A 55,047-nucleotide genomic window follows, 5' to 3' on the forward strand; every position below is an offset into this window, starting at 1 on the left:
CCCCCACCCCACCCGGCGTCCGCACCCCGATGCCCCCACCCCCGAGGACCGCACTATGTCCGCAACCGCCCCCGTGTCCGAGCCCGTCACCGTCTCCATCCGCCGCGAGGTCGACCCCGAGCGCATCGCCGAGGCGACCGCCTGGGTGCAGACCGGCGTGAACCTGGCGACGAAGTACCCGGGCTTCCTCGGCTCGGGGTGGGTGCGCGCGGGCGAGGACTCGCAGGTGTGGCACATGCTCTACCGCTTCGCGAGCGAGGAGTCGCTGACTGCCTGGGAGCAGTCGGGCGAGCGCACCTGGTGGCTCTCCATGGGCGAGGGCTTCGTGCGCAGCGAGCGCTCCAAGCGCCGCACCGGCATCGAGGGGTGGTTCGACGAGCCGTCCACCGGCTCCATCCCCGTGGTCGAGCCCGACGGCACGACCACGGTCGCCGTGGCCCCCGCACCGCCGCGCTGGAAGCAGGCGGTGTCGATCTGGCTCGGCTTCTTCCCCGTCAACCTCGTCTTCACCTACGCCATGAGCCCGGTGCCGGGATGGGACGGCCTGCCGATCTGGCTGCGCGTTCTCGCGACCACGCTCGTGCTCACGCCGATCATGACCTACTGGGTGCTCCCCTGGGTCACCCGCTCCCTGCGCGGCTGGCTCGCCCGCTGACGCTCACGCGCCGTCCGGCGTGACCTTCTTCTTCCCCGGCTCGACGAGCGACAGCGGATCCGCGATGTCCTCCAGCGACTTGCCCGCCGCGCTCACCCCGAACACCCCGCAGACCACGCCGCCGAACATCATGATCGCGGCACCGAGCACGTAGCCCCAGAAGAGCGGGCCGCGGTCGCCGGACTCGGCGCTCGCCCCGATCAGCGCCCCGTAGAGCACCGGGGCGATCGCGCCGACGAGCTGGCCGATGGAGAAGACGTACGAGATCACCTGACTGCGCAGCTCCAGCGGGAAGATCTCGCTCACCGTCAGGTAGGCGGCGGACGCACCGGCGGAGGCGAAGAAGAACGAGGCGCACCAGAACGCCGTGTGCGTCGCCGCGTTCAGAACGCCCGCGTTGAACAGGAAGGCGCTGACCAGCAGGATCAGCCCGGCGAGCACGTACGTGCCGAACAGCATGCGGCGCCGGCCCCACGTGTCGAAGAAGTGGCCGAGGATGAGGGCGCCGGCGAGGTTGCCGACCGCGAAGACGATGAAGTACTGCGAGGCGGAGGCGGGCGGGGTGTCGTAGAAGTTCTCGAGCACCAGCGCGTAGGTGAAGAAGATCGCGTTGTAGAGGAACGACTGTGTCACCATCATCGTGATGCCGACCAGCGTGCGACGCGGGTACTTCTGGAACAGCACCTTCGCGATCACCAGGAACGGCACGCTGCCGTACTCCTTGACCGTGATCGCCTTGTCCTCGTCGACCGGGTCGATCGTCTTGCCCTCCTTGCGGATGCGCTCCTCGATCGCGTCGACGTTGCGCTCCGCCTCCTCCTCACGGCCGTGCGTCATCTGCCAGCGCGGGCTCTCCGGGATGTGCCGACGCAGCCAGATGATCAGCAGGCCGAGGATCGGACCGACGAAGAAGCTGAGCCGCCAGCCCAGGTCGGCGGGCAGGAGGTCGGTGTTGAGGAAGAACATGTTCGCCACGGCACCCAGGGCCGCACCGCCCCAATAGGTGCCGTTGATCGCGATGTCGACGCGGCCGCGGTACTTCGCCGGGATGATCTCGTCGATCGCGGAGTTGATGGCGGCGTACTCGCCGCCGATGCCCGCGCCGGCGACGAACCGCCAGATGTAGAAGAACCACGGGGCGAACGCGAGACCGGCCACCGCGGAGCCCACGAGGTAGACCGCCAGCGAGATCAGGAAGAGGTTCTTGCGGCCGAGGCGATCGGCGAGGCGACCGAACACCAGCGCCCCGAACACCTGGCCCAGCAGGTAGCACGTGCCGGCGAGACCCACCTCGGCCGGGCCCATGCCGAGGGTCTCGGCATAGCCGTTCGCGGCGACGATCTGCACCTCGAGCCCGTCGAGGATCCACGAGAAGCCGAGGCCGACGACGATCATCCAGTGGAAGCGCGACCACGGCAGCCGGTCCATGCGCGCCGGGACGAGCGACCGGACCTCCTTGACGGTGACCTCGGATGCGGACATGAACCCTCCTTCGTGCGGGGCGCGAACGGCCCGCATCCGGTTCTACTCCGCCCGGGAATTCGCCGCATCGCCTTGACCCCGAGGGCTCCATCACGCTACAGCGCCGCCGAGAACCCCCGGCGGCGCTGTCAGATCGCGCTCGTGGCGGTCAGGCCGACGCCTCCTCCGGGCGCTCCTGCACCTCGATCGCGGCGGTGTCCGGCGTGTACCCCTCGACGTGCCGCTCCTCGGCTCCGACGTACGCCGAGAGCGGCCGGATCAGGGCGTTCGACGACTGCTGCTCCAGGATGTGCGCCGTCCACCCCGTGATCCGCGCCGCGACGAAAAGCGGCGTGAAGGTCAGGGTGTCGAAGCCGATCAGGTTGTAGGCGGGGCCCGACGGGTAGTCCAGGTTCGGGTAGATGCCCTTGCGCTCCACGAACTCGCCCTCCAGACGCTCGTAGAGCTCGGCCACCTCCGGGCGGTCGTAGTGGCGCACCAGGGTGTCGAGCGCGGCCTTCATGGTGGGCACCCGCGAGTCGCCGCGCTTGTAGACGCGGTGACCGAAGCCCATGATCTTGCGCTTCTCGGCCAGCGCCTTGTCGAGCCACTCGGTCACGCGGTCGGCCGCGCCGATCTCGTCGAAGATGTGCATCACGGCCTCGTTCGCACCGCCGTGCAGCGGGCCCTTGAGCGCCCCGATCGCCCCGACGACCGCGGAGTACAGGTCGCTGAGCGTCGAGGTGATCACGCGCGCCGTGAAGGTGGACGCGTTGAAGGAGTGCTCCGCGTAGAGCGTCATCGAGCGGTTGAACGCATCGACCACCACCGGGTCCTGCTCCTCGCCGAACGTCATCCAGAGGAAGTTCGCCGCGTAGTCCAGGTCGTCCCGCGGCTCGACCGCCGGCAGGTCCCGCCGACGCCGCTGCCCGTAGGCGACGATCGCCGGAAGGGCCGCGAACAGGCGCAGGCTGCGCTCCAGGTTGACCTCGGGCGTGCCGACCGCATCGAGCACGTTGCGGATGCCGGCCGTCTCGACCGCGCCGATCACGCTCACCGCCGTGCGGACCTCGTCCATCGGGTGGGCGTCCAGCGGCAGCCGGTCGATCGCATCCTTCACCTCGGGCGTGAGGGCGCGGTGCCGCCGCTCCTCCAGCCGGAACGCCGCGAGCTCGTCCCCCGTGGGCAGCTCGCCGTTCCACAGCAGATACGCGACGGCCTCGAACGGCTGCGTGTCGGCGAGTTCCTGCACCGGGTAGCCGCGGTACAGCAGGCTGTTCGTCTCGGGGTTGACCTTCGAGATCGCGGTCGTGTCGACGACGACCCCCGCGAGGCCCTTCTTGATGTCCGGCTCGGTCATGCTCACTCCTTCGTGATGGTGAAGTTGAAGACCCCGGAGTCGAAGTGGTTGTACGACTCGTAGTCGATCAGGTCGTAGAGATCGGCGCGGTGCTGCATCTCGCCGAGCGTCGAGGTCAGATGCCCCTCGTCGTTCAGCGTATCGAGCGCACGGCCCGCAGCGCCCATCGCGATCCGCAGCAGCGACACCGGCCAGATCACCATCCGCACCCCGGCGCTGCGGAGCTGGTCGACCGAGAACAGCTCGCTCTTGCCGAACTCGGTCATGTTCGCGAGGATCGGCACGTCGAGCGCCTCCGCCATCGCCTCGAACTCGTCGAGCGTTCGCATCGCCTCGGGGAAGATCGCGTCGGCACCCGCGTCGACCAGGGCCTTCGCGCGGTCGATCGCGGCGTCCAGTCCCTCGATCGCCCGGATGTCGGTGCGCGCCATGATCAGGAAGTTCTCGTCGCGGCGGGCGTCGGCGGCGGCACGGATCCGCTTGATCGCGGTGTCCTCATCGACCACGCTCTTGCCGTCGAGGTGACCGCAGCGCTTCGGGTTGATCTGGTCCTCGATGTGGGTGCCGGCGAGTCCCGCGTCCTCCAGCTCCTGAATGGTGCGGGCCACGTTCATGGGCTCGCCGAAGCCGGTGTCGGCGTCGACGATCGCGGGCAGGTCGGTCATGCGCGCGATCTGCTTGGCGCGTCCGGCGACCTCGGTCAGCGTCGTGAGGCCGATGTCGGGCAGCCCCAGGTCGGCGGAGAGCACCGCGCCCGAGATGTACACGCCGTCGAACCCCTTCTGCTCGATCAGCCGGGCGCTGAGCGGGTTGAACGCGCCGGGGAACCGCAGCAGCTCGCCCGAGGACAGGCGCTCCCGGAACAGCCGCCGCTTCTCGGCGGGCGTGACGGTGGAGTACAGCATCAGAACAGGCCTCGGGGAGCCGGGGCGGCGTCGAGCACACCGGGCTTCGCGACGATCGACAGCTCGGCGACCTCGGCGGCCGTGAGCTCGGGGAGGCGCTGCACGAGCTCCAGGAACCGGTCGATCTCGGCCGGCTCCAGCACGGGCTCCGCGAGCAGACGGAACTTCGCGATGTAGTCGGCGCGGGCGAACGGTCGCGCGCCGAGCGGGTGCGCATCGGCCACGGCGATCTCGTCGACCACGGTGCTGCCGTCGGTGAGGCGGATCTCGACGCGACCGCCGAACGCCTTCTCGTCCGGATCCTCCGAGTGGTAGCGGCGCGTCCACTCCGGGTCCTCGGCCGTGGTGATCTTGTGCCACAGGGCGACCGTGTCGGCGCGGCCCGCGCGCTCCGGGGCGTACGAGTCGACGTGGTGCCAGCCGCCGTCCTGCAGCGCGACCGCGAAGATGTACGGCACCGAGTGGTCGAGGGTCTCGCGCGACGCGGTGGGGTCGTACTTCTGCGGGTCGTTCGCGCCGGAGCCGATCACGTTGTGCGTGTGGTGGCTGGTGTGGATGACGATGGACTCGATGTTCGCGGGGTCGCGGAGGGCCGGGTTCGCGAGGCCGAGGCGGCGGGCGAGGTCGATCAGCGCCTGCGCCTGGTACTCCGCGGAGTGCTCCTTCGTGTACGAGTCGAGGATCGCGCGCTTCGGCTCACCCGCGGCGGGCAGCGGCACGTCGTACGCGGCGTCCTTGCCGTCGAGCATCCAGGCGATCACGCCGTCCTCGCCCTCGTAGATCGGTGCCGGGCTGGTCTGTCCGCGCATCGCCCGGTCGACCGCCTCGACGGCCATCTTGCCCGCGAAAGCCGGGGCGTGCGCCTTCCACGTGGAGATCTCGCCCTTGCGGCTCTGCCGGGTCGCGGTGGTGGTGTGCAGCGCCTGGCCGACCGCCTGGTAGATGGTCTCGACGTCGAGGTCGAGCAGGGTGCCGATGCCGGCCGCGGCCGACGGGCCGAGGTGGGCGACGTGGTCGATCTTGTGCCGGTGCAGGCAGATCGCGCGCACCAGGTCCATCTGGATCTCGTAGCCGGTGGCGATGCCGCGCACGAGCGCCCGGCCGTCTTTGCCCGCGTGCTGGGCGACCGCGAGGATCGGCGGGATGTTGTCACCTGGGTGCGAGTACTCGGCGGCGAGGAACGTGTCGTGGTAGTCGAGCTCGCGCACGGCGACACCGTTCGCCCACGCCGCCCACTCCGGGCTGGTGCGGTGGTCGAGCGCGGCGCCGAACAGGTTCGCCCCGGCACCCCCGGTCGACACCGGGTGGCTGAACGCCTGCGCGCGGGCGGCCACGATGGGGGCGCGGGTGAGCGAGGCCGCGGCGACGGCGGCGTTGTCGATGATGCGGTTGACGATCATGTCGACGACGGGCTGCTCGACCTCGACCCGGTCGACGGCGACCTCGGCGATCTTCCACGCGAGCTGGTCCTCGCGGGCGAGGTTCTCGGAGCTGGCGCGCACGCGGACGTGGTGGGTGACGGTCATGAGTGTCCTTCGCTGTCGGGGAGGGAGTCGAGGATGCCGGTGAGCGCGTTGTGCAGGTGCACGTGCGTGGCATGGGCGGCCAGGTCGCCGTCGCGCGCGGCGAGCGCCTGCGCGATCGTGCGGTGCTCGGCGGCCGACGCGGCGAGCCGGGCGGGCTTGTCCTTGGCCATGCGCCGCACCCGCACCAGGTGCGTGCGCACGGTGCGCAGGGCCGCGGCGATGTAGTCGTTGTCGACGGCGTCGTCGAGGGCCGCGTCGAAGCGGGCGATCAGGGCGTAGTAGGCGTCGCGGCCCGCGGCCCGCGTCAGGTCGACGTGGGAGAACTCGTCGGCGAGGGCGGCGAAGAGATCGGCGTCACCCCGGGCGGCGGCGAGGCGGGCCGAGGTCTCCTCCAGCGCGCGGCGGATCTCGAACAGCGAGCGGATGTCGTCGGCGTCGAGGGCGGCCACCACCGTGACCCGGGGGGACTGCTGCACCACCAGTCCGTCGGCGGCGAGGCGGCGGAGGGCTTCGCGCATCGGGGTGCGGCTGACGCCGAGACGCTCGGCCTGCTCGACCTCGCCCAGCACGAACCCCGCGGGGAGGGCGCCCGACTGGATGCCGTCGAGGAGGGCCGCATAGGCGCGATCGCTCGCGGACGTGCGCTCGACAGGGAGAACCATGCCCTCAGTGTATACATAAACCCGCTCGAGGTGGGCGCGCGGTCGCGTTCAGGCTGTATTCGTATACATAGGCTCGGACGCGGCGACCCGCGGCTCGCCGAGCTTCACCACGACCACGCCGGCGAGCACGAGCACGCCGCCCAGCGCCTGCAGCGGGCCGGGGAGCTGGTCGAGCAGCAGCCACCCGAACAGCAGGGCGGCCACGACCTCGGCGAGCGCGACGAACGAGGCGAGACGCGAGCCGAGCATCCTCGTGGACACGATGCCGAGCACGTAGGCGAGCGCGGTCGCGATGAGCCCGATCGCGAGGACGGGCACGAACCAGGGAACCGTGCCGAAGCGGTACGCGACATCGGCCGTCGTCCACGCGAACGGCAGCACCCCGACCAGACCGGCGAGGGCCAGACCGACGGCACCGAGCAGGAGCCCGCTCCCGGCGAGCGCGATCGGCGGGAGTCCGGTGTCGGCCTTCGCCGAGAGCACGAAGTAGCTCGCCGCCCCCACCATCGCCCCCAGCGCCCAGAGCACGCCGACCACGTTCACCTGCGTACCGGTGACGATGTCGAGCATCAGCACGAGCCCGACGAAGGCGATCCCCGCCCCGAGCACGCTGCGCCGCGTCGGTCGCTCGCCGCGGCGCAGCCACAGCCAGAGCAGCACCGCGACCGGAGCCGTGTACTCGATGAGCAGCGCGATCCCGACATCCATGACGGCGACGGCCTGGAAGTAGCAGAGCTGAGTGGCCGCCACGGCGAGCAGCCCGTAGGCGAGGACCATCCCGGCGTTCCGGCGGAGGGCGCGCCACCGCCCCCGCAGCGCCAGGAGGGTCGGGAGCAGCAGGACGAGCGCGGCGACCCCCACCCGTACGGTGACGGCCGCGCCGGGCGTCCACCCCGCGTCGATGAGTCCGCGCGCCCACGCCCCGGAGGAGCCGAACGCGAACGCGGCGGCGACGGCCAGCGGGAGCCCGAGGCGCACATCGCTCCGCGTGCGGTTCCTGTCATCGGCCACGGTGCTCATGGACGATGACGCTACTCGCGGACCGAGTAAGATGTCAACATGGTCTTCACCGATGACACCGAGGATGCGCTGCGCGCGGCGGTCTGGCTCGCGAACTCCGCCGAAGAGCCCGACACCCTCGTCGACATCGACGACGAGAAGACGTTCCTCGAGGTGTTCCCCTACACCGGGAGGCTCGACCGCGACGGCGTGGAACTCGACGACCTGCGCGCCCTCCGCCCGCGGCTGCGAGCGATGCTGCTCGCCCCGCGCGACGAGATGGCCACACACGTGAACGATGCCCTCGCCGAGCTGCAGCTCACTCCGCGGCTGGTGCGGCACGACGGAGCGGACTGGCACCTCCATGCGGTGCACGACGAGCGGCCGCTCGCCGAGCGCGTGCTCGTCGAGACGGTGATGGCGCTCATCGACGTGATCCGCGCGGACGAGGGCTCGCGCCTCACGGTCTGCGAGGACGACACCTGCCAGGCGATCGCACTCGACCTCTCCCGCAACCGCTCCAAGCGGTACTGCTCCACGACGTGCGCGAACCGCAACGCGGTCGCGGCCTACCGCGCTCGGCGCGCACACGCCTGACACCGACGCCTCACCGGTCGCCCGCGCCCGTCTCGCGCAACTCCTGAGCGAGTGAGCCCATCTCGCTCCACGGCCCCTGAACAGCGACCGTCCTTCGTCCCGCTGCGCTCATTCGCGGATCGACTGCGCTCTTCACAAACGATTATCGATTAGTGTAATGTCGCCAGCGGCCCTCCCTCATGCATCAGGAAAGGATCAACGATGATCAAGGCCCGACTCCTCCCCCTCGTCGGCATCGCGGCAGTGTCCGCGCTCGCCCTCGCCAGCTGCTCCACCCCCGCCGGAGACGACGGCGGCTCCTCCTCGGAGGACGTCGAGGTGCGCATGCTCGTCAACGTCACCCCGAACCTGACCGAGGAGTTCTGGAACGACCTCGTCGCCCCGTTCGAGGAGGCCAACCCGAACATCGACGTCGTCATCCAGAACCCCGGCGCGGAGGGCGTGGAGGCCGCCGTGCCCCGCCTGCTCGCGGCCGGCGACGCCCCCGACGTCGTGCAGTCGATCGCCCCGACGACGAAGCTCGCACCCGAGCTCGTCGACCTGTCCGGGTACGAGTGGGCCTCGTCCGGTCCCCTCGCCGACCAGTACTCGATCGACGGCAAGAACTACATGGCCGGGATCGGCGTGCAGCTGCAGAGCCTCTTCTTCTACAACAAGACCGCGTTCGAGGAGGCCGGCATCACCGAGCTGCCCACCACCGTCGACGAGCTCACCGAGGCTCTCGGCAAGCTGAAGGCGGCGGGGTGGACCCCGATCCAGACCGGCGGCGACTGGATGAGCAGCCACACGCTGCAGGCCCTCGGCCTGCCGACGATCATCGCCGAGGACCCGGAGTGGTTCCAGAAGATGTCGTCCGGCGAGGACACCTTCAGCGAGACCTACGGCGACGCGGTCGAGACCTACGCGGAGTGGGTGTCCGAGGGCTACATCCCCACCGACGCGCTCGGCATCAAGTACCCCGACGCCGAGCAGGCGTTCCTGTCGGGCAAGACCGCCGTGTACTCGATGGGCAGCTGGTTCGCCGGCACGCAGGCCAAGGCCGCCGAGTCGGCCGACATCGGGGTCTTCCGCGCCCCGTCGTTCGACGGCGACGAGCAGCCCGCGATGGGCGCCAACATCGCCAGCCCGTACTCGATCCTCAAGTCCAGCGAGCACCAGGACGCCGCGGCCAAGCTCGTCGAGTTCCTCACCACCGACCAGACCGCGGTCAGCGACCAGCTGGCGGTCGACGGCAACTTCCGCGACGGTTACGAGTACGACATGACGCCGCTGGGCGAAGAGCTGCTGCAGATCGTCGCCGACACGCCCGCCGAGGCCTACACCCCCACCGGCGGCGGCTACGGCGAGCGCACGCTCCCCGACGGCTACCCGGGCGAGATCAACACCCAGACCCAGGCCCTTATCGGCGGCGCCTCCGCCGAGCAGGTCCTGAAGGCCATGGACGACTGGTTCGCCGCGAACGCCGGCTGACCGCTCGAGGCGCCGGGGACCGCATCCGTCCCTGGCGCCTCCCCGGCGCCGCATCCGCGCCACCCCCACCAACGCGCCACCGAGAACGAGAGTGCCGCCATGACTCCGCCCACCACGACCGCGCCGCCCCCGGCCGCGGCGACCGCCCCGACAGGACCATCGACGCCGATGAGCTCGACCCCCGCCCCCCGCAAGCGCTCCGCGCTGCAGCGGTGGCGGCACCGCCTCCCCGGCATCCTCATGGGAGGGCCCGCCGTGGCCGTCTTCCTGGCGATGTTCGTCATCCCGATGATCCTCGCCGCGGTGCTGAGCTTCACGGACTGGAACGGGTACAGCCTCAACTTCACGTTCGTCGGCTGGGAGAACTACATCAAGGCGTTCCGCAGCCCCCGCTCCACCCAGGCCGCGATCTTCACCGGCATCATCGCCGTGGTCGGCACGATCCTCTGCAACGCCATCGGTCTCGCGATCGCCGCGCTCATCGCCGGTCCCGGCCGCTCGAACACGATCCTGCGCACGATCTTCTTCTACCCGTACGTCATCAGCGCCCTCATCATCGGGTTCCTGTGGTCGGCGATGCTCTCCCCCAGCGGCGCCGTCAACGGGTTCCTCACCACCGTCGGCCTGCCCGCGATGCCCTTCCTCACCGACCCCACCTTCGCGAAGGCGAGCGTGATCTTCACGATCGTGTGGTCGCACTTCGGCTTCAACATGATCCTGTTCCTCGCCGGCATCAAGTCGGTGCCCGCCGAGTACTACGAGGCCGCGACCGTGGACGGCGCCTCGCGCTGGCAGCAGTTCCGCTCCATCACCCTGCCGCTCATCGCGCCGGTGTTCACGGTGAACCTGGTGCTGACCCTCGTCGGGCTCCTCAAGGCCTACGACGTGGTGCTCTCCCTCACCGACGGCGGCCCGGCAGGCTCCACCCAGACGATCGTCTACCAGATCCTCAAGGACTCGTTCGCGAACTCGGCCCTCGGGTTCGGCGCCGCGCAGTCCATGATCCTCCTCATCGTCACCGCGGTCATCGGTCTCGCCGTCACGCTGGTGCGACGCCGCTCCGAGAAGAAGGCGACCGACTGATGAAGCAGACCCGCAACCGGCCGGCGCTCGCGGTGAGCGCGATCCGCTGGATCGTCCTCGGCGTCGTGGCGATCACCATGCTGATCCCGATGTACACGATGGTCATCAACGCCTTCAAGCCGCAGGCGGAGATCATCGAGAACCCGCTCCTGATCACGCCGCAGACGTTCACGTTCGAGTACCTGTGGGAGGCGATCACGAGCAGCAAGTTCAACGTGATCGCGGCCTACGGCATCACGCTCCTGTTCGTCGTGCTCGTGAACCTCTGCTGCATCGCCCTGGCCGCACCGGTCGCCTACGTGATCGCGCGCGGCCGCTCCAAGTGGCACCTGGGGCTGCTGCTGCTCTTCGTCTCCGGCCTGTTCATCCCGGGGCAGGTCACGCTGATCCCCGTCGTGTTCGTGCTGCGGGTGCTCGGACTGATCAACACGATCCCGGGCTTCATCCTCTTCGAGACGGCGGCGACGCTCCCCGTGACGATCTTCCTGTTCACCGCGTACCTGCGCAGCGTGCCGCGCGACATCGACGAGGCCGCGTCCCTCGACGGCGCCGGTCCGATCCGCGCGTTCTGGGCGTGCGTCTTCCCGATCATGAAGCCGGTCGTGGCGACGGCGGTGGTGCTGAACTCGATCGGCGTGTGGAACGACTTCGTGAGTCCGCAGATCATCCTCGGCCCCAGCTCCGGCATCTACACCGTCACCACGGGTGTGTACGCCGCCGTCGGGCAGTTCTCCACCGACTACACGCAGGTGTTCCCGACCCTGCTGCTCGCCGTGCTGCCCGCGATGGTGTTCTTCATCGTGATGCAGCGCCACATCATCGGCGGCCTCGTGGCCGGCGCGACGAAGGGATGACCGTGCCCGCGCATCCGCTCACCCGCCCCCTGCGGGCGATCCCGGCCTGGGCCGTGCTGCAGCGGCGCCTCTTCGCCGAGATCGAGGAGGCCCGCCGCGTCTTCCGCGACCGGTACACGCTCCCCGACGGCCGCCTCCGCGGCGTCGCCGAGTTCGTGGACCGCGACGGGGTCGACGACCTCTACGAGCCGTTCTTCAACTGGCCGGCCTTCTACCTGCTCGGCGGGCCCGACGAGGTGCTGGCCGACGCCAAGCGGCACTGGGAGGGCGTGACGGTGCAGCTCGCGGAGGCGGGCATGCTCGCCGACGAGTACGACAACGGCTACGATTGGTTCCACCAGGGCGAGTCGCTGCTGCTGTTCGCGGGCATCTGCCAGGCCGACCCGGCCGACACGGCGTTCGCGGCGCGCGCCGCCCGGTTCTCCGCGCTCTTCATCGATCCCGCGAAGGGCAACTACGACCCGGAGCACACCATCATCCGCGCACCGCACAACGGTGCCCTGGGCGCTCGACCGGGCCTGGACGAGAAGATCGTGCCGTATGTGGCCGACCGGGCCGAGATGCGACCCTACGGTCTGCCCCTGCACGGGCTCGACGGCATCCGCACCTGGGACGACCTCGCCGACCCGGACAACGCGCACCGCATGGCCGAGGAGATGCAGCGTCGCGCCGCGGGCGACATCGCCGTGAACCTCGCCGCCACCTCGCTCGCGGCGAACCGGTGGCTGTACGACGGCGACGCCGCCGCGGCCGACTGGATCGAGCAGTACGTCGACGGGTGGCGGACACGGGCCGATGGCGGGCTGCTCCCCGACAACGTCGGCCCCGGCGGCACGGTGGGCGAGCTCCACGGCGGGCGCTGGTGGGGCGGCCACTACGGGTGGGCGTGGCCGCACGGACTGCACTCCGTCGGCATGAGCGCCCTCATCGGCGCCCTCAACCACGCGCTCGTCACCGGCGACGATGCCGCCCTCGACCTCGTGCGCACGATGCTCGACACCGTGCTCGCGGAGGGCCGCACGGGCACCGTCGCCGACTCGACCTACAGCCTGCGCGGCGGCTGGATGGCCCGGCTCGGAGCCGCAGCTGCCGAGCCCGGGGTCCTCGTGCCCTACCGCCACGGACCCGACGGGTGGTTCGACTTCGGTCCGCTGCAGCTCGACCTGCCGCTGTGGCTGTGGTGGTGGTCGCGCTCGACCGCTGACCGCAGCCGCCTGGAGCGCGCGATCGCGGGACTCCCCTCCTCCGCCGACCCCGTCGCGCCCTTCCGCGACAAGGAGGAGGCAGGGCACGAGGCCGGATGGTTCGCCTATCTCCGCGGAGAGCTGCCGGAGTACCCGGTGCGTGCGCTCGAGATGGCGCTCGGTCAGGTCGCGCGGCGCACGGCCATGATGCTCGCCGACGACCGCGATCCGGATGCCGCCCACCTGCACTTCTGGCAGCGCGTCAACCCCGTCGTGACCGAGGTGCTCACGCAGCTCGTCGCCGGGGCCCCGCAGGTGCTCTACAACGGCGGGCTCGGGTTCACCGCGCTCCGCTACGAGGACGCCGACCGCGGCCGGCCGGGGCTCCCGCCCGACGTCGCCGCGCTCGTGCATCGCCTCGACGACCGCGGGATCGGCGTGCAGCTCGTGAACACCTCGGCCGTGCACACCCGCACCGTGCGGCTGCGCGGCGGCCGCTTCGGCCTCGACCGCATCGTGGAGGTGACCGCGACCGCCGAGGACGCCTCGGGCTGGCCCGGCGCCTCCGGCACGTACGCCGGACCGGAGGGCGAGATCGTCACGCACACCTTCCCCTGCGACGACGACCTCGTCGTGACCCTGCCACCGGCGCACCTCGCCGACCTCGACCTGACCATCGCGCGCGCGACCGGCTCGCCGCGCCACCTCTTCCCCGAAGGAGCCGCATGAGCGACCTGATCCGACCCGACTTCCCCCTGCCCGTGCGGGGGGCGGCGTACCAGCGGCCGTCGCGCGACGTGCTCGACTCCTTCGACGCGATCTCCGCGGCGACCGCCTGCGCCAAGCTCCACGGCCTCGGGATCCGCCGCAGCTACATCGAGGGACCGGAGCCGCTGAGCCTCGGCCAGCGCGTGGTCGGCTCCGCCCTGACGCTGCAGTTCATGCCGCAGCGGGAGGACATGGCCTCGGGCGACGGCCAGGAGTACGCCGAACGGCACACGGCCCTGTGGCACGTGCTCGAAGCGGTGCAGCCGGGGGACGTGCTGGTGATCCAGGCGTACGGCAGCCGCTTCTCCGGCTGCGTCGGCGACATCCTCGCGCGCTACTTCGCCCGCAAGGGCGGCGCGGGCATCGTCGTGGACGGGCGCATCCGCGACGCCGGCCGCATCCGCGAGCTCGGGATCCCGGTGTGGTCGACCGGCACGACCCCGCACTACGCCTCGCAGTCGGAGCTCGTGCCGTGGGCGTTCGACGTGCCCGTGGCGGTGGGCGGTGCGCTGTGCATGCCCGGCGACCTGGTCGTGGCCGACGACGACGGACCGGTCGTAGTTCCGCAGGCGATGGCGCCCCAGGTGGTCGAGGACGCGCAGGATCATGAGGAGTGGGAGGTGTTCAGCCGCAAGCGCCTCGACGAGGGCGCCCGGCTGAGCGACTACTACCCCCTGACCCCCGACAGCCGCGAGGAGTACGAGGCATGGCGTTCCGTCCGCAGCTCCGTCCTCTGAACCCGGCCGCCGCCGCCCGCGACGACGCCGGGCTCGGCTGCGCCCCGATCGGCAACCTGTTCGCGCCGGTGCCGGACGCGGATGCCGTCGACACCGTGCACGCGGCCCTCGCCCGCGACGTGCGGTTCTTCGACACGGCGCCGCTGTACGGCTCGGGAGAGAGCGAGCGCAAGCTCGGCCTCTCCCTGCGCGGCGTGCCCCGCGACGACTACGTGCTGGCGACCAAGGTGGGACGGGTGCTCGTCGACGCCGAAGGCGCTCCGGTGCGCGGTGCGGCGAGCGGGCACGATTCCGTGGTCGACCTCAGCCGCGACGGCATCCTCCGCAGCCTCGACGGCAGCCTCGCCCGCCTCGGCGTGGACCGGGTGGACGTGCTGCACCTGCACGACCCCTTCGATGTGGAGGCCGCGTTCGCGACGGCCTTCCCGGCCCTCCTCGATCTGCGGGACCAGGGCGTGGTGCGGGCGATCAGCGTCGGGCTCGGGCGCCTCGATCCGCTGGAGCGCTATGTGGCCGAGGTGCCGCTCGACGTGGTGATGGAGGCCGGGCGGCTCACGCTGCTCGACCGCACGGCGCTCGACCGCCTCGTCCCCACCGCTCGCGCACGGGGCATCGGCGTCCTGGCGGCGGCGGTGTTCAACTCCGGCATCCTCGTCGACCCGGTCGGCTCGCCGTTCTACGAGTACAAGCCGGCGCCCGCCGCGCTGCAGGAGAGGGCGCTGCGACTGCAGGCCGTGTGTGCGGCACACGACGTGCGGCTGGCCGACGCGGCCGTGCAGTTCCCGCTGCGCCACGGCGCCGACGCGGTGGTCGTGGGGGCGCGGACGCCGACCGAGGTGCACGCGTTCGTCGACGGCCTCGACGCCGCGCTCCCCGCGGCGCTGTGGGATGCCCTCGACGCGGAGGCCGTGTGAGCGGGCGGCGACGGCGGCTCCCCCGTGCCGCGGGCGCCGCGGTCGTCGCGGTCGCCGCCTGATGGCGCCGCACGGGACCTGACATGCGGATCGTCGATGCCCACGTGCACGTCTGGGATGTGGACGCCGTGCCGATCCCCTGGTTCCGCGACGACCTCGACCTGCCGCGGCACGCCTCCGCCGTCGGGCTCGGACGGGAGCTGACCGCGGCCGGTGTCGCCTCCGCGATCGCGGTGCAGGCCGCGGACTCCGTGGCGGAGGCGGAGTGGCTGACCGCGACCGCCGCGCGCGACCCGTTCCTGCGGCGCGTGGTGCTGCAGTACTCCCCCGCGCCCGGACGAGCGGCCGGTGCGACCGGCGTCGCCGTCACCCCCGCGGTCGTCGGCGTGCGGGCGGCGGTGCCCCAGTTCGCCGCCGACCTGTCCGACGTGGACGGCCTCGACGCGCTCGCCGACCACCTCGGCGCGACCGGCCGTGCGCTCGAGCTGCTGATCCGGCCGGAGCAGCTGCCCGCCGCCGCCACCCTCTCCCGCCGGCACCCGGGCACCGCGATCGTGGTGTGCCACCTGGGCCTCGGGGCGCGGACGCCCGACGGCACGTGGCGGGCAGCACTGGACGAGGCCGCGTCGGCGCCGGGCGTGTCGGCGAAGGTCTCCGGGCTCGACCTCTCGGCCCGCGGCGCGGAGGAATCGCGCGGCCTGCTGCGGCTGGCGTTCGACCTCTTCGGCGCGGAGCGGCTGGCGTTCGGCAGCGACTGGCCGATGTCGACGCGGAGCATCGGCTATGCGGACGTGCTCGCCGCGACGCGCGCGGTGCTGCCCCGCCTTTCCGGCGCCGAGGAACGGGCGTTCTGGTCTGCGACCGCCGACCGCCTCTACCCCACGGGCGCCTGACCCCCGCCGTCTGTCTCGTCGCGCGGCGGCTGGCACGGAGTCGCGCGGGACGGCGCGGGAAGGTCAGGCGTCGTCGAGGAGGGTGCCGGCGGCGTGGCGACGGAACAGCGCGGACGCGGCCTCGACATCGCCCGCGTCGAGCACGTCGAGCAGCCCCTTGTGCCAGTCGGCCACCTCGTGCCAGTCGCCGGTGAACGTCGGGTCGCCCAGCACGTGCATCACCCGCAGGCTCGGCTCGAGCAGATCCCACATCCGCGGCAGGTACACGTTGCCGCTCGCCTCGATCACGGCGCGGTGGAACGTGAAGTCGAGCTCGCGGAAACGGGCGAGGTCGGCGGATTCGGCCGCCTCATGCATCTGCGCGATGAGCGACACGAGTTCGTCGCGGCGGGCGGCGTCGAGCGCGCCGCACGCGAGCCGGCCGGCCAGGCCCTCGAGCTCGACCCGGGCGACCTTGGCCTGCTCGGCCTCCTCGGCGGAGTAGCTCGCGACGAAGTTGCCCTGGTGCCGCACGTGCGACACGAGCCCCTCGTGCGCGAGGCGCTTGAGGGCGTCACGCACGGGAGCCTGACTCACCTGGAGCTGTCGCGCGAGCTGGGACTCGACGAGCTGCTCGCCCGGGGCGAGGGTCGACTCCTTGATCATCGCCTTGATCATCGCGTAGATCTGATCCGACAGCAGTCCTCGCTGCAGTCCCGCTGTGCCCAGAGCATCCGTCATGACCATCAGTCTACGTCCATTATCGACTATCGCTAATGGACGCGGCCGTGCGCCAGGCCTCGGCGATCAGCGCGGATCCGCGCGGCGTCGGATGCACGCCGTCCGGCGCGAGCTCCGCCACCGGCTGCCGTGTGGCGGCGGCCGTGAGCACCTCGTGGAGCGGCACGAAGGCGGCACCATGCGACGCGGCCAGGTCGCGCACGACCGCCCGCTTGCCATCGAGGTCGTCGAGCCACTCGCGCTGCTCCTGCGTCACCGGAAGGAAGTACGGCTCCATGAGGATCAGGCGGGGGCCCCGCTCCCCGGCGACGCCGGCCAGCAGCGGGTCGAGCGTCGCCCGGAACTCCTCCGCCGACGTCGGGTCGTCGCTGTCGAACCGTCGCCACATGTCGTTCACGCCGACGTACACGGTCAGCAGCTCCGGCGCGGTCGGCAGGAGCTCGGAGTCCCACCGGGCGGCCAGGTCGCGCGCACGGTTCCCGGCGATGCCGAGGTTCCGCACGGTCGCGCCGGCCGCCCGCAGCCCCGGGGCGAGGAGGGCCACGTAGCCGTCACCGAGGGAGTCGGGGTCGGCACGGTCGCGCCCCGCATCCGTGATGGAGTCTCCGATGAACGTCACTCGCACCGGGGCACCTCTTCCTCATCGTCCTTGAGCTTGGGCTTGACCGAGGTCTCCAGCTCGACCGTCGCGCCCGCGTAGGTCACGGTCAGCGTCTGGTGCGGACGCACCTTGCTGCTGTCGAATCCGCTCACCATATCGGCCGTGACCTGCTGCGTCGTGAGGGTGCCGTCGCTCCAGCGCACCCCGAGGATCATCCCGGTGACGTCGAGCTCCTCGCCGCGCAGGTAGCGGGTCTTGGGGTCGGCCTCCGCGGCCCAGCAGATGCCGGTCACGCTCGCGGGCGGCGGCGTGGGGCGCACGGCGAGGGCCGTCGTCTTGCCGTAGTGGTACACGTTGAAGAAGCCGTCCGCTCCGATGCGCAGGTTCTCCCGCGCATCCACCATGCTCCACACGGTCACGCCGTCCACCCGGAACACGATGCGCGTGCCCTCGCCCTCCGCGATCGCGCCGAACTCGATGCGGTGCGAGGTGTCGGGTGCGATGACGGTGTTGGGGATCGCGTCGAGCATCGTCTGACCGGGGGTCCAGCTCTGGAACTCGATCGTGTCCTGCTTGATCACCACGAGGTACCCGGTGTTGGAGTTCTGCCACGCGGGCACACCGGTCTGGTCGGACCGCGCCTGGAAGCCGTACCACCCTCCGGAGAAGGCACCAAAGTCCGCGTCGAACTGCAGGAGCGTGTCGCCGAAGCGCTCGCCCTCGTAGCCGTGCACCCCCTCGCCGCTGATCACCACGCCCGCGTCGTCGACGGCGATGTGGTCGGATGTGCTCCAGGCCGCGGGGTCCTTCAGCTGCGCGTCGAGCCGGGTCGTCGGGTACTCCGCGTCGGCGACGGTGACCGTCAGGGTGTCGCTGAACGCGGGGTCCGCGACCGAGGTGGCCGTGATGGTCGCGGTGCCCGCGGCGACGGCGGCGATGCGGCCGTCCGCCACCGTGGCGACCGCGGGGGCGTCGCTGGTCCAGGTCACCCTGGCGTCGCTGGCGTCCTGCGGGGCGACCGTCGCGGCGACCGTCCGCCGCTCCCCCACCGAGAGCGCCACCGCGTCGGCGTCGAGGGTGACCCCGGTCACGGGCACCCCGGAGAGGGAGAACCCGATGTCGTCGAAGTCCAGCGACGGGTAGTTCTCGACGTAGAAGCCCACGCGACCGGCCGCACCCGGCGCGGGATCGGCCCCCTCGAGGGCGATCGCGCCGTTGACGGAGATGCGGATCCGCCCGTCCTGGACCGCGATGCGCACGTGCGAGGTCGCACCGGGGACGAGGCCCTGCTCGGCGGGCACGACCTTCTCGGCGACCACCTGCCAGGCGTCGTCGAAGATGGTCCAGGTCGGGCCGGCCGCGGCCTGACGGAAGCGGATGTAACCGCCGCCCTTGCCGTTGCGGTCGTACACGATGAGCCCCGCGTTGGTGGGCGTCGTCGCCGGTGTCGTCACGTCGAAGTCGAGCACGAACTCGGTGAAGTCGCGCGGCAGGATGCTGTTCGCGCCCTTGAGGATCCGGTAGACCTTGTCACCCGTGGCGTCGGCCTGGATGCTGCGGTTGGGGTCGGTCGCCCAGCCGTTCGACCCCGACTCGAAGTCGGTGAAGTGCAGCACGCCGTCGCCCTCCTCCACGATCACCTCGATGGTCGCGGTCTTGGCGGCGTCGGCTTTCGCGGTCGCCGTGATGGTCGTGGTGCCGGGGCCCATGCCCAGCACGACGCCCGTGTCGTCCACGGTCGCGACGGCGGCGTCGGCGGAGGCGTAGGTCACCGCGGTGTCGTCGGCGTTCCAGGGCAGCGGCACGGCGCGCACGCGCACCTGGTCGCCGGCGTCGATCGTGACCGAGTCGCTGTCGAACGCGATGTCCTCCAGCGGGACCGACTGCGGCTGCTGCGTCTGGCCGATGTGTCCGTCGACCCCGATCTCGCCGAACGCGATCGCCTCGAAGCCGGGGATCTGGTCGAACACGGCGGCGTCGGCCTTCAGCGTGTAGTCGCCGCCGGCGGCGGCGACGAACCCGGGGTCGGCGTCGGCCACCCAGTTGTCCTCGTAGTTCAGCAGGTTCTTGCCGTCCTTGGCGCCGTGCTCGTTGACGCCCGCCATGCGGGGGCGGTTCGGGTTCCAGACCACGTTCTCGGCGAACGTGCTGTGGTTCGGGAAGTAGTGGTCGTCCTCGAAGAAGTGCCCGAGCTCGGGGTACTTCTCCAGATACGGCGTGCCGACAAAGTCGTTGTTGTCGGCGAACACCTGCTGCCAGGCGGGCATGTAGTCCTTGTCGACGACGTTGCCCTCGTGGTCGCCCATCCACTGCTCGTAGTTGTCGTAGGGCGCGTAGGCGTCGACGAAGACGTTGTTGCGCGCCTCGATGTAGTCGGCGGATCCGCTCTTGATGGCGCCGTTGCCCATGTTGACGAACACGTTCTTCTCGATCGTGAGGTCCCACGTGAAGTTGTCGGCGTAGATGCCCTCGACGCCCGCCATGCCGGCGCCGATGTCGTGGAAGTAGTTCTCCCGGAAGACGTGTCCGCGCTGCTGCGGCGTCTTGCCGGAGTTCATGTAGATCGCGCCGAGGTCGTGGAACTGCTTGCAGACGTCGTACACCTCGTTGCGCTCGAAGAGGTGGTCGTTGCCGTGCACGATGATGCCGGGGTGCGGCGCGTCGTGGATCTCGTTGTTCTTGGCGACGTTGCCGACCCCGTCGAACATCACACCGGGGTTGTAGGCCTTGTGGTAGTACGCGAAGTCGGCGATCTCGGAGTTCTCGACCCGGTTGCGGCCCGGCTCGAGGGTGGTCTTGTCGCCGCCCTGGAGCACCACGCCGACGCCGCCGACGTGCGTGAGCCGGCTGTCGGTGACGGCGTGGTCGCGGCCGCCGCGATTCACCGGGATGCCGTCGTAGGTGTAGCGCCCCGGCGAGTTGATGAGCACGCCGCCGTCGGTGAAGTTGCGGATGTCGCTGTGCGAGATCGTGACGTGGGAGCCGCCGAGGATCACGGCGGCGGTGGCGCGGCCGTACTCCAGGACGAGGTCGTCGAAGTTCACGTACGACGCCCCGTCGGCGCGCAGCATCGGCTCGTCGAGCGTGGTGACGGTGACGTCGCCGCGTCCGGACGTGAAGGCGGCGTTGGGGATGAGGTAGAGCTTCCCCGCCGCGCGGTCGATGTAGTACTCGCCCGGTGCGTCGAGCTCCTCCAGCAGGTTCTGCGCGAAGTGGAAGTCGGGGAACCAGCTCTTCATGATCCCGGACATCTCGCCGTAGCGGAGGGTGATCGTCTTCGCCGCGGTGTCGATGCTCTCGATCTTGTTGTACGACCACTCCCAGCTGTAGCCGAAGATGCCGTCCAGCCACACGTCGTCGGCCTGGGTCCAGTACTGGGGCCGGTCGTAGCCGTACGTGAAGGTGCCGCCGCGGTTCTGCAGATCCGGGTCGTTGCGGTCGGGGCCGACGTCGATGATGTCGCCCATCTGCACGGTGGGGGTGGCGGCGTCGGCGTTGGGCCAGCGCGCGAGCGTCATGCCCTGGCCGTCGATGAAGAGCTCCATCGGCGGGGTGGTGCTGACGTCGTTGGCCTTCCAGTAGCCGTGGCGGCTGAGCTGGCCGTAGTCGGTGATGCCGAGGCCGGCGAGGTCGACCGCGACCACCTGGTCGCGGGCGGCGGGGTCGATGATCCGGTCGGTGACGGCGGCGTCCTCGACGGGCGCGAACTCGTCGCGGGGCAGCGCGCGACCGCCGGTGAGCGTGGCGGTCTCGCCCGGATAGGAGCGGTAGGTGATCGGGGCGTCGGCGGTACCGGAGTCCTGCTCGCCGATCTCGAACGAGGCGCTGCGCGGGTACTCGCCCTCGCGCAGGTAGACCGTGAGGCCGTCTGCGGGGATCTGCTCGTCGGCTTTGAGTGCCCGGATGCGGTCCCTGGCTCCCTCGAGGGTGGCGAGCGGGTCGTCCTTGGTGCCGGCGGCGTCGTCGTCACCCCCCGGTGCGATGTAGAGGGCGTCGTCGTCGACCGCGGCCGACGCCGCGGGGGCGACGCCGAGGGCGGATCCGAACACGGCGGCCAGGGCCAGTCCTGCCAGCACACGCTTCATTGCGTCTCCGAACTCTCGATTCCCGCGCGAAGAGCTCGCGCGGTGCCGCAGCGGGCGGCTGCACAGGACCCTACCCAATCGATAATCGACTATCAAGGATCGATTCTTAAGCATGTGCAGCGCTTCACAGATTTCACAGTTCATACCAATTCATCACTCTTGGGCTCTCCGGTTGACGAGCCCGTAATCTGCCGGAAATACTGAGGAAGCCCGAGACCGCACCGCGAGCGTGCGGACACATCACCCCAGGCCAAGGATGACCTAGATGACAGAACAGACCATTTCCTCACAGATAGGAACAGGTCGCCGCCCCCGTCGCCTCTCCGACGGGATGTTCGCGCTCCTCCTCACGGCCCCCGGCCTCGCGCTCCTCGCCGCGGTCGTCGTGTACCCGCTCATCACCGCGCTGATCACCGCGTTCTACAAGCAGAGCCTCGTCGAACCGGGACGCGAGTTCGTCGGCTTCCAGAACATCGTCGACGTCCTCACCGGGGAGTTCGTCCAGCTCCTCGTGCAGACCCTCGTCTTCACGCTCGGCACGACCATCGCGCCGTTCGTCATCGGCTTCGGTCTCGCGCTCGCCCTCAACACGCGCATCCGCGGTGCCAAGGTGCTGCGCGGCCTCATGCTCATCCCCTGGCTGATCCCGGGCGTGGTCGTGTCGTTCCTGTGGATGTGGATCTTCAACGCCAACTACGGCGTGCTCAACGCGGCCCTGGAGACCGTGGGACTCATCGACTCCCCGCAGGCGTGGCTCGCCAACCCCACCACCGCCATGATCGCCGTCATCGTCGCGAAGACCTGGCAGTCGTTCCCCTGGATGATGGTCATGCTCCTCGCCGGCCTGCAGACCGTCCCGATCGAACTGCACGAGGCCGCGGAGATCGACGGCGCCGGGACGATCCGCCGCTTCTTCTCCATCACGGTCCCGCAGATGAGCGGCATCATCGGGCTCGTGATCCTGCTGGAGTTCATCTGGAACTTCCAGCACTTCGACATCATCTACGTCCTCACCGGCGGCGGCCCCGCCGGCTCCACCCAGACCTTCGCCACGGCGGTGTACGAGACCGCGTTCGACGGCTTCGACCTCGGTCACGCCGGCGCGATCGGGCTCCTCTGGATGGTCCTGCTGATGGCGCTCGTCGTCGTCTACGTCCGCCTGTCCGAGAAGGGAGAGAAGCGATGACCGCCGTGCTGACCGAGGAGACGGTGACCGCCGTCGCCGCCCCGCCCGCTCCCCCGCGGCGCCGCCGCACCCGCGCCGACCGCCGCGCCTCCACCATCAGTGCCTGGATCGCCGTGGTCGTGTTCGGCGGGTTCGCGCTGCTGCCCGTGTACTGGCTGCTCGCGACCTCCCTCACCCCGCGCACCGAGGTGTTCAGCTACCCGCCCAAGCTCTTCCCCACGGAGATCACCTTCGAGGCCTATGCCGCGCTCGCGAACAACCCCGCGCTGTTCGGCTACCTCCGCAACAGCATCGTGGTCTCGGTCATCACCGCGATCCTCTCGGTGCTGGTCTCCGCCTACATGGGCTACGCGTTCTCGAAGTTCCGCTACCGCGGGCGCCGCAGCCTCATGTACTTCGTGCTGGCCTCGCAGATGTTCCCGCAGGCGCTGCTGCTCATCACCCTCTACGCGGTGTTCTCGGCCTACGGGCTGCTGAACACCTACACGGCGCTGGTGCTGTCGTTCACCACTTTCACGCTGCCGCTGTGCGTGTGGATGCTGAAGGGCTTCTTCGACACGATCCCGGACGAGCTCATCGAGGCCGCCCGCGTCGACGGCGCCTCCCGGATGCGCATCATCCACTCGATCGTCCTGCCGCTCGCGGCCCCCGGCCTCATCGCCGCCGGACTGTTCGCGTTCGTCCGCGGCTGGAACGACTTCATCTTCGCCCTCACCCTGGCCGGACCCGACAAGCAGACCCTGCCGCCCGGCCTCGTCAACACGTTCATCGGCGAGGCGTCGACCGCCTGGCCGGAGCTCATGGCGGCCTCGCTCGTGGTCTCGCTCCCCGTGGCCATCGCGTTCATCGCCCTGCAGCGCTTCCTCGTCGGCGGTCTCACCGCCGGCGCGGTCAAGGGCTGACCCGCACCACCCCTCACCCGCAGTCCCTCGAAGAAGAGAGAGCACCCCCATGTCCGAGAACACCACCGTCTCCCGTCGCCAGCTCCTCCAGTTCGCCGGGCTCGGCGCCGCCGGCCTCCTGCTCGCCGGCTGCATGCCGAGCGGCGGCGGCAGCGGCTCCACCAGCCCCGCGTCGTCCGCCGGCTCCGCCTTCGGCACCGGCGACTTCACCGCCACCGACTTCTCGTTCTCGAGCTGGTCGCTCACCGAAGAGGCCGCGGCCCCGGCCACCCGCGCCCTGCTGGAGGGCTACACCAGCGCCCAGAAGGTCGGCATCACCGAGGTGTCGTTCCCCTACAACGAGTACTTCAAGCAGCTCATGCTGCAGGTGCGCGGCGGGCAGTTCACGGGCGCCGCCCACGTCGACGTCGCCTGGCTCGCCTCCCTCGCCGCCCTCGGCAAGCTCGAAGACGTCTCGGCGCTCACGAAGGACCGCGGCTACACGGCCTCCAGCCTCGAGGCCACTCAGCTCGACGGCGTGCAGTACGCGTTCCCGTGGACCATCGGCGCGATCGGCCTCATCACCAATTCCGAGATCCTCGACAAGGCCGGCATCTCGCAGTTCCCGACCACGGTCGACGACTTCGAGTCGTCGCTGAAGAAGCTCAAGGGTCTCGGCGGCGGGCTCATCCCCTACGCCGCCTCCACCAAGGCCGCCCAGCTCAAAGACATCCTCATCTGGATGCAGACCTTCGGCAGCGACCTCGTCAAGGACGGCGAGGTCACGATCGGCGACGACGCGAGCATCGAGGCGGTGTCCTGGTACAAGTCGCTGTACGACCAGGGCCTCATCGCCGCCGACGTCGACCGCTTCGACGCCCGCTCCCTGTTCGCGCAGGGGCGTGCCGCCATCTACGACGACGCCCCGGTGGGCCGCGGCTCCGTCACCAAGGACTCGCCGGACCCGGACCTCGCGTCCAAGCTCGTGCCCGAGTCGCGGCCGGTCCTGAAGAAGGTCGACACCCCGCGCGCGCTCGTCTGGGGCGGTGCGATCGCGATCGTCGGCGGAGGCGAGGGCGACAGCGCGCGCACCGCCGCCGACTTCGGGCAGTGGGCCACGAGCGACCTCGACGCCGTGCTCGGCGACTACGAGCTGCGGGGCCTGCCGCCCGTGACCGAAGAGGCCCAGACGTCCGAGGTCGTCTCGTCCGATGCGTTCGGTGCCCGCTTCGCGGAGAAGATCACCGCGACCGCCACCACCAACCCGTTCTGGCAGTTCCCCCAGTACGCGCAGATCGAGACCGCCATCGCCGACCGCGTGCAGGCCGTGCTCGTGGGCCAGCAGAGCGCCAAGGACGCCATGTCCCAGGCCGGCGACGAAGCGCAGAAGCTGCTGGGCTGAGGCCGCCGCCATGTCCTTCCGCTCGAAGACCGGCGCCGCCGTCGCCGCCGTGGTCGCCGCCGTCGCGCTCGCCGTGCCCGCACAGGCCGACGTCACGACCACCACCGTCGAGACCCTGCCCGTCACGGTCGACAGCTCCAACCAGTCCGGCTGGTGGAACCCGCTCGTCGTCGTCGGCGACCGCACCTTCTTCGCCTACAACGTGCCGGGCTCGGTCGCCGCGAAGCACCGGGTGAACGTCGCCGTGCGCACCGCGGACGGCACGTGGACCTCGGGGTGCCTGAAGCTCGCCACGGGCGTCTGCGCCGAGTACGACGACGACAACGGCCACAACCAGCCGTCGCTCGCCGTCGACGGGGACGGACACATCCACGCGTTCGTGTCGATGCACCACGAGCCCTGGAAGTACTTCCGCTCCACGACGCCGTTCGACGTCACCTCGCTCGTCGACGTCAGCGCCGAGATGCCCGACGCCGGTGCCGCGATCTCGTACCCGGTGACCGCCCAGGGCGCGGACGGGGACGTATGGCTCATGGTCCGCGTCGGCGCCGACCCGCAGGCCCGCAGGGACGGCGTGCTGTACCACTACGATCCCGCCGTCGGCACGTGGGCCCGCGAGACCGTGATCGCCGCCGCCGTCAACCACTCCTTCTACCCGGACGACCTCGAGGTCGATGCCGACGGCAGGGTGCACGTGCTGTGGGAGTGGGGGCCCTGGCCCGCCGACCCCTACCGTCACCTCGGCTCGTACGCGGTGTACGACCCGGCCACGGGCGGCTTCCGCGACGTCGCCGGCCAGGCCCTGCCCACCCCGATCCGTCCGGACACCCCCGGGGCGGTCGTGTGGCGCGGGTACGAGCAGGGCGAGACCATCGGCGACGCCGTGCCCGCCGTGCAAACCGCGAAGATGGCGATCGCCGACGGCGCGCTGGTCGGTGTCACGTACCGCTACGCCGACACGACCGAGAACGACTTCGACGTGCGCTGGGCCACCTGGAACGGCTCGGCCTGGACGAGCGAGACCCTCGTGGACACCGGCGCCCTCGGCAGCGGCGTGCAGACGATCGCCGCGCTGGACACCACGACCGCGGGCTCCGAGACCCGTGTCTACGCCGTGGTGTCGGTGCAGGACTGCGGAGTGACCCGCACGCAGACGGTGCTGCTGTCGCACACGTCCGGCGCGTCAGGCTGGGCGGTCGAGGCCGTCGGCGACCCGGTCACCGGGCAGCAGCGCCTCCGGGCGGCCACGCGCGATGACGGCACCGATGTGGTGTACCTGAGCGCACCCGCGGTTCCGGGCGGCGGCACCCTCCGCCACGCCGAGGTGCCGCGCGACGGGCAGCAGGGCGGCACCTCCCTCGCCGCGATCGTGTCCGCCCTGCGCGGCGACGCCGGCGGCTGCACGGACACGGGCTCGTGACCACCGCCGCCTCCGCAGCCGCCCTCTGAGCGGCGCCCCCTCTCCCCACCCCCGAAAGGACCCCCATGCGCACCCAGACCGTCGAAGCCGACATCATCGTCGTCGGCGGCGGCCTCGCCGGAGTGAGCGCCGCCGTCGCGGCCGCCCGCCTCGGCCGACGTACCGTGCTGATCAACAACCGGCCGGTGCTCGGCGGCAACTCCTCGTCGGAGGTGCGGGTGTGGGTGTGCGGGGCGACCGCGCACGGCAATCAGCGCTGGGCGCGCGAGACCGGGATCATCGGCGAGATGTACCGCGAAAACCAGTACCGCAACCCCGAGGGCAACCCGGTGTACTGGGACGACGTGGTGCTCGACATCGTGCGCCGGGAGCCCCACCTCACCCTCTTCCTCAACACCGAGGTGCTCGAGGCCGAGGCCACCGGACCCGACGACGCCCGTCGGGTCCGGTCGGTCACCGGGTGGACGATGGGCTCGGAGATCCGCACGGTGTTCCGTGCACCGCTGTTCATCGACTGCACGGGCGACGGCCTGGTGGGGCGCCTGGTCGGTGCGCGGCACCGGCTCGGCAAGGAGAGCAGGAGCGAGTTCGGCGAGGACTGGGCCCCCGAGCAGCCGGTGCGGGAGTTCCTCGGCTCGACGCTGCTGTTCTACACGAAGGACCTCGGGCACCCGGTCAAGTACGTCGCCCCCGAGAGCGCGAAGGACATCTCGACGACGCCGATCCCGTCCTCCCGCATCATCCGCAGCGGCGACAGCGGCGCCCACTACTGGTGGATCGAATGGGGTGGCACGCTCGACATCGTCGACGACAACGAGGCGATCCGCGACGAGCTGCGCTCGGTGATCCTGGGCATCTGGGACCACATCAAGAACTCCGGCGAGTTCGACGCCGACACCCTCACCCTGGAGTGGATCGGGAACATCCCCGGCAAGCGCGAGTACCGCCGCTTCATCGGCGACTACACGCTGCGCCAGCAGGACATCCTGGAGCAGACGTCGTTCGACGACGGCATCGCGTTCGGCGGCTGGTCCATCGACCTGCACCCCGCCGAGGGCATGTACGCGACGGGCGCCGGCGCGGTGCAGCGCTTCTCCGACGGGGTGTTCGAGATCCCGTTCCGGTCGCTGTACTCCGTCAACGTCGACAACCTGCTCATGGCCGGTCGCGACATCTCCGCGACGCACATCGCGTTCGGTGCCGCGCGGGTCATGGCCACCTGCGCCGCGATGGGTGAGGCCGCGGGCACCGCCGCCGCCCTCTGCTATGCGTTCGACGCCACCCCGCGCGAGCTGTACGAGCAGCACCGCGCGGAGCTGCGCCAGACGCTGCTGCGCGCCGACGCCAGCCTCATCGGCGTCGCCAACGAGGACGACTCCGACCTCGCCCGCACCGCGGCCGTGACCGCCTCCAGCACGCTGCGCACCATCGGCACCGCGGCGAGCGCCACCGCGGACGCCGTCCCGCACGCGCTCGTCGAAGACCTCGGCATCGTGGTTCCGGTGCATCCGCGACTGGAGACGACCGAGCTCCTGCTCTCCGCCGAGGCCAACACGCAGGTCACCGTCGAGGTGTGGTCGACGGGTCGCCCGCAGAACGTCGTGCCCGCGCGGCTCGAGCACCGCACCGTGGTGGAGGTTCCGGCCGGCGGACCCTCGTGGGTGCGCGCGGACACCCCGTTCGCCCCGGACGAGGCCCAGAACGCGATCGTCGTGGTGAGGGCCGCCCCCGGCGTGCACGCGCACCTGACGTCTCCGCTGCCGCCCGGCGTGCTCACGCTGGTGCACCGCGTCGACAACGACGACCGCAACGTCGAGGTCGACCGCGACGGCCTGCTGGTGCAGTGGCCGACGAAGCCCCTGCGCGGACGCAGCCCCGTGTTCCGCACGAGCCCGCCCTCGGAGGCGCTGGCCCCGGAGCGGGCGACGTCGGGGTACAACCGGCCCTTCGGCGGACCCCACCTGTGGGCGTCGGACCCCGCGGCGGACGGGCCCGCCTGGCTCCGGCTGGACTGGGAGCACCCCGTCGAGGCCGCGGAGGTGCGTCTGGTGTTCGACGACGACGTCGACCTCGAGCTCAACACGCTGCACCACCACCGCAGCCCCGACGAGGTGATGCCCCCGCTCGTGCGCGACTACCGCGTCGAGGTGCAGGCGCCCGGTGCGGGCGAGTGGCGCGTGGTCGCCGAGGAGCACGACAACCGCCATCGACTGCGGGTGCACCCGCTCCCCGCCGACCTCGGGCCGTTCACCGCGGCGCGCCTCGTGGTGGAGCGCACGAACGGGGCCGCGGAGGCCAGGGTCGTCGCGTTCCGGGTGCAATCGTGACGGAGAGCGCTAACGTGAAGGGCATCCGCCGGCACGGCGGCGACCGTCGTCCCTCCAGGAGGCCGCAGGTGACCACCTCGCCCGGCGGCCGCGTGCTCCCCGCCGCGCGCGCCACCCGCACGGGCCTCATCGCGCTCGCGGTGCCGCACCTGGAGGAGCCCTACTTCGCCGAGCTGGGGTCGCGCATCGTGCGCGCCGCCGATGAGCGCGGTCTCGCCGTGCTCATCGTCCAGACCGAGGGCGACCACGGCCGCGAGATCGACGTCGCGAACGGTGTGGGGCTCCCGCCGATCGACGGTCTCATCCACATCCCGCGCTCCCTCACGGTGGCCGACCTCACCCGCCGCACGTCGCCGGGCCCGCTCGTGCTGCTGGGCGAGCACATCCAGGTGAGCCCGTTCACGCACGTGACGATCGACAACCGCGCGGCGGCGTTCACGGCCACCGAGCATCTCCTGGCGGTCGGCTGTCGTCGCATCGGCTTCGTCGGGCGCCGCGACGCGCGCCCCTCGGATGCGGCGGACCGGCGGCACACCGGATACCTGGAGGCCCTCGCGGCCGCGGGGCTTCCCGCCGACCCCGTCCTCACCGCGCAGGTCGATGCGTTCACGGCGGAGGAGGGCGAGCGGGTGGCGGGCGCCATGGCCGCCGCGATCTCCGACCTCGACGGCCTCGTGTGCTCGAACGACTCGGTGGCCCTCGGCGCCCTCGCTGCCCTGCAGGCGCGGGGGCGACGGGTGCCGGCCGACGTCGCGGTGGTGGGGATCGACGACATCCGCGCCGCGCGCTTCGCGGTCCCCGCGCTCACGACGATCGCCCCCGACCACGAGAAGCTCGTCGATGCCGCGTTCACCGAGCTGGAGCGTCAGATCGCCGCCCCGCCCGGAGCCGACCTCCCGGTGCGGCACGTGACCGTCGATGCCCGGCTCGTCCGTCGGGCGAGCACGGCTCGATGACCGTCGCGGACTCAGTCCGCCAGGGCCGTGGCGAGCGCCCGCTCGTCGCCGGCGTCGCGCGGTGCGAGGTGCAGGGTTCCGACGTGGGCGTCGAGCGCCTCCCTGGCCGCGTCGTCGAGCCCGTCGTCGGTGATGAGACGGTCGATGTCGCTGAGGTCGGCCACCGTCGTGAGACCGACCACGCCCCAGCGGTCGTGCTCGGCGAGCACCACGACCTCGCGGCCGGCGGCCATGAGCGCGCGGTTCGTCTCGGCCTCGAGCAGGTTCATCGTGGTCATGCCCGCCTGCACGTCGAGGCCGTGCGCGTCGAGGAAGACGAGGTCGCAGTGCAGGTGCTCGAGCGCGCGCACGGCCACGGGGCCGACGAGGGCCTGCGACGGCGTGCGGACGCCCCCGGTGAGCACGACGGTCTGCGTGTAGGGCGCGTCGGCGCGTTCGGGCGGCGAGAAGAGGTCGGACACCGGGAGCGCGTTGGTGACGACCGTGAGCTCGGGGACCTGCACGAGCGCGCGGGCCAGGGCGAGCGCGGTGGCTCCCCCGGAGATGCCGACGGCCATGCCGGGCTCCACGAGCGCGGCGGCCGCGGCGACGATCGCGCGCCGCTCGTCCGAGATCGCGGGAGCCGGGAGCAGCCGCTGCGGGCCGCGCACGCGCACGCCCCCGCGGATGCGCTCGACGGCGCCTTCCTCGGCGAGCTGGTCGATGTCGCGCCGCACCGTCATCTCGCTCACCTGCAGCGTGGCGGCGAGTTCGCCGATGGAGGCCGTACCGCGGTCGCGGGTGAGGGCGAGGATGCGCTCGCGTCGCTCCGTGACCAGCACGCGGTCTCCTTCCGGTGGGGCCTCCAGTCTGCCACGCGCCCCCACGGCCCGCCGCGGTCGACGCACCCCCGCCCGCCCCACTCCCGGAACAGGATCCCCGACGTCGCATGACCCTCCCCGAGCCCTACGCCACCTGGTTCCCCGCTGCCGCGTTCGACGGCCGCTACGGACGCACCGAGGCCGACCTCCGCGCGGTCGCGCCCGCGCCCGCGCCGCCGGGGTTCGCGGAGCGGTGGCGGCGCTGGCGCCGTGAGACCGCCGCGGTGGACGCGGCTCCCGTCGTGCTGTCGTCGGCGGTCGAGCACGGGCGGAGGGTGTCGGTGGTCGAGCACAGCGGCGTCGACGGCGTGCGTCTGCGGGCCTGGGTCGTGGAGCCCCTCGACGGGCGACCGCGGGCCGGCGTCGTCCACAGCCACGGCTACGGCGGCCGCGAGGAGGTCGACCTCGCGCGCGTGCCCGAGGGCCTCGCGGCGATCTTCCCGGTCGCCCGCGGCCTCGGCGCCCTCAACGCCGGGGTGGGCGCACCCGAGTCGACCGCGGAGCACGTGCTCGCCGGCATCGACGACCCGGAGCGCTACGTGCTCGGCCTCTGCGCGCGCGACCTGTGGCTGGCGGCCGACGCCCTGTCCGCCCTCGTCGGGGAGCTGCCGCTGTACTACGTCGGTGAGAGCTTCGGCGGCGGCATCGGTGCGCTGGCGCTGCCCTGGGACGAGCGCTTCGTGGGCGCGACGCTCATCGTGCCGAGCTTCGGGCAGTACGACGAGCGCCTCGCCGTGCGGTGCCTCGGCAGCGGCGAGACCGTGCGGCAGCACGTGCGCCGCCACCCCGACGCGCGGGAGGTGCTGCGCTGGTTCGACTCCTCCACGAGCATCGGCTTCGCGCGCATGCCGGTGCGCGTGGAGGCCGCCCTGTGGGACCAGTACGTGCCGCCGCAGGGACAGTTCGCCGTGGCCGCCGGTGCCCGCGAGGTCGAGCTCGCCGTACTCCCAGCCGGGCACGCCGAGTACCCCGGGTGGGCGGCCGTGACGGCGGCGGCGATCCGCGAGGGCCGGGAACATCTGGAGCGCGTGCTCGCCCGGTGAGCGCCCGGAGATGCCGCAGGCGCGCACGCGGGTCCGCGCACGCGAGCACTGGACGCAACCTGTCATAACAGGTACAGTGAGCTTGTCATTACAGGTTGCGCAGCGCCGCAGCATCCCGTCCGAGGAGCATCGATGCCCGAGTACCAGACCCCGCCGATCCCGCCGATGGCCATCGCCTTCGACGCCGAGAAGCTGACGCTCTCCCCCGAGGGCCCCACGCTCACGCGGCGGATGTCCGACCTCGAGGGCCTGTTCCGGGATCACGACGCCTGGGCCGCCTCCGCATCGGGCGACGACCCGGTGGTCTACACCGTCGTCAGCTCCCCCGTGCCCGAGGTCGACCGCGAGCTGCCGCAGTCGATCACGACGATCATGCCCGGCGACACGTCGGGCGAGCTGTGGATGACGAAGGGCCACCAGCACCCCGACCACCAGGGCGAGATCTACCTGGCGCTGAAGGGCCGCGGCGGACTGCTCATGTTCGACGGCGAGCGCACCGAGTGGCTCGACATGCTCCCCGGCACCATCGGCTACATCCCCCCGGGCTGGGCGCACCGCTCGGTCAACACCGGCGACGAGCCCTACGCCTTCCTCGCCGTCTACCCGGGCGGCGCGGGGCACGACTACGGGTGGGTGCTGGAGCACGGCATGGGCTCGCGCGCCTACCGTGCGGAGTCCGGCGTCGACCTGCGCCCGTACGCGGAATAGGCTCCGGCCATGCTGATCGCGCACGACCTCGGCACCACCGGCAACAAGGCCTCGCTGCACCATGACGACGGCCGCCTGATCGCCGCGGTCACGGTGCCGTATCCCGCGCACTTCGCCGCGGGCGGGATCGCCGAGCAGAACCCCGACGACTGGTGGAACGCGGTCGTCGCCGCCACCCGCGACCTGCTCGCACGCACGGCCACCGCGCCCTCCGACGTCGCGGGGCTCGTGGTGAGCGGGCAGATGATGGGCGCCGTGCTGCTCGACGGCGACGGCGAGCCCGCGCGTCCCGCCATCATCTGGGCCGACACCCGCGCCGGGGCGCAGCAGCGCGAGCTCGAGGCCGCGCTCGGCGCCGAGCGGGCGTACGGCATCCTCGGTCACCGCCTGAACCCCACCTACTCGGTCGAGAAGATCATGTGGGTGCGCGACAACGAGCCCGACGTGTGGGCGCGCGTGCGCCGGGTGTGCGTCGCGAAGGACTTCATCGTGCTGCGGCTCACCGGGCGCCTGGCCACCGACCGCTCCGACGCCTCGGGCATGAACGCCTACGACCAGGCCGCCGGCACGTGGTCGAGCGAGGTGCTGGCAGCCGCTCGGCTCGACCCGGCCCTGTTCCCCGAGATCCTGGAGTCGACGCAGATCGCAGGTCCCCTCACCCCCGCGGCGGCCGAGGCCCTCGGCCTGCACACCGGCGTGCGCGTGGTGATGGGCGGCGGCGACGGACCCCTGGCCGCGGTCGGCTCCGGCGTCGTGGCCCCCGAGGACGGCGCCTATGTCTGCCTGGGCACCTCGTCGTGGATCTCGTTCGCGGCGGATGCCCCGCTGCACGACCCGGCCATGCGCACCTTCACGTTCGACAACGTCGTGCCCGGCTCGTTCGTCCCGACGGCCACCATGCAGGCGGGCGGCGCGTCGGTGCAGTGGATCGCGGAGGCGCTGTCGCCCGATCCCGCGCACCCCGAGACCGGGCGCCTGACCGCCGAGGCCTCGGCCGACGTCGACACCGACGACCTCTACTTCCTCCCCTATCTGCTCGGCGAGCGCTCTCCGCTGTGGGATCCGGACGCCCGCGGGGCCTTCGTGGGTCTCGCGCGCCATCACGGCCGGGCGCACCTGGTGCGGGCGGTACTGGAGGGCACCGCGTTCAACCTGCTCACGTGCATCCAGGCGTTCCGGGAGTCGGGCGCCGTGATCGACCGCATCGACGCGGTGGGCGGCGGGGCCCAGAGCGACGTGTACCTCTCCGTGCTCGCGGATGTGTGGGGCGTGCCCGTGCGGCGGCGCACGATCGTGGAAGAGGCGAACAGCCTCGGCGCGGCGGTCACCGGAGCCGTGGGTCTCGGGCTCACCGACTTCTCGGCAGCGCGGGCGCTGAGCGAGGTCACGGCCGAGTTCACGCCCGACCCTGCCCGGCACGCGGTGTACGCCGAACGGCATGCCCGGTTCGCCGACGCCTACACCGCGCTCGCGCCCTGGTTCGCCGGACGGCCGCGCTGATGGGCGTCATCCTCGTCACCAGTCGCTCGTTCTCCGACGGCGACCTCGACCTGGTGGAGCGCGCGGCGCGGGCGGGGCACCGCATCCTCCGCGGGCCCGCGCATCACGACCTCGACGAGCTGCGGTCGCTGCTGCACGGGGCCGACGCGTGGATCGCGGGCACCGGTCCCGTGACCGAGGCGCACCTCGCCGCGGCACCGAAGCTCAAGGTGGTGGCACGCTACGGCGTGGGCACCGAGGCCGTCGATCTCGCGGCGGCCCGGGAGCGCGGCATCCCCGTCACGAACACCCCGGGCGCCAACGCCGACGCGGTCGCCGACCACGCGGTGGGACTCATGCTCGCGGCACTCCGGTTCGTGCCAGACGGCGACCGCCGGGTGCGAGCGGGCGACTGGGGTGTGCGGCGCGGCCGCGAGCTCGGCGCCGCGACCGTGGGCATCGTGGGCTTCGGCCGTATCGGCCAGGGTGTCGCGCGGCGCCTGAGCGGCTTCGGCTCCCGGGTGCTCGCGGCCGACCCGTTCCTTCCCGTCGAGCTCGTGCGGGCGCAGGGCGCGGAGCCGGTCCCGCTCGACGAGCTGTTCCGCGCGGCCGACGTGATCACCCTGCACGCGCCGGGCGGACAGCGGCTGGTCGACGCCGAGCGCCTCGCGGACATGCGCCGCGGCACGGTGCTGGTGAACACGGCCCGCGGCGACCTGGTCGACGAACAGGCGGTGGCCGAGGCCCTGCGCGACGGCACGCTCGCCGGCTACGCGGCCGACACGCTCGACGGCGACACCGCCGCCCACGACAGCCCGCTGCTCGCGGCCGATCTCGTCGACCGCGTGATCGTCACCCCCCACCTCGGCGCGCAGACCACCCAGGCCGTCGACAACATGGGCTCCCTGTCGCTCGACGACGTGATCGCCGTGCTGCGCGGCGCCGAGCCCGCCCACCCCGTGCCCGTTCCCCAGGAGATGCGATGACCACCACCGCCGACACCGCCGCACCCGCCGCGGACACCGCCACCGCCGACTACATGGGGTTCGTGGGCGTGACCACCGCGTCCTCCTCGATCATGAAGGTGTTCCCGCTCTGGGCCGACATCCTCGACCTCCCGACCCGCAGGCTCGTGGGCCACGACCTGCCGATGGACGCCGACCCCGCGCAGTACCGCGCGATGGTGGAGCAGATCCGCGACGACCCCCACCACCGGGGCGCCCTGGTGACCACGCACAAGATGAACGTGTACGCGGCGGCGTCCGACCTGTTCGACGAGCTCGACCCGTTCGCGGTGTCGTGCTCCGAGATCTCCAGCATCGCCAAGCGGGGCTCGCGCCTGTCGGGCCGCGCGAAGGATCCGATCACGGTCGACCTCGCCCTGAACGACTTCCTGCCCGCCGACCACTTCGCCCGCACCGGGGCGGAGGTCGTCATCCTGGGTGCGGGCGGCTCGGGCACCGCGCTCAGCTGGGCCCTCGCGGAGCGCACCGACGCCCCCGCCCGCATCACGGTGACCGCGCGAACGCAGGACAAGCTCGACCACCTGCGCGAGGTGCACCGCCAGCACGGCACCGCCGACGACCTGCTGCGCTACGTGGTGACGGAGACGCCGGAGGAGGCCGATGCGCTGGTGGCGGCGGCGCCCGCGGGTTCCGTGATCGCGAACGCCACGGGGCTCGGCAAGGACCGTCCCGGCTCGCCGCTCAGCGACGCGGTCGTGTTCCCCGCGGGCGCGTACGCGTGGGAGTTCAACTACCGCGGGTCGCTGGAGTTCCTGCACCAGGCCGAGGCGCAGCGCGCGTCGCGCGACCTGCACGTGGTCGACGGCTGGCGCTACTTCATCCACGGCTGGTCGCAGGTGGTGGCCGACGTGTTCGAGCTGGAGCTGACGCCCGAGACCGTGGAGCGGCTGGCCGCGGCAGCGGAGTCGGTGCGCTGATGCCCGTCGTGCGCACGGTGCTCGGCGACGTCGACGCGTCGGAGCTCGGGCGCGTGAACTACCACGAGCACCTGTTCCAGGTGTCGCCGCTGCTGCCGGGCGACGAGCTCGACGACGAGCAGGCGTCGGGCGACGAGGCGGCGGCGCTGCAGACGAGCGGCTTCGACGCGATGGTCGACGCCACGCCGTTCGGGCTCGCCCGGAACCCGGAGGCCGTGGCCCGCATCAGCGCGGCGACCGGACTGGGCATCGTCGCGACCACGGGGCGGCACCGCGAAGCCCACTACGGCGACGACCACCCGATGCAGGTGTGGGACGCGGAGCGGCTGTCCGCACTGTTCGTGGCGGACCTCACCCGCGGCATGCCCGCCTCCGACGACGCGGTGTTCGCCGCACCCGACGTGCCCGTCGCGACCTCGCCCGCGGGCGCCCCGGTGCGCGCGGGGATGCTCAAGGCGGGCATCGAATATTGGCGCATCAGCCCGTTCGAGCGCACGACCCTCGGCGCGGTGGCGGCCGCGCACCGCGAGACCGGTGCCCCCGTCATGGTGCACCTGGAGTTCTGCACGGCGGCGCACGAGGTGCTCGATCTGCTCGCGGCTGAGGGCGTGGCGAGCGATCGGGTGGTGCTCGCCCACGCCGACCGCGACCCCGACCCCGGACTTCACGTGTCGCTCGCGGAGCGCGGCGCCCACCTCGGCTACGACGGCTTCGCCCGTCCGCGCACCCGATCCGACGCGGAGCTGCTGGCCCTGACCGCCGCCGTGGTGGAACGCGGCGCGGGCGACCGCATCGTGCTCGGCGGCGACGTCGCCCGGCGCACGCGGTACATCGCCTACGGCGGGATGCCCGGGCTCGCCTACCTCGGCGACCGGTACCTGCCGCGACTGCGCGACGCGGTCGGCGATGCGGCCGTGCAGCGTATGCTCGTGCACACGCCCGCACGACTGCTCACCCTCGACCACTGAGACCGCGCCGCCCGACGCCGTCTCGTCGCCTCCACCCGAGGAGCCCCCATGACCGAACCCACCATCCTGCACGCCGTCTTCACCGCGAAGCCCGGGGCAGCCGACCGGGTCGCCGCACTCCTGCGGGAGTTCGCCGAGATCGTCCGCGCCGAGGAGGGCAACGTGGTGTTCGACGCCACGCGACTCGTCGACGACCCCGACCGCTTCTTCGTATACGAGGTGTACCGCGACGAGGCCGCGTTCCAGGAGCACCTCGCGGCGTCCGCCGGGGTCCCGTTCAACGCCGCGCTGCAGGAGCTGATCGTCGAGCCGGCCTCGATCCTCACCTTCCTCCGCCGCGTCTGACCCCCTGTCCGAGGTGCGCGCGCGGGCTCCTGTGGACAACCCGGACCGACGCGCCGGCGTTGCACGTACCGTGGCCCGGTGACTCGTCCCCACTCCCTTTCGACGCGCTCCCTCGCCGCCCTCGCCGTCTCCCTCGTCCTGCTCACCGGCTGCACTGCCGATCCGAAACCCTCCCCGTCTCCGACGCCGACCCCGCTGTTCGCCTCGAAGAAGGACGCCTTCGCCGCCGCCGAGGCCACGTATCGCGCCTACAACGACGCCCTGAACCTCGTGGACTTTGCGGACCCACACACTTTTGAGGCCGTCTTTGAGAGAACGACGGGCGACTTCCAAGCAGTGGATCGCAAGAACCTCTCCGTGATGCACGCCGAGGAACTGACAGTCTCGGGCGCGAATACCGTCGTGGCATTTCACCCCCTTCGAACGACGGCCACATACGACGAGGTCCGCGCCCGCATCTGTGTCGACGTCAGCTCGGTCCAGATCGTCGATGCACGCGGAGCGTCCAGAGTGGCGCAGGATCGAGCGCCGATCTATGTGGCAGATGTGACGTTCGTCTGGTCCGACGACGCATATCTGATCTCCCGCGCATCGAAGGCAGATGACTCGTCATGCGGCTGATCGCCTCCGTCGCCTTGGCCTGTTGCCTGCTTGCTTCAGCGTCGGATCACGACGACGGCGAATCAACCGCGGGCACGTCGTTCATGGCAGGCGCAGAGGGACGACAGCTCACCGTCACCGCGACGCAGACCACCCCCGCACCGCGTGGCACCACCGCTCCCCGCGGTCGGAAGAACGGCAGCGCCGCGCCGAAGCCGGCCGACCCGTGCGCCGCCGTGCAGTACCCGTACAAGGCTTCGTGCGGGATCTACGGTGTCCGTGTCACCAGCGCCGACGGCGACCCGCTCACCATCTCGGATCTCGCCCGGTTCGCTCCCGAACCGGTCGCCACGGCGGCCGAGCCGGGTGGGGTCGGGGTCGCCGGGCTTCCGACGAACTTCGTCACCGCCGCGACCGCGCACACGCAGCAGGGCACCATCCTCGACCTGGCCGTCACGGTGCGCTTCACCCCCGTCGCGTTCGACACCACGTTCGGCGACGGCACCAGCGCCACCACCGCCACCGGGGGCCGCACCTGGGCCACCGCCCACCAGCCGCAGTTCACCCCGACTCCGACGAGCCACGTCTACCGCGACCGCGGCACCTACACCGCCGTCACCACGGTCCGCTACACGGCAGAGGTCGACCTGGGCAACGGCTGGTTCCCCGTCGCGGGAGAGCTCTCGGTCGCCGGGCCCGCCCAGAGCATCCGCATCTACGAGGCCACGTCCGCTCTCGTCCGCTACACCTGCGACGAGCAGCCCACCGCAGCCGGCTGCTGACTCCCGTCCGTCGCCGTCGCACGGAGCGTCGAAGGAGACCGCCGGGATGTCCTTCGACCTCCGCTGGGCGGTTCGACTCGGCAACGGGCACCTGCGCGAGGATCAACAACACGGCTGCAATCCCTTCAGCTCGGCAGTCGCGGGTCCCGGAGCGATGCGATCGCCTGGACCAGGCTCTCGTGGATGTAGTCCAACTCCGGCGATGTGAAACTCGACCAGTCCTCGGCGGTGTCGGCGCCATCCGTGGACCAGGCCTCGTCTTCACCGCTCGTGTCGTCGGTCTGCTCCTGGGCGGCGTGCCGGTAGACCCACCAGAGGTTGCCCGAGGGGTCGACGAACCGCGCGAGCGTGTCACCGAAGAAGTCGGTCGGTGTGGTCACGACGCGGGCGCCGAGGGCGACGGCCCGCGCCAGCGTCGCCTCCACGTCGACGACGTACACCTGGAGGAACCCGGGGGTGAACGGCCAGTCCGGCTTGCGGTCGGCGACCGTGATCATCGAGTCCCCGATGCGCAGCTCGGAATGCAGGATCAGGCCGTCGGTGTCGAGCGTTCGCGCCTGGGGCACATCCGAGGCGTCGAAGACCTCGATCACGAAATCGATGATGCGGGCGGCATCGTCGGTCATGAGGAAGGGGTTGACGGTGTTCGACCCGGCAGGAACGGGAGCAGGTGTGGGCATGGTGCATCCTTTCGTTCCGCACAGGATGCCGTGCACCGCGGTCAGATCCTGTCCTGATGATCCTCCCGTCCCGGAAACACGAAGCCCCCCGCCGCAAGGCGAGGGGCTCCGTGGTTCAGCGGGGTGTCACTCGTAGAGCACCGCGGCGATCTTGTCGTCGTCGATGTTGTTCTTGTCGTACCAGTAGGAACCGGTGTCGTAGAACTCCTCGACGTCGTCGCCGTTCGCGGCGTCGTATGCGGCCTGCACGACCTGCGCGCCGATGCCGATCGGGTCCTGCGTGATGGCGCCGGCCATGGTGCCGTCCTTGATCGCGTTGATCTGCGCGGCGCCGGAGTCGAAGCCGACGATGGTGATCTTGCCCTTCTCCAGGCCCAGTTCGTTGACGGCGTTCACGACACCGATCGCGGAGCCCTCGTTGGTGCCGTAGATGCCCTTGAGGTCGGGGTGGGCGGCGATCAGCGTCTTGGCGATGTCGGCCGACTTGAGGTGGTCGCCGTCACCGTACTGGATGTCGACGATCTCGATGTCGGGGTAGTCCGACTCGATCTTCTCGACGAAGCCGTCGCGACGCTCGACACCGGTCGAGTTGATCTGCGAGTGGCCGACGATCGCGACCTGCCCCTCGCCGCCGATCAGCTCGGCCATGTGCTCGGCCGCGAGCGCACCGGCGACCTTGCTGTCGGTCGCGGAGAGGCTCAGGCCCACGTCGCCGTCGCACGGGGCGTCGAAGTAGACCACCGGGATGTCCTTCGACTTCGCCTGCTCGAGCGGGGCGACGCACGCCTCGGGGTCGAGCGCGGCGTAGGCGATGGCGTCGGGGTTCTTGTCGATCGCGGCGGTCAGCATCTCGAGCTGCTGCGCGATCTCGGTCTCCGCGGCGGGGCCCTCGAACGTGATCTTCACGCCGAGCTCCTCGGCCTTCTGCTCCGCACCCTTCTTCACGGCCTGCCAGAACTGGTGCTGGAAGCCCTTCGAGACGAGCGCGATGTACATCTCGCCGTCGCCGCTGCCGCTGCCGCTGCCGGAGCCTTCCTCGATGACGTCGCCGCCACCGCCGGCACAGCCGGCGAACACGAGCGCGGAAGCGGCCACGAGGGCTGCGAAGGCGGTCTTCTTCCCGAATTTCATGAAAACTCCATTGTTTGAGTACGAGCCGGATGGTTCTGTGTGATGCCGGCCAGGGCCGGCTGTGGGACATTCCTGGTGCCTGTGCGGAGGGACTCCGCGGATCCGGCCGGGGCCGGGTGGGGCGGCGGCGGGCACGGGTTTCGCCGCCGCCCTGGTCTCAGGTGCGCTGCCGGTTGCGCAGCGAGTCGAGGAAGACCGCCAGCAGCACGACCACGCCGACGACGATGTTCTGCCACTCGGTCTGGATCGACATGATGCGCAGTCCGTTCACGAGCACGCTCATGATCAGCGCGCCGATCACGGTGCCGAGGATCGAGCCGCGTCCGCCGAGGAGCGAGGTGCCGCCGATGATGACGGCCGCGATGGCCTGCAGCTCGTACCCGGTGCCGATCTGCGGCTGGGCGGAGTCGAGGCGCGAGGCGATCACGATGCCCGCGACTCCGGTGAAGGCCCCGGCGAACATGTAGATGAGGATCGTCCAGCGGCGCGTGTTCACACCGGAGAGGCGGGTGGCCTCCTCGTTCGAGCCGATCGCGAAGGTGTAGCGGCCGAGGAGCGTCTTCGACAGCACCAGCCACGCCACGATCGCGAGGGCGGCCGTGATGAGCACGGCGTTCGGGATGCCGGGGATGATCACGCCGAGGGCGATCTTCTTGAAGTCGGGCGCCGAGGTCGAGAAGTAGATCGGCGCGACGTTCGAGATGACGAGGGCGAGGCCGCCGGCGATCATCATCATCGCGAGCGTGGCGATGAACGGGGGAAGGCGGAGGAACGTGATGTTCACACCGTTGATGAGGCCCATCAGCACACCGGTCGCTATGCCGCCGATCACGCCCAGCCAGACGGGGAGGCCGAGGTTGGTGACGATCACGCCGGTCATCACGGCGCACAGGGCCATGCCGGTGCCGATCGACAGGTCGATGCCGCCCGTGATGATGACGAACGTGGTGCCGAGGGCGAGGATGCCGATGACCGCGGTCGACAGCAGCACGGTGGCGATGTTGCTGAAGGTGAAGAAGTTGGGGCTGGCGATCGAGAAGAAGATGACCAGCACGATCAGGGTGCCGAAGGCCAGCGACTGCTGGAACTGGCGCTTCAGGAATCCGCCGATGTCGCGCTTGTCGGTGTTCTCGTTCACGGCCGTCTGGATGATGGTCGTCGTCGACCCTCCGGGCTGCTGTGGGGTGCTCATCAGTCTTCCTCCCCGTGGGCTGCGAGTTGCATGATCTTCTCCTGGCTGGCTTCCTCGTTGCGGAGCGTCCCGGTGATGCGCCCGTTCGCGAACACGGCGATGCGGTTCGCGACGCGCAGGATCTCGGGGAGCTCCGACGAGATGACGATGATGGACTTGCCGCTGTCGGCGAGCTGCTGCATGAGGCGGTAGATCTCCTCCTTCGCGCCGACGTCGATGCCTCGCGTCGGCTCGTCGAAGATGAGGATGTCGCAGTCGCGCATCAGCCACCGGGCGATGACGACCTTCTGCTGGTTCCCTCCGGAGAGCAGCTTGACGACCTGGTTGACCGAGGGGGTCTTCACGCGCAGCTGCTGCACGTACTCCTTGGTGCGGTTCTTGGCCTTGCCGTCGCCCATCCAGCCGATGCCGTTGGCATAGCTGCCGAGCGAGGCGAGCACGGTGTTGAACGTGACGTCCTGTTCGAGCATGAGCCCGAGCAGCTTGCGGTCTTCGGAGAGGTAGCCCACGCCGTGCTTGACCGCGTCGGCGGGCTGGGCGATGCGCGCCTGGCGCCCGCCGATGGTGATGGTGCCGCCGTCGCGGTGGTCGGCGCCGATCACGGCACGGGCGGTCTCGGTGCGTCCCGCGCCCATGAGGCCGGCGAACCCGAGGATCTCGCCCTTGTGCAGCTGGAACGACACGTCTTTCAGGAGGGCCTTCGTCGACAGCCCCTGCACGTCGAGCACGACCGGGTCGTTCAGGTGCTCGCGGGCCTGCGGGCGGGTCCCCTCGTCGATCACGCGGCCGACCATCATCTCGATGATCTTCGGGATCGTGATCTCCGCCTTGTCGAGTGATCCGATGTATGTGCCGTCGCGGAGGACGGTCACGCGGTCGGCGAGGCGCCGCAGCTCGTCCATCCGGTGCGAGATGTAGACGATGCCGGTGCCGCGCGCCTTGAGCTGCTCGATCAGCACGAACAGCGTCTCGACCTCGCTGTCGGTGAGGGCCGAGGTGGGCTCGTCCATGATGAGCACCTTGGCGTTGAACGACAGCGCCTTGGCGATCTCGACCATCTGCTGCTCGGCCACCGTGAGCTCGCCGACGAGCTGTCGCGGGTTGAGGTGGATGCCGAGGCGCTGGAGCAGCTCCGCCGTCTGCGTGTTGAGCTTGCGCTCCGACAGGAACGGGCCGGTCGTGGGCTCGCGGCCGACATAGATGTTCTGGGCGACGGTGAGGTCGGGCATCAGGTTGAGCTCCTGATGGATGATCGTGATGCCGAGCTCCTGCGCCTGCAGCGGGCTGGTGAGCTCGACCTCGCGGCCCTCGAACGTGATGGTGCCCTCGTCCTTGGTGTAGATGCCGGAGAGGATCTTCATCAGCGTGGACTTGCCGGCGCCGTTCTCTCCCACGAGCACGAGCACCTCGCCCTCGCGCACCTCGAGGTGCACATCCTTCAGCGCCTGCACGCCGGGGAATCCCTTGCTGATCCCCTCGACCCTGAGGATGGGTCCACTCATGCGCTCACCTGCTTCCTTGGAGGTCGTCTCGCGATTGGCGGATCATTCCGCCGTAAACATCGGATCAATTCTGCGTCCTGCACCCGGGCTGGTGCAAGTTGTATCTAAATGTATCTAAAGATCATTCGATCGGGAAGACCTGTAATAACATCTTGATCTCGACCGAGGATCCCGTCGCCGCTGACCCGGCTCAGTGCAGCCGGATCGAGTCGACCGCCACGAGCTTGTCGCGGATATAGGCGTTGGCGTGCGCGCCGAGCTCGTCGTTGTCGGTCCAGAGGTTGCGCCAGATGCCCAGCATGCGACTGAGGTCGGGAGCGACCACCGCCGACGAGAACGACTCGAAGACGATCGGCCCGTCGTAGCCGATGCGGCCGAGCGCCTTGAAGAACGTGTCGAAGTCGACCGTGCCGGTGCCCAGATACCCGCGGTGGCTCTCGCCGATGTGCACGTACCGCAGCGCCGGAGCCGCGTCGAGCACCGGGGCGAACATGTCCGACTCCTCGATGTTCATGTGGTACGTGTCCAGGTGCACGCCGAGGTTCGGGCGGTCCACCTCCGCCAGGTACGCCAGGGCCTGCCGCGCGGTGTTGAGCACGTTGGTCTCATAGCGGTTCACCACCTCGAGCGACACCGCGACCCCGCGCTCGGCGGCGTGGTCGGCGACCCGGGCGATCGTGCGACGGCTCGACGCGAGCCCCTCCGGTGTCACCGGGTCCATGTACTTCTGCATGGCGCTGTAGATCACGCCGCAGAAGTGGGTCCCGCCCAGCTCGGCCAGCACGTCGACCGCGCGCAGCAGCAGCGCCTCACCGGCCGCGACCACATCCGGGTCGGAGCTCGTGACGTCGGTCTCCGCGGAGAGCCCGAGGGAGGCACTGACCGCGAGACCGTGCTCGGCGAGGGCGCCCTTCGCCGCCGCGACGTCGAACGTGAACGGGTCCATCAGCGGGAACTCGATCAGGTCGAACCCGGCCTGCTTCGTCTTCTCCACCGCGAGGCGGATGCCGTCGGCGTCGAAGGTTCCGGTCCAGACGAGTCCGTGACAGCCGATGTTCATGAGACCTCTCCCGGCGGGTGTGCGGCACCGTCGCCGTCCGGACTTGGCACGTTCCAATTCCGGGTTCGACACACGTTAGGTCCGACGGCGACGGCCTGTCAAGAACTTTCTTGGCACGTTGCAATCCCTCGGCTAGCCTGGTGTCGCCGCCGGGGTCGCCTCGGCCCGTATCGACGAAGGAGACCGATGCCCGCCAGCGTGAAAGACGTGGCCGCCCTCGCCGGCGTCTCCTCCTCGACGGTCTCCAACTACCTCAACCACCCCCACGTGCTCGGGGAGGGCAGCCGGGAGAAGGTGCGGGCGGCCATCGAGCAGCTGGGCTTCGTACCGAACGAATCGGCGCGGCAACTGCGGGCGGGGTCGAGCAAGGCCCTGGCACTGATCCTCCTCGACGCCTGGCTGCCGTACTTCCACGAGCTGTCCCGCGGTGTCGACGACGTGGCGCGCGAGGGCGGCTGGTCGCTCTTCTTCAGCAACAGCGACCGGGATGCCGACCGCGAGCAGCGCAACATCGACATGTTCGAGGCGCATCGCGTGCAGGGCATCGTCATCTACCCGCTCGGCGACGTGGTGCCGCGCCTGGAGCGACTCGCCGATCGCGGCATCCGCTCCGTCGTGGTCGGGCCGATCCGCGAATCCGCCACCGTCGCCTCCGTGCTGTTCGACGACCGCGCGGGCGGACTGCTCGCCGGCGAGCACCTCGTCGACCTCGGGCGGCGGCGCATCCTCTTCCTGGGCAACCCCGCGGTGACCGAGTCGAACGACCGCCTGGCGGGACTGCGCGACGCCACGGCGGGCACGGGCGCGGAGGTCGAGGTGCGGGAGGTCGGGCACCTCGCCACCGAGGACGGACTGACCGCGGGGGCAGAGATCGTGGCGCAACCCGCGGACGAACGGCCCGACGCGATCTTCGCCGCGAACGACATGGTGGCGCTCGGCGTGCTGACACAGCTGCTGCGGCACGGCATCCGCGTGCCGGAGGACATCGCGCTGGTCGGCTTCGACGACGTGGCCGAGGCGCACCAGAGCGTCGTGCCGCTCACGAGCGTCCGCCAGCCCGGCTACGAGATCGGTCGCGCGGCCGGTGCAGCGCTGCTGGCTCAGCTCGCCGACCCCGCGGCTCCCCCGCCCGCGACCCCGCCGTTCCCCGCCGAGCTCATCATCCGCGAATCCACCCGCGGCCGCTGACCCGCATCACACCGCACGCACCGTGGGCGCCGGATCCGGGTCACACCTCCGGAGAAGGGGCGCGTCCGGCGCCGGTAGCGCGCGGGAGGCCGGGTGTCCCCGCTGTTCCCCTGAGTTGTGAGCCGATCGTCAGGCGGAGGGGTGGCCGACGACGCCCTTGCGGAGCAGCGCGTTGCCGTACTTGCGGGTCTCGCCCGTGCGCACCAGGAGATACGCGTCCTTCGCGACGTCGTAGTACGCGAAGCGCTCCACGAACCGGGTCGTGTCGACCGCCGTGCCCGCCGCGTCCATGAGCTCGCGCTGCACGTCGAGCACCTCGCCGTCGGCCGACGCCATCAGGTCGAGGCCGGGCGCATCGTCGAGGGGCAGCACCGTGCGGATCGCCGCGACGACCTCGGGCGTCGTCGTGCCGGGGAGGTCGACCACCCGGGCGCCCAGCCCCCACGCGGGGAAGTGCGCATCGGCGACGACCACGGCGTCGGAGTGCCCCATGCGGTCGAGGTGCAGCAGCAGTTCGCCGGTCAGCAGCGGGTGGATTCCTTCGAGCACGAGGGCTCCTCTCGGGTCAGGCGGGGATGAGACCCTCGGCGGCGAGGTTCTCCCACAGTGCGGACGGGATCTCCCGCGCAGCGTACTCGGCGTTCTGCGTCAGCTGTGCGGGGCGACTGCCGCCCACGACCACCGAGCGCACCACGTCGGACTGCAGCGGGAACTGGATCGCGGCCGCGGGCAGCGGCACCCCGTGGTCGGCGCACACCGCGGCGATGCGCACCAGCCGGTCCCACAGCTCGTCGGGCAGCTGCCCGTACTCGTAGCGTCCGTCGCGCCGCGGCTCGTTCGACGCGAGCAGCCCGGAGTTGAACACCGAGGCCGCCACGATGCCGGTCGAGGTCTCGCGGCACGCTGGCAGCACGTCGACTGCGGCGGGCTGTTCGAGCAGCGTGTACCGCCCGGCGACCATGACCAGGTCGAGGTCGGCGGCCCGCACCGACGCGGAGAGCGCCTCCGACACCATCGAGCCGATGCCGATCGCGGTCACCTCGCCGTCCGCACGCACCTGCTCCAGCGCGGGGAGGGCCTCCGCCAGCGCGAGGTCGAGGTCGTGGCGCTCGGGGTCGTGCAGGTAGAGCAGGTCGATGCGCTCGATGCCGAGGCGTTCGCGCGACTCATCGAGGCTCGTGCGGATGCCCTCCGCCGAGAAGTCCCACACGCGCTGCAGGGTGTCGGGCACGTGGAAGTCGTTCGCGGTGTCGAGGCCCCCCGCGTGGTCGGGGTTGGGGCGCAGCAGCCGTCCGACCTTGGTGGACAGCACGTACTCGTCGCGGGGCTTCGTGCGCAGGAAGGCTCCGAGACGACGCTCGGACAGCCCGAGCCCGTAGTGCGGCGCGGTGTCGTAGAAGCGGATGCCGCTCTCCCACGCCGCGTCCAGCACGGCCCAGGCCTCGTCGTCGGACAGCTCCCGGAACAGGTTGCCGACGTTCGCGGCACCGTAGCCGAGCGTCGGGACGGTCAGGCGGTCAGGCACCGACATGCGCACCCGTCCAGGTGTACTCGGCAATGCTGTCGGCCTTCATCTCCATGCCGGTACCCGGCGCGGTGGGCGCCATGTACGAGCCGCCCTGGATGTCGGTCGGCACGACGAAGTGCTCGTGCAGGTGGTCGACGAACTCGATCAGCCGGCCCTCGCGCGTGCCCGAGACGGCGACGAAGTCGAACATCGACAGGTGCTGCACGGCCTCGCACAGCCCGACGCCGCCGGCGTGCGGGCAGACCGGCACGTCGAACTTCGCGGCGAGCAGCAGGTTCGCGATGTTCTCGTTGACCCCGGCCACGCGCACGGCGTCGATCTGCATGACGGAGATCGCGTCGGCCTGCAGCAGCTGCTTGAAGATCATGCGGTTCTGCGCGTGCTCGCCGGTGGCGACGCGGATGGGCGCCACCCCGCGGGCGATCTCGGCGTGCCCGAGGATGTCGTCGGGGCTCGTGGGCTCCTCGATCCAGGCGGGGTGGAACTCGGCGAGGGCGTTCACCCACTCGATCGCCTCCGATACCTCCCAGCGCTGGTTGGCGTCGATCGCGATCGGGAAGTCGGGGCCGCACACCTCGCGCGCCTTGCGGAAGCGGCGGATGTCGTCCTGCAGGTCGGCGCCGACCTTGAGCTTGATCTGCGTGAAGCCGTCGGCCATCGCCTCGCGCGCCAGGCGCTCGAGCTTCTCGTCGGAGTAGCCCAGCCACCCCGGGCTCGTCGTGTAGCCGGGGTAGCCGGTGGCGAGCAGCTGCTGCTCCCGCTCGGCGCGACCGGGCTCGGCGGCGCGGAGGATGTCCAGCGCCTCGTCGCGGGTGAGGGCGTTGGTGAGGTAGCGGAAGTCGACCAGGTCGACCAGCTCCTCCGGCGTCATCCGGGCGAGGAGCTGCCACAGCGGCAGGCCCGCGCGCTTGGCCTTGACGTCCCACAGCGCGTTGATCACGGCGCCGATGGCCATGTGCATGACGCCCTTCTCCGGCCCGAGCCAGCGCAGCTGCGAGTCGCCGATGATCTCGCGGAAGGTGCCGCCCATGTCGTCGAGCAGCGGCTCGAGCTCCCGGCCGACCAGGTGCCCCGCGAGGGCGTCGATCGCAGCCACCTGCACGTCGTTGCCCCGTCCGATCGTGAACACGAACGCGTGCCCCTCGATGTCGTCCTCCGAATCCGTGCGCACGATGACGTACGCGGCGGAGTAGTCGGGGTCGGGGTTCATCGCGTCCGACCCGTCCAGGCTCAGGGACGTGGGGAAGCGGATGTCGGTGGTGTCGAGGGCGACGATACGGCTCACGGGATTCCTCTCCATGCACGGGACTTCTTCCGTGCGGATCCCTTGGAGTGTAAACATCCGATGTCTATACTGTCAACGAGACCGGCCGCCGCAGAGCGGCTTCCCGAACGATCAGGAGAATCATGAAGTTCGCGCGGCTCGGCACCCCTGGGGCGGAGATCCCCGTCCTCGTGGAGGGTGACCGCTACCTCGACCTCCGCCCACTGACATCCGATGTCAACGGCGACTTCCTCGCCGGAGACGTCGCCGCCCGCGTCGCCGCCGCGCGCGACGCCGGAGAGCTCCCCGAGCTGCCCGACGCCGCGGGGATGCGCGTCGGCGCCCCCATCGCCCGCCCCAGCGCGGTCATCTGCATCGGCATGAACTACGCCGCGCACGCGGCCGAGTCCGGCTCCGAGCCGCCGACCATCCCGATCATCTTCCTCAAGACCCCGAACACCGTGGTCGGCCCGAACGACACCGTCACGATTCCGCGCGGCAGCGAGAAGACCGACTGGGAGGTCGAGCTCGGCATCGTGATCGGCGCCCGCGCCGCCTACCTCGACTCCCCCGACGAGGCGATGGCGCACGTCGCCGGCTTCGTCGCCGCGAACGACGTGTCGGAGCGCGACTTCCAGATGGCGGTGTCGGGCGGGCAGTGGTCGAAGGGCAAGATCGCGTTCGGCTTCAACCCCACCGGACCGTGGCTGGTCACGCCCGACGAGGTGGACCACCGGGCCCTCGGCCTCCGCAGCTTCGTCAACGGCGAGCCGCGGCAGGACTCGAACACGAGCGACATGATCTTCCCCGTCGAGCAGATCGTGCACCACCTGTCGCAGTACGTGACGCTGGAGCCCGGCGACCTGATCCTCACCGGCACCCCGCAGGGCGTGGCCCTGTCGGGCAAGTACCCCTACCTCGCCCCGGGCGACGTGGTGGAGATCGAGATCGACGGCCTCGGCCGGCAGCGACAGGAGTTCGTGGCATGGGAGGCGCAGAAGTGAGCGGAACGATGGACGGCCTGGTGGCGATCGTCACGGGCGGAGCCTCCGGCATCGGCGCGGCGATCGCCCGCCGGCTGCACGACGACGGCGCCACGATCGCCGTGCTCGACCGCGACACGACGAACGCCGACGAACGCTTCGCCGCGTTCACCGCCGACGTGTCCGACCGCGCGAGCGTCGACGCGGCCGTGGCCGCGGTCGCCGAGCGCTTCGGCCGCATCGACATCGTGGTCAACAACGCCGGCATCGGCGCGCAGGGCGACATCGCCGCGAACGACGACGACGAGTGGGCGCGCGTGCTCTCGATCAACGTGACCGGCATCGCCCGCGTGACCTCGGCCGCACTGCCGTGGCTGCGGAAGTCGCCCGCCGCCGCCGTGTGCAACACCGCGTCGATCGCCTCCACCACCGGCCTCCCGCAGCGCGCGCTCTACTCCGCGTCGAAGGGCGCCGTGTCGGCCCTCACCCGCGCGATGGCCGCCGATCACCTGCGCGAGGGCATCCGCGTCAACGCCGTGAACCCCGGCACCGCCGACACCCCCTGGGTGGGGCGGCTGCTCGACTCCGCCGCCGACCCCGAGGCCGAGCGCGCCGCCCTCGAAGCACGACAGCCCCACGGACGGCTCGTCAGCCCGGACGAGGTCGCCGCGGCCGTCGCCTACCTGGTGGGACCGGGCGCGGGCTCGACCACGGGCACGTTCCTCGAGGTGGACGGCGGGATGGCGCAGCTGCGGCTCCGCCCCGAGTGACCTCGCACCCTCCCCGACGAGAGGGCCCGGCGACTCCCTGAGCCGCCGGGCCCTCTCGCGTCCGGCCTGAGGTCAGAGGCGGAGTCGGTGCGGGATCGAAAACGTGCCGCGCAGGGGCTTCGGGGGTGACATATCGCACGCGCACCGCGCGACGGGATGGGGCGGACGGGGCGGGGGGGTCAGAGGCGGTAGAACGCGGCGGCGGTGTCGTGGAAGAGGGCGGCCCGGTCGATGCCGCGGGAGTCCGCCCACGTCGAGACCGCGTCGGCCCAGCGGCTGCGGGCGGTCGGCTGATACGTCGACGGGGCGTCCGAGGCGGCGTCCGTGCGGGCCGGGCCGACCGCGGAGACCGGCCAGTCGGTACCCCACATCAGGCGCTCCGGCCCGAAGACGTCGGCCGCGGTGTCCAGGAACGGCTCGAGCTGCGCGAGGCTCCAGTCACCACCCGCCTCCGCCGGAAGACCCGACACCTTGCAGTACACCTGCGGGTGGCGTGCGAGCTCGGCGAGGTCGCGCTCCCACTCCGCGGTCGGGGCCAGCGGAGCGTGCGCGGTGCCGACCGCGGGCTTGCCGAGGTGATCCAGCACCATGCGCAGCTCGGGGATCGCGGCGGACAGCCGCGCGACGTCGGGCAGCTGCCACGACCGCACGCACGCGTCGAACGCCCAGCCGTGGGCCGCGACCTCTCGCGCGCCCGTCACGAACGCGGACGACAGCGCCACCGCATCCGGCTCGTCCTGCAGGATGTGCCGCACGCCCACCACCAGCGGCTCCGCCGTGAGGCTCTCCAGGTGCACGGTCGTGTCGGTGCCGCGGTCGAGTCGGGCACCCGCGACGATGCCGACCACCCCGAGCCGCTCGGCCTGTCCCGCGACCCACCGCACCTCGTCGAGCTCGTCGTCGACCGCGGTGCCCGCCTGCACGAAGATCGCGCGCTCCTCGGTCGACCCGTCGATGCGGGCGCTCTCGATCTCCTCCGCGGCGAACCGCCCGGCGAGGGGCCCCTCCAGCCACGAGTAGGTCAGAACCTCCGGGTCCCACAGGTGCAGGTGCGAGTCGAGGGTGCGCATGCCCCCATCCTGCCGTAGACATCCGATCACTGTGCAAGGATGACGCCATGGCTGTCACTGACGAGGCGATCGAGAAGATCAAGGCGATGATCGTGTCGGGCGAACTGGCGCCCGGCGATCGCCTGCCCCCGGAGAAGGAGCTGTCCGAACGACTCGGGCTCTCGCGCAACTCGATGCGCGAGGCGGTCAAGGCGCTCGAGGTGATCCGCGTGCTCGACGTGCGCCGCGGCGACGGCACCTACGTCACGAGCCTGGAGCCGCATCTGCTGCTCGAAGCGATCGCGTTCGTGGTCGACATGCACGACGACGACTCGATGCTGGAGATGTTCGCGGTGCGGCGGATGCTCGAGTCGCAGGCGACCGGGCTCGCCGCGACGCTCGGCAGCGAGGAGGCGATCGCGGCCGTGCAGGAGGAGGTCGCCGGCATCGACGCCGGCGTGAGCATCGAGGAGCTCGTCGACCACGACATCCGCTTCCACCGCGACATCGTGGCGATGGCGGGCAACGCCTATCTGGCCAGCCTGATCGAGCACCTGAGCAGCCAGACCGTGCGGGCTCGCGTGTGGCGAGGGCTCACCGAGGGCGGCGCGGTCGAGCGCACGCTGTCGGAGCACCGCGCGATCGCCGACGCCATCGCCCAGCGCGACTCCGCTCTCGCCACGTCGCTCGCCACGGCCCACATCGCGGGCGTGGAGCGCTGGCTGCGGCAGGCCGCGACCGCCTGAGCCGCACCGCGACGGAGCGAGCGGGGCGGGTCAGGCTCCCAGGCGCACCATGGCCGCGTCGAACTCGGCGGCGGAGGTGTCGCTGACCGGGTTGGACAGCACCTGGTCGAGCACGTCGGGGGCGGCGGTGAAGTAGGGCACGCCGGCGCGTCGGAGGCCGACCAGATCCTCCGCCGACCGCAGCGACGCGGCGAGCACGTTCGAGTCAGTCCCCGCGCACATCTCCTGCATCCGCGCGATCACGACCTCGCCGTCGACGCCCGCGTCGCGCATCCGGCCGAGGTAGGGCGCGAGGTACCGGGCGCCGATCGCGGCGCCCGCGAGGGCCTGTGCCACGGAGTACACGGCCGTGACGAGCACGGTCGCCCCGTCGCGCACGAGGGCGGACGCGGCCGCGAAGCCGTCGGGCGTGGCGGGGACCTTCACCGCGACCCGGTCGCCCAGCGCCCGGATGCCCTCGGCGTTGCGCAGGAAGGAGGCGGTGTCGCCACCCCAGGTCTGGAAGAACACCTCGCGGGCACCCTCCTCGACCCATCGGGCGTAGAGGTCGGGGATCTCCGCGGCGGTGCGGCCGCCCCGTTCGAGGATCGTGGGGTTGGTGGTGACCCCGTAGACCACGCCCGCGGCGAGCAGCCGGGAGACGCGGTCGACGTCGGCGCTGTCGACGTACAGGCGGGGCGCGATCGGGGTCATCGGGGTCTCCTCGCGGGAACCTGTCGTTACAGGTTCGGTTTCGGCTAATGTAATGACAGCTCCGAGCCTAGTCAACGCCACCGGAGCGCCCGCGCTGTCGAGGAGGATCAGGAGCGAGATGACACCCGCACACCCCGGCGACCGCACCGGCGTCGTCATCGTCGGCAGCGTCACGGCCGACGTCACCACCTTCTCCGGTCGGCTGCCGGCCCGCGGCGAGACCATCCTGGGCGACGAGTTCACGCTCATGCTCGGCGGCAAGGGGGCGAACCAGGCGGTCGCGGCCGGACGCTCCGGTGCACGCACGAGCTTCGTCGGCTGCGTGGGAGACGACCTGTTCCACGACCTCGTGGTGGACGGGCTCACGGCCGCCGGTGTCGACCTCACCCACCTGCGCACGGTCCCCGGCCCCACGGGCATCGCGCACATCCGCGTCGACGCGTCGGCGCAGAACGACATCGTGATGGTGCCGCTCGCGAACGCCGCGCTCAGCACCGCGCAGATCGACGAGGCGCTCACCGCCCTCGCCCCCACCACGTCCGTCCTGCTGACCCAGCTGGAGACGCCGTCGGCGCTGACCGCCCACATCACGGCCCGCGGCCGGGAGCACGGCATGACCGTGATCCTCGACCCCGCCCCCGCCGCGGAGCTCCCGCCCGCCCTCTGGCGCAGCATCGACATCGTCACGCCCAACGAGACCGAGGCGTCGCTCATCAGCGGCATCGAGGTGACCGACGCGGCGTCGGCCGAGCGCGCGGGCCGCTGGTTCCTCGCCCAGGGCGTGGGCGCCGCGGTCGTCACGCTCGCCGGACAGGGGTCGTGCGTGGTCACCGCGGAGGGCGCGACGGTCGTCCCGCCGTTCCCCGTCGAGGCCGTCGACACCACGGCCGCGGGCGACGCCTACGCGGGCTACCTCGGTGCCGCCCTCGCGAGCGGCAGCACCCTCACCGACGCCGTGCGCCTGGCGACCGCCGCCGGCGCCCTCGCCGTCACGAAGCAGGGCGCGTCGCCGAGCCTTCCGCACCGCGCCGAGGTCGACGCGTTCCTCACCGAGCGCGAGACCGCCCCCGTCGCGAACTGACCAGCCAGGAGCACCGATGCGCAAGACGTCCACCACGATCAACCCCGCCCTGTCCCGGGTGATCAGCGAGACCGGCCACACCGACACGATCGTCGTGACCGACGCCGGCCTTCCCATCCCCCCGGGGTCGGAGCGCATCGACCTGGCCTACCGCCCGGGCGCCCCCGCCTTCCTCGACGTGCTCGACACCGTGCTCGCCGAGCTCGTGGTGGAGGGCGCCACGGTATCCGCGGAGGTCGCGGAGAAGAGCCCGGAGGTGCTGGATGCTCTGCGCGAGCGCTTCGCCGGGATGGGCTTCGAGATCGAGCTGGTGCCGCACGTCGAGTTCAAGCAGCGCACCCGCACGGCACGGGCGTTCGTGCGCTCCGGCGAGTTCACCCCGTATGCGAACGTGATCCTGCACGCGGGGGTGGCGTACTGATGACCGCCGTCGAGGACGCGATCGACCGCCACTCCGCCGCCCCCATGTACGACCAGCTGCGGCAGCTGATCATCGACGGCATCGCCCGCGACGGCCTGCAGCCCGGCGACCCGCTGCCCGGCGAGCACCGCCTGTGCGAGCGCTACGGCATCTCGCGCACGGTCGTGCGCCAAGCGCTCGCGCAGCTCGAGCACGAGGGGCTGGTCGAGCGGGTGAAGGGCAAGGGCACGTTCGTCTCCCGCCCGCGCACGAGCGAGAGCCTGGTGCACACCCTCGTCGGCCTGTACGACGACGTGGAGCGTCGCGGCGGGCACGTGCACAGCGACGTGCTGCGGCACGAGCAGACCGTGGCCGACGAGGAGGTCGCGCTGGCGCTGGAAGTGCCGGTCGGGTCGCCCGTGGTGGCGCTCGAGCGGCTGCGGCACGTCGACGGGGAGCCCTGGTCGCTGTCGACCACCTGGATGCCCGAGGCCGTCGGCGGGGTCACGCTCGGCGCCGACCTGACCGAGGGGTCGCTGTACCGGCTGCTGGCGATGCACGGCATCGTGGCGACGCACGGCGTGCGCTCCGCGGAGGCGACCGTCGCCACGCACGAGCAGGCGCAGCACCTGGGCGTCAGCGCCGGCTCGGCCCTGCTCCGGCTGCGCAGCGTCAGCCGCAGCGAGGACGGCACGCCCATCGAGTACTTCATCGCCTACCACCGCGGCGACCGTTCGCGCTTCGAGTTCCAGTTGCAGCAGGAGCAGTCGCAGGCGTCGCTGCTGCACGTCGACGGCGACGGCGGGGCCTCGCCCGCGGGTACCGTCGGCTGAGGGCAGCCCCACTACGCTCGAAGACATGAGCGACTGGACCAGCACCGCGATCGCCCTGCTGGAAGCCGACGCGAACCGCAGCGCGGACACGCACCTGCACCTGTTCCCGCTGCCGGCCGAGTGGGGCATCGACCTGTACCTGAAGGACGAGTCGGTGCACCCGACGGGCTCGCTCAAGCACCGGCTGGCGCGGTCGCTGCTGCTGTACGGGCTGGTGAACGGGCGCATCCGCGAGGACACGACGCTGGTGGAGTCGTCGAGCGGGTCGACCGCCGTGTCCGAGGCGTACTTCGCGCGGATGCTCGGTCTGCCGTTCATCACCGTGGTACCCCGGTCGACCGTGCAGGAGAAGATCGACCTGATCGAGTTCTACGGCGGGACCTGTCACTTCGTGGACCGCGCGGAGGACATGTCGCCGGAGGCCCAGCGCCTGGCGTCGGTGTGCGGCGGCCACTACCTCGACCAGTTCACGTTCGCGGAGCGCGCGACCGACTGGCGCGGCAACAACAACATCGCGGAGAGCGTTTTCAGCCAGCTCGCCCAGGAGCGGCATCCGATCCCGCGGTGGATCGTC

52 protein-coding genes (1 of these 52 only partly in view) are annotated in these 55,047 nt (G+C 71.1%); 32 read left to right on the top strand and 20 right to left on the bottom strand.

Annotation, left to right across the window (positions count from 1 at the left end; translation table 11 throughout):
* Positions 1 to 55: 55 nt before the first annotated feature.
* Positions 56 to 655, top strand: coding sequence for an antibiotic biosynthesis monooxygenase (locus ACWGQ1_RS16275; RefSeq protein WP_447653260.1), 600 nt, complete (start codon positions 56 to 58; stop codon positions 653 to 655).
* A gap of 3 nt (positions 656 to 658) precedes the next feature.
* On the opposite strand, the gene ACWGQ1_RS16280 is transcribed toward ACWGQ1_RS16275, so the two are convergent.
* The 6 genes from ACWGQ1_RS16280 to ACWGQ1_RS16305 form a co-directional block, all read right to left on the bottom strand.
* The gene (locus ACWGQ1_RS16280) at positions 659 to 2,137 is read right to left on the bottom strand and encodes an MFS transporter (RefSeq protein WP_136029535.1); all 1,479 of its coding nucleotides are present in this window, start codon (positions 2,135 to 2,137) and stop codon (positions 659 to 661) included.
* 148 nt (positions 2,138 to 2,285) lie between these two features.
* On the bottom strand, positions 2,286 to 3,476 hold the full coding sequence (locus ACWGQ1_RS16285) for a bifunctional 2-methylcitrate synthase/citrate synthase (protein ID WP_136029533.1): 1,191 nt from the start codon (positions 3,474 to 3,476) through the stop codon (positions 2,286 to 2,288).
* Positions 3,477 to 3,478: 2 nt separating this feature from the next.
* On the bottom strand, positions 3,479 to 4,381 hold the full coding sequence (gene prpB, locus ACWGQ1_RS16290) for a methylisocitrate lyase (protein ID WP_136029531.1): 903 nt from the start codon (positions 4,379 to 4,381) through the stop codon (positions 3,479 to 3,481).
* Positions 4,381 to 5,907, bottom strand: a complete 1,527-nt coding sequence (locus ACWGQ1_RS16295) for an MmgE/PrpD family protein (RefSeq protein ID WP_452313359.1) — start codon at positions 5,905 to 5,907, stop codon at positions 4,381 to 4,383. Before ACWGQ1_RS16295 ends, prpB begins: the two co-directional genes overlap by 1 nt.
* Positions 5,904 to 6,569, bottom strand: coding sequence for a GntR family transcriptional regulator (locus ACWGQ1_RS16300; protein WP_136029526.1), 666 nt, complete (start codon positions 6,567 to 6,569; stop codon positions 5,904 to 5,906). The genes ACWGQ1_RS16295 and ACWGQ1_RS16300 overlap by 4 nt, the downstream gene beginning before the upstream one ends.
* A 48-nt stretch (positions 6,570 to 6,617) precedes the next feature.
* Positions 6,618 to 7,589, bottom strand: coding sequence for an EamA family transporter (locus ACWGQ1_RS16305; RefSeq protein ID WP_452313360.1), 972 nt, complete (start codon positions 7,587 to 7,589; stop codon positions 6,618 to 6,620).
* Positions 7,590 to 7,628: 39 nt separating this feature from the next.
* Here ACWGQ1_RS16305 and ACWGQ1_RS16310 point away from each other — a divergent pair, with 39 nt between their 5' ends.
* The 8 genes from ACWGQ1_RS16310 to ACWGQ1_RS16345 all read left to right on the top strand — a co-directional run bounded on the left by ACWGQ1_RS16310 (position 7,629) and on the right by ACWGQ1_RS16345 (position 16,068).
* Positions 7,629 to 8,165 carry a CGNR zinc finger domain-containing protein gene (locus ACWGQ1_RS16310; protein WP_452313361.1) on the top strand — a complete coding sequence of 179 codons (537 nt, stop codon included), beginning with the start codon at positions 7,629 to 7,631 and terminating at the stop codon, positions 8,163 to 8,165.
* A gap of 201 nt (positions 8,166 to 8,366) precedes the next feature.
* Entirely contained in the window at positions 8,367 to 9,635 is a 1,269-nt protein-coding gene (locus ACWGQ1_RS16315; RefSeq protein ID WP_136029522.1) for an ABC transporter substrate-binding protein, read from the top strand.
* Positions 9,636 to 9,734: 99 nt separating this feature from the next.
* Positions 9,735 to 10,718: a carbohydrate ABC transporter permease gene (locus tag ACWGQ1_RS16320; protein WP_206252580.1), complete on the top strand. Its 984-nt coding sequence runs from the start codon at positions 9,735 to 9,737 to the stop codon at positions 10,716 to 10,718.
* Positions 10,718 to 11,572 (top strand): ABC transporter permease subunit, encoded by an 855-nt coding sequence (locus ACWGQ1_RS16325; RefSeq protein ID WP_452313362.1) that lies wholly within the window; start codon positions 10,718 to 10,720, stop codon positions 11,570 to 11,572. The genes ACWGQ1_RS16320 and ACWGQ1_RS16325 overlap by 1 nt, the downstream gene beginning before the upstream one ends.
* Positions 11,569 to 13,485, top strand: a complete 1,917-nt coding sequence (locus ACWGQ1_RS16330; RefSeq protein ID WP_452313363.1) for a hypothetical protein — start codon at positions 11,569 to 11,571, stop codon at positions 13,483 to 13,485. The genes ACWGQ1_RS16325 and ACWGQ1_RS16330 overlap by 4 nt, the downstream gene beginning before the upstream one ends.
* Positions 13,482 to 14,261 (top strand): RraA family protein, encoded by a 780-nt coding sequence (locus ACWGQ1_RS16335; protein ID WP_136029516.1) that lies wholly within the window; start codon positions 13,482 to 13,484, stop codon positions 14,259 to 14,261. Before ACWGQ1_RS16330 ends, ACWGQ1_RS16335 begins: the two co-directional genes overlap by 4 nt.
* On the top strand, positions 14,231 to 15,175 hold the full coding sequence (locus tag ACWGQ1_RS16340; protein ID WP_452313364.1) for an aldo/keto reductase: 945 nt from the start codon (positions 14,231 to 14,233) through the stop codon (positions 15,173 to 15,175). Before ACWGQ1_RS16335 ends, ACWGQ1_RS16340 begins: the two co-directional genes overlap by 31 nt.
* A gap of 83 nt (positions 15,176 to 15,258) precedes the next feature.
* On the top strand, positions 15,259 to 16,068 hold the full coding sequence (locus ACWGQ1_RS16345) for an amidohydrolase family protein (RefSeq protein ID WP_452313365.1): 810 nt from the start codon (positions 15,259 to 15,261) through the stop codon (positions 16,066 to 16,068).
* A 63-nt stretch (positions 16,069 to 16,131) separates the two neighbouring features.
* Here the strand turns inward: ACWGQ1_RS16345 and ACWGQ1_RS16350 are convergent, their stop codons facing one another.
* Genes ACWGQ1_RS16350 through ACWGQ1_RS16360 form a run of 3 tightly spaced genes read right to left on the bottom strand, consistent with a single transcriptional unit; the run spans position 16,132 to position 21,474 of the window.
* Positions 16,132 to 16,788 (bottom strand): GntR family transcriptional regulator, encoded by a 657-nt coding sequence (locus tag ACWGQ1_RS16350; RefSeq protein WP_136044536.1) that lies wholly within the window; start codon positions 16,786 to 16,788, stop codon positions 16,132 to 16,134.
* 19 nt (positions 16,789 to 16,807) lie between these two features.
* Positions 16,808 to 17,407, bottom strand: a complete 600-nt coding sequence (locus ACWGQ1_RS16355) for an SGNH/GDSL hydrolase family protein (protein ID WP_247982269.1) — start codon at positions 17,405 to 17,407, stop codon at positions 16,808 to 16,810.
* On the bottom strand, positions 17,404 to 21,474 hold the full coding sequence (locus ACWGQ1_RS16360) for an Ig-like domain-containing protein (protein WP_452313366.1): 4,071 nt from the start codon (positions 21,472 to 21,474) through the stop codon (positions 17,404 to 17,406). Before ACWGQ1_RS16360 ends, ACWGQ1_RS16355 begins: the two co-directional genes overlap by 4 nt.
* Positions 21,475 to 21,805: 331 nt before the next feature.
* Between ACWGQ1_RS16360 and ACWGQ1_RS16365 the strand changes: the two genes are divergently transcribed.
* From ACWGQ1_RS16365 to ACWGQ1_RS16390, 6 genes are all read left to right on the top strand, one after another.
* The gene (locus ACWGQ1_RS16365; RefSeq protein ID WP_205812600.1) at positions 21,806 to 22,660 is read left to right on the top strand and encodes a carbohydrate ABC transporter permease; all 855 of its coding nucleotides are present in this window, start codon (positions 21,806 to 21,808) and stop codon (positions 22,658 to 22,660) included.
* Positions 22,657 to 23,562 (top strand): carbohydrate ABC transporter permease, encoded by a 906-nt coding sequence (locus ACWGQ1_RS16370; RefSeq protein WP_247637826.1) that lies wholly within the window; start codon positions 22,657 to 22,659, stop codon positions 23,560 to 23,562. Before ACWGQ1_RS16365 ends, ACWGQ1_RS16370 begins: the two co-directional genes overlap by 4 nt.
* 49 nt (positions 23,563 to 23,611) lie before the next feature.
* The gene (locus ACWGQ1_RS16375; RefSeq protein ID WP_452313367.1) at positions 23,612 to 24,943 is read left to right on the top strand and encodes an ABC transporter substrate-binding protein; all 1,332 of its coding nucleotides are present in this window, start codon (positions 23,612 to 23,614) and stop codon (positions 24,941 to 24,943) included.
* A 10-nt stretch (positions 24,944 to 24,953) separates the two neighbouring features.
* Entirely contained in the window at positions 24,954 to 26,363 is a 1,410-nt protein-coding gene (locus ACWGQ1_RS16380; protein WP_378802866.1) for a BNR-4 repeat-containing protein, read from the top strand.
* Positions 26,364 to 26,428: 65 nt separating this feature from the next.
* Positions 26,429 to 28,690, top strand: a complete 2,262-nt coding sequence (locus ACWGQ1_RS16385; protein ID WP_452313368.1) for an FAD-dependent oxidoreductase — start codon at positions 26,429 to 26,431, stop codon at positions 28,688 to 28,690.
* Positions 28,691 to 28,758: 68 nt separating this feature from the next.
* Complete coding sequence (locus ACWGQ1_RS16390; protein ID WP_240744503.1) at positions 28,759 to 29,646, top strand: LacI family DNA-binding transcriptional regulator; 888 nt, start codon at positions 28,759 to 28,761, stop codon at positions 29,644 to 29,646.
* An 11-nt stretch (positions 29,647 to 29,657) separates the two neighbouring features.
* Here the strand turns inward: ACWGQ1_RS16390 and ACWGQ1_RS16395 are convergent, their stop codons facing one another.
* Positions 29,658 to 30,467, bottom strand: a complete 810-nt coding sequence (locus tag ACWGQ1_RS16395) for a DeoR/GlpR family DNA-binding transcription regulator (protein WP_136029496.1) — start codon at positions 30,465 to 30,467, stop codon at positions 29,658 to 29,660.
* Positions 30,468 to 30,574: 107 nt separating this feature from the next.
* Here ACWGQ1_RS16395 and ACWGQ1_RS16400 point away from each other — a divergent pair, with 107 nt between their 5' ends.
* The 9 genes from ACWGQ1_RS16400 to ACWGQ1_RS16440 all read left to right on the top strand — a co-directional run bounded on the left by ACWGQ1_RS16400 (position 30,575) and on the right by ACWGQ1_RS16440 (position 38,373).
* Positions 30,575 to 31,549 (top strand): acetylxylan esterase, encoded by a 975-nt coding sequence (locus ACWGQ1_RS16400; RefSeq protein WP_452313369.1) that lies wholly within the window; start codon positions 30,575 to 30,577, stop codon positions 31,547 to 31,549.
* A 132-nt stretch (positions 31,550 to 31,681) separates the two neighbouring features.
* Positions 31,682 to 32,257 carry a glucose-6-phosphate isomerase family protein gene (locus tag ACWGQ1_RS16405; protein WP_206252559.1) on the top strand — a complete coding sequence of 192 codons (576 nt, stop codon included), beginning with the start codon at positions 31,682 to 31,684 and terminating at the stop codon, positions 32,255 to 32,257.
* 9 nt (positions 32,258 to 32,266) lie between these two features.
* The gene (xylB, locus tag ACWGQ1_RS16410; protein ID WP_136035453.1) at positions 32,267 to 33,757 is read left to right on the top strand and encodes a xylulokinase; all 1,491 of its coding nucleotides are present in this window, start codon (positions 32,267 to 32,269) and stop codon (positions 33,755 to 33,757) included.
* The gene (locus ACWGQ1_RS16415; protein ID WP_206252555.1) at positions 33,757 to 34,722 is read left to right on the top strand and encodes a phosphoglycerate dehydrogenase; all 966 of its coding nucleotides are present in this window, start codon (positions 33,757 to 33,759) and stop codon (positions 34,720 to 34,722) included. The genes xylB and ACWGQ1_RS16415 overlap by 1 nt, the downstream gene beginning before the upstream one ends.
* On the top strand, positions 34,719 to 35,678 hold the full coding sequence (locus ACWGQ1_RS16420; RefSeq protein WP_452313370.1) for a shikimate dehydrogenase family protein: 960 nt from the start codon (positions 34,719 to 34,721) through the stop codon (positions 35,676 to 35,678). Before ACWGQ1_RS16415 ends, ACWGQ1_RS16420 begins: the two co-directional genes overlap by 4 nt.
* Entirely contained in the window at positions 35,678 to 36,646 is a 969-nt protein-coding gene (locus tag ACWGQ1_RS16425) for a phosphotriesterase family protein (protein ID WP_452313371.1), read from the top strand. The genes ACWGQ1_RS16420 and ACWGQ1_RS16425 overlap by 1 nt, the downstream gene beginning before the upstream one ends.
* A gap of 48 nt (positions 36,647 to 36,694) precedes the next feature.
* Complete coding sequence (locus ACWGQ1_RS16430; protein ID WP_136029484.1) at positions 36,695 to 36,991, top strand: putative quinol monooxygenase; 297 nt, start codon at positions 36,695 to 36,697, stop codon at positions 36,989 to 36,991.
* Between the two features lie 78 nt (positions 36,992 to 37,069).
* Positions 37,070 to 37,612: a hypothetical protein gene (locus tag ACWGQ1_RS16435; RefSeq protein ID WP_452313372.1), complete on the top strand. Its 543-nt coding sequence runs from the start codon at positions 37,070 to 37,072 to the stop codon at positions 37,610 to 37,612.
* Between the two features lie 83 nt (positions 37,613 to 37,695).
* Positions 37,696 to 38,373 (top strand): hypothetical protein, encoded by a 678-nt coding sequence (locus ACWGQ1_RS16440; RefSeq protein WP_452313373.1) that lies wholly within the window; start codon positions 37,696 to 37,698, stop codon positions 38,371 to 38,373.
* 125 nt (positions 38,374 to 38,498) lie between these two features.
* Here the strand turns inward: ACWGQ1_RS16440 and ACWGQ1_RS16445 are convergent, their stop codons facing one another.
* The 5 genes from ACWGQ1_RS16445 to ACWGQ1_RS16465 form a co-directional block, all read right to left on the bottom strand.
* The gene (locus ACWGQ1_RS16445) at positions 38,499 to 39,053 is read right to left on the bottom strand and encodes a VOC family protein (protein ID WP_136029480.1); all 555 of its coding nucleotides are present in this window, start codon (positions 39,051 to 39,053) and stop codon (positions 38,499 to 38,501) included.
* A gap of 126 nt (positions 39,054 to 39,179) precedes the next feature.
* A complete protein-coding gene (locus ACWGQ1_RS16450; protein ID WP_136029478.1) occupies positions 39,180 to 40,184 on the bottom strand; it encodes an ABC transporter substrate-binding protein in 1,005 nt (334 codons plus the stop codon).
* Positions 40,185 to 40,341: 157 nt separating this feature from the next.
* Positions 40,342 to 41,376 carry an ABC transporter permease gene (locus ACWGQ1_RS16455; RefSeq protein WP_205812648.1) on the bottom strand — a complete coding sequence of 345 codons (1,035 nt, stop codon included), beginning with the start codon at positions 41,374 to 41,376 and terminating at the stop codon, positions 40,342 to 40,344.
* Positions 41,376 to 42,878, bottom strand: coding sequence for an ATP-binding cassette domain-containing protein (locus ACWGQ1_RS16460; RefSeq protein ID WP_452313374.1), 1,503 nt, complete (start codon positions 42,876 to 42,878; stop codon positions 41,376 to 41,378). Before ACWGQ1_RS16460 ends, ACWGQ1_RS16455 begins: the two co-directional genes overlap by 1 nt.
* A 190-nt stretch (positions 42,879 to 43,068) precedes the next feature.
* The gene (locus ACWGQ1_RS16465) at positions 43,069 to 43,938 is read right to left on the bottom strand and encodes a TIM barrel protein (RefSeq protein WP_452313375.1); all 870 of its coding nucleotides are present in this window, start codon (positions 43,936 to 43,938) and stop codon (positions 43,069 to 43,071) included.
* A gap of 186 nt (positions 43,939 to 44,124) precedes the next feature.
* On the opposite strand from ACWGQ1_RS16465, the gene ACWGQ1_RS16470 reads away from it, so the two are divergent.
* Positions 44,125 to 45,126 (top strand): LacI family DNA-binding transcriptional regulator, encoded by a 1,002-nt coding sequence (locus ACWGQ1_RS16470; protein ID WP_378802876.1) that lies wholly within the window; start codon positions 44,125 to 44,127, stop codon positions 45,124 to 45,126.
* Between the two features lie 129 nt (positions 45,127 to 45,255).
* Here the strand turns inward: ACWGQ1_RS16470 and ACWGQ1_RS16475 are convergent, their stop codons facing one another.
* The 3 genes from ACWGQ1_RS16475 to ACWGQ1_RS16485 are packed head-to-tail and all read right to left on the bottom strand — an operon-like array spanning position 45,256 to position 47,939.
* The gene (locus ACWGQ1_RS16475) at positions 45,256 to 45,675 is read right to left on the bottom strand and encodes an RbsD/FucU family protein (RefSeq protein ID WP_136044849.1); all 420 of its coding nucleotides are present in this window, start codon (positions 45,673 to 45,675) and stop codon (positions 45,256 to 45,258) included.
* A gap of 16 nt (positions 45,676 to 45,691) precedes the next feature.
* On the bottom strand, positions 45,692 to 46,657 hold the full coding sequence (locus ACWGQ1_RS16480) for an aldo/keto reductase (protein ID WP_247982284.1): 966 nt from the start codon (positions 46,655 to 46,657) through the stop codon (positions 45,692 to 45,694).
* Positions 46,644 to 47,939: an enolase C-terminal domain-like protein gene (locus tag ACWGQ1_RS16485; protein WP_452313376.1), complete on the bottom strand. Its 1,296-nt coding sequence runs from the start codon at positions 47,937 to 47,939 to the stop codon at positions 46,644 to 46,646. The genes ACWGQ1_RS16480 and ACWGQ1_RS16485 overlap by 14 nt, the downstream gene beginning before the upstream one ends.
* A 122-nt stretch (positions 47,940 to 48,061) precedes the next feature.
* Between ACWGQ1_RS16485 and ACWGQ1_RS16490 the strand changes: the two genes are divergently transcribed.
* Both ACWGQ1_RS16490 and ACWGQ1_RS16495 read left to right on the top strand, forming a co-directional pair.
* Positions 48,062 to 48,922: a fumarylacetoacetate hydrolase family protein gene (locus tag ACWGQ1_RS16490; protein WP_247637841.1), complete on the top strand. Its 861-nt coding sequence runs from the start codon at positions 48,062 to 48,064 to the stop codon at positions 48,920 to 48,922.
* Positions 48,904 to 49,671, top strand: a complete 768-nt coding sequence (locus ACWGQ1_RS16495) for an SDR family NAD(P)-dependent oxidoreductase (RefSeq protein ID WP_378823341.1) — start codon at positions 48,904 to 48,906, stop codon at positions 49,669 to 49,671. The genes ACWGQ1_RS16490 and ACWGQ1_RS16495 overlap by 19 nt, the downstream gene beginning before the upstream one ends.
* 179 nt (positions 49,672 to 49,850) lie before the next feature.
* Here ACWGQ1_RS16495 and ACWGQ1_RS16500 read toward each other — a convergent pair whose 3' ends face one another.
* Entirely contained in the window at positions 49,851 to 50,741 is an 891-nt protein-coding gene (locus ACWGQ1_RS16500) for an amidohydrolase family protein (RefSeq protein ID WP_452313377.1), read from the bottom strand.
* Positions 50,742 to 50,788: 47 nt separating this feature from the next.
* Between ACWGQ1_RS16500 and ACWGQ1_RS16505 the strand changes: the two genes are divergently transcribed.
* Entirely contained in the window at positions 50,789 to 51,466 is a 678-nt protein-coding gene (locus ACWGQ1_RS16505; protein ID WP_136029458.1) for a FadR/GntR family transcriptional regulator, read from the top strand.
* Positions 51,467 to 51,496: 30 nt separating this feature from the next.
* On the opposite strand, the gene ACWGQ1_RS16510 is transcribed toward ACWGQ1_RS16505, so the two are convergent.
* Positions 51,497 to 52,159, bottom strand: a complete 663-nt coding sequence (locus ACWGQ1_RS16510) for a transaldolase family protein (RefSeq protein WP_168387190.1) — start codon at positions 52,157 to 52,159, stop codon at positions 51,497 to 51,499.
* A gap of 118 nt (positions 52,160 to 52,277) precedes the next feature.
* On the opposite strand from ACWGQ1_RS16510, the gene ACWGQ1_RS16515 reads away from it, so the two are divergent.
* The 4 genes in view from ACWGQ1_RS16515 to ACWGQ1_RS16530 are tightly spaced (at most 25 nt apart) and all read left to right on the top strand, a layout consistent with a single transcriptional unit that may run on beyond the window.
* Complete coding sequence (locus ACWGQ1_RS16515; protein ID WP_136029454.1) at positions 52,278 to 53,240, top strand: ribokinase; 963 nt, start codon at positions 52,278 to 52,280, stop codon at positions 53,238 to 53,240.
* Positions 53,241 to 53,256: 16 nt separating this feature from the next.
* Positions 53,257 to 53,661 (top strand): D-ribose pyranase, encoded by a 405-nt coding sequence (rbsD, locus tag ACWGQ1_RS16520; protein WP_136029452.1) that lies wholly within the window; start codon positions 53,257 to 53,259, stop codon positions 53,659 to 53,661.
* Entirely contained in the window at positions 53,661 to 54,473 is an 813-nt protein-coding gene (locus ACWGQ1_RS16525) for a UTRA domain-containing protein (RefSeq protein ID WP_452313378.1), read from the top strand. Before rbsD ends, ACWGQ1_RS16525 begins: the two co-directional genes overlap by 1 nt.
* A gap of 25 nt (positions 54,474 to 54,498) precedes the next feature.
* Positions 54,499 to 55,047 carry the 5' portion of a PLP-dependent cysteine synthase family protein gene (locus ACWGQ1_RS16530; RefSeq protein WP_136029448.1) on the top strand. Its footprint extends 510 nt past the window's final position, so only the first 549 of its 1,059 coding nucleotides appear in the window; it begins with the start codon at positions 54,499 to 54,501; its stop codon lies beyond the right edge, outside the window.

It is taken from the genome of Microbacterium sp. NPDC055599 (assembly GCF_053618975.1).

Excerpts from the sequence above, each read along its gene's own strand:
- ACWGQ1_RS16275 (WP_447653260.1), top strand. The coding sequence starts at position 56 with ATGTCCGCAACCGCCCCCGTGTCCGAGCCCGTCACCGTCTCCATCCGC.
- ACWGQ1_RS16280 (WP_136029535.1), bottom strand. The coding sequence starts at position 2,137 with ATGTCCGCATCCGAGGTCACCGTCAAGGAGGTCCGGTCGCTCGTCCCG.
- ACWGQ1_RS16285 (WP_136029533.1), bottom strand. The coding sequence starts at position 3,476 with ATGACCGAGCCGGACATCAAGAAGGGCCTCGCGGGGGTCGTCGTCGAC.
- prpB (WP_136029531.1), bottom strand. The coding sequence starts at position 4,381 with ATGCTGTACTCCACCGTCACGCCCGCCGAGAAGCGGCGGCTGTTCCGG.
- ACWGQ1_RS16295 (WP_452313359.1), bottom strand. The coding sequence starts at position 5,907 with ATGACCGTCACCCACCACGTCCGCGTGCGCGCCAGCTCCGAGAACCTC.
- ACWGQ1_RS16300 (WP_136029526.1), bottom strand. The coding sequence starts at position 6,569 with ATGGTTCTCCCTGTCGAGCGCACGTCCGCGAGCGATCGCGCCTATGCG.
- ACWGQ1_RS16305 (WP_452313360.1), bottom strand. The coding sequence starts at position 7,589 with ATGAGCACCGTGGCCGATGACAGGAACCGCACGCGGAGCGATGTGCGC.
- ACWGQ1_RS16310 (WP_452313361.1), top strand. The coding sequence starts at position 7,629 with ATGGTCTTCACCGATGACACCGAGGATGCGCTGCGCGCGGCGGTCTGG.
- ACWGQ1_RS16315 (WP_136029522.1), top strand. The coding sequence starts at position 8,367 with ATGATCAAGGCCCGACTCCTCCCCCTCGTCGGCATCGCGGCAGTGTCC.
- ACWGQ1_RS16320 (WP_206252580.1), top strand. The coding sequence starts at position 9,735 with ATGACTCCGCCCACCACGACCGCGCCGCCCCCGGCCGCGGCGACCGCC.
- ACWGQ1_RS16325 (WP_452313362.1), top strand. The coding sequence starts at position 10,718 with ATGAAGCAGACCCGCAACCGGCCGGCGCTCGCGGTGAGCGCGATCCGC.
- ACWGQ1_RS16330 (WP_452313363.1), top strand. The coding sequence starts at position 11,569 with ATGACCGTGCCCGCGCATCCGCTCACCCGCCCCCTGCGGGCGATCCCG.
- ACWGQ1_RS16335 (WP_136029516.1), top strand. The coding sequence starts at position 13,482 with ATGAGCGACCTGATCCGACCCGACTTCCCCCTGCCCGTGCGGGGGGCG.
- ACWGQ1_RS16340 (WP_452313364.1), top strand. The coding sequence starts at position 14,231 with ATGGCGTTCCGTCCGCAGCTCCGTCCTCTGAACCCGGCCGCCGCCGCC.
- ACWGQ1_RS16345 (WP_452313365.1), top strand. The coding sequence starts at position 15,259 with ATGCGGATCGTCGATGCCCACGTGCACGTCTGGGATGTGGACGCCGTG.
- ACWGQ1_RS16350 (WP_136044536.1), bottom strand. The coding sequence starts at position 16,788 with ATGACGGATGCTCTGGGCACAGCGGGACTGCAGCGAGGACTGCTGTCG.
- ACWGQ1_RS16360 (WP_452313366.1), bottom strand. The coding sequence starts at position 21,474 with ATGAAGCGTGTGCTGGCAGGACTGGCCCTGGCCGCCGTGTTCGGATCC.
- ACWGQ1_RS16365 (WP_205812600.1), top strand. The coding sequence starts at position 21,806 with ATGTTCGCGCTCCTCCTCACGGCCCCCGGCCTCGCGCTCCTCGCCGCG.
- ACWGQ1_RS16370 (WP_247637826.1), top strand. The coding sequence starts at position 22,657 with ATGACCGCCGTGCTGACCGAGGAGACGGTGACCGCCGTCGCCGCCCCG.
- ACWGQ1_RS16375 (WP_452313367.1), top strand. The coding sequence starts at position 23,612 with ATGTCCGAGAACACCACCGTCTCCCGTCGCCAGCTCCTCCAGTTCGCC.
- ACWGQ1_RS16380 (WP_378802866.1), top strand. The coding sequence starts at position 24,954 with ATGTCCTTCCGCTCGAAGACCGGCGCCGCCGTCGCCGCCGTGGTCGCC.
- ACWGQ1_RS16385 (WP_452313368.1), top strand. The coding sequence starts at position 26,429 with ATGCGCACCCAGACCGTCGAAGCCGACATCATCGTCGTCGGCGGCGGC.
- ACWGQ1_RS16400 (WP_452313369.1), top strand. The coding sequence starts at position 30,575 with ATGACCCTCCCCGAGCCCTACGCCACCTGGTTCCCCGCTGCCGCGTTC.
- ACWGQ1_RS16405 (WP_206252559.1), top strand. The coding sequence starts at position 31,682 with ATGCCCGAGTACCAGACCCCGCCGATCCCGCCGATGGCCATCGCCTTC.
- xylB (WP_136035453.1), top strand. The coding sequence starts at position 32,267 with ATGCTGATCGCGCACGACCTCGGCACCACCGGCAACAAGGCCTCGCTG.
- ACWGQ1_RS16415 (WP_206252555.1), top strand. The coding sequence starts at position 33,757 with ATGGGCGTCATCCTCGTCACCAGTCGCTCGTTCTCCGACGGCGACCTC.
- ACWGQ1_RS16420 (WP_452313370.1), top strand. The coding sequence starts at position 34,719 with ATGACCACCACCGCCGACACCGCCGCACCCGCCGCGGACACCGCCACC.
- ACWGQ1_RS16425 (WP_452313371.1), top strand. The coding sequence starts at position 35,678 with ATGCCCGTCGTGCGCACGGTGCTCGGCGACGTCGACGCGTCGGAGCTC.
- ACWGQ1_RS16430 (WP_136029484.1), top strand. The coding sequence starts at position 36,695 with ATGACCGAACCCACCATCCTGCACGCCGTCTTCACCGCGAAGCCCGGG.
- ACWGQ1_RS16440 (WP_452313373.1), top strand. The coding sequence starts at position 37,696 with ATGGCAGGCGCAGAGGGACGACAGCTCACCGTCACCGCGACGCAGACC.
- ACWGQ1_RS16445 (WP_136029480.1), bottom strand. The coding sequence starts at position 39,053 with ATGCCCACACCTGCTCCCGTTCCTGCCGGGTCGAACACCGTCAACCCC.
- ACWGQ1_RS16450 (WP_136029478.1), bottom strand. The coding sequence starts at position 40,184 with ATGAAATTCGGGAAGAAGACCGCCTTCGCAGCCCTCGTGGCCGCTTCC.
- ACWGQ1_RS16455 (WP_205812648.1), bottom strand. The coding sequence starts at position 41,376 with ATGAGCACCCCACAGCAGCCCGGAGGGTCGACGACGACCATCATCCAG.
- ACWGQ1_RS16460 (WP_452313374.1), bottom strand. The coding sequence starts at position 42,878 with ATGAGTGGACCCATCCTCAGGGTCGAGGGGATCAGCAAGGGATTCCCC.
- ACWGQ1_RS16465 (WP_452313375.1), bottom strand. The coding sequence starts at position 43,938 with ATGAACATCGGCTGTCACGGACTCGTCTGGACCGGAACCTTCGACGCC.
- ACWGQ1_RS16470 (WP_378802876.1), top strand. The coding sequence starts at position 44,125 with ATGCCCGCCAGCGTGAAAGACGTGGCCGCCCTCGCCGGCGTCTCCTCC.
- ACWGQ1_RS16480 (WP_247982284.1), bottom strand. The coding sequence starts at position 46,657 with ATGTCGGTGCCTGACCGCCTGACCGTCCCGACGCTCGGCTACGGTGCC.
- ACWGQ1_RS16490 (WP_247637841.1), top strand. The coding sequence starts at position 48,062 with ATGAAGTTCGCGCGGCTCGGCACCCCTGGGGCGGAGATCCCCGTCCTC.
- ACWGQ1_RS16495 (WP_378823341.1), top strand. The coding sequence starts at position 48,904 with ATGGGAGGCGCAGAAGTGAGCGGAACGATGGACGGCCTGGTGGCGATC.
- ACWGQ1_RS16500 (WP_452313377.1), bottom strand. The coding sequence starts at position 50,741 with ATGCGCACCCTCGACTCGCACCTGCACCTGTGGGACCCGGAGGTTCTG.
- ACWGQ1_RS16505 (WP_136029458.1), top strand. The coding sequence starts at position 50,789 with ATGGCTGTCACTGACGAGGCGATCGAGAAGATCAAGGCGATGATCGTG.
- ACWGQ1_RS16510 (WP_168387190.1), bottom strand. The coding sequence starts at position 52,159 with ATGACCCCGATCGCGCCCCGCCTGTACGTCGACAGCGCCGACGTCGAC.
- ACWGQ1_RS16515 (WP_136029454.1), top strand. The coding sequence starts at position 52,278 with ATGACACCCGCACACCCCGGCGACCGCACCGGCGTCGTCATCGTCGGC.
- rbsD (WP_136029452.1), top strand. The coding sequence starts at position 53,257 with ATGCGCAAGACGTCCACCACGATCAACCCCGCCCTGTCCCGGGTGATC.
- ACWGQ1_RS16525 (WP_452313378.1), top strand. The coding sequence starts at position 53,661 with ATGACCGCCGTCGAGGACGCGATCGACCGCCACTCCGCCGCCCCCATG.